General features: G+C 66.6%; 52 protein-coding genes, 4 tRNA genes and 3 pseudogenes (1 of these 59 cut by a window edge). 39 read left to right on the plus strand and 20 right to left on the minus strand.

Annotated features, from left to right (window positions below; translation table 11 throughout):
* The 4 genes and pseudogenes from AB4Y92_RS07525 to AB4Y92_RS07540 all read right to left on the minus strand — a co-directional run.
* Positions 1-99, minus strand: a pseudogene (locus tag AB4Y92_RS07525) (IS1595 family transposase); the annotation flags it as partial.
* Between the two features lie 319 nt (positions 100-418).
* Positions 419-1,390: a patatin-like phospholipase family protein gene (locus AB4Y92_RS07530; protein ID WP_441819070.1), complete on the minus strand. Its 972-nt coding sequence runs from the start codon at positions 1,388-1,390 to the stop codon at positions 419-421.
* Positions 1,391-1,541: 151 nt separating this feature from the next.
* Positions 1,542-2,699, minus strand: coding sequence for a phospholipase A (locus AB4Y92_RS07535; protein ID WP_441819071.1), 1,158 nt, complete (start codon positions 2,697-2,699; stop codon positions 1,542-1,544).
* A gap of 99 nt (positions 2,700-2,798) precedes the next feature.
* Complete coding sequence (locus AB4Y92_RS07540) at positions 2,799-3,284, minus strand: DUF456 domain-containing protein (RefSeq protein ID WP_441819313.1); 486 nt, start codon at positions 3,282-3,284, stop codon at positions 2,799-2,801.
* Between the two features lie 215 nt (positions 3,285-3,499).
* Between AB4Y92_RS07540 and AB4Y92_RS07545 the strand changes: the two genes are divergently transcribed.
* On the plus strand, positions 3,500-3,709 hold the full coding sequence (locus tag AB4Y92_RS07545; RefSeq protein ID WP_057943363.1) for a cold-shock protein: 210 nt from the start codon (positions 3,500-3,502) through the stop codon (positions 3,707-3,709).
* A 662-nt stretch (positions 3,710-4,371) separates the two neighbouring features.
* On the opposite strand, the gene AB4Y92_RS07550 is transcribed toward AB4Y92_RS07545, so the two are convergent.
* The 3 genes from AB4Y92_RS07550 to AB4Y92_RS07560 form a co-directional block, all read right to left on the minus strand.
* Complete coding sequence (locus AB4Y92_RS07550) at positions 4,372-5,475, minus strand: M35 family metallo-endopeptidase (protein ID WP_441819072.1); 1,104 nt, start codon at positions 5,473-5,475, stop codon at positions 4,372-4,374.
* Between the two features lie 239 nt (positions 5,476-5,714).
* On the minus strand, positions 5,715-6,224 hold the full coding sequence (locus AB4Y92_RS07555; protein ID WP_386788226.1) for a glycine zipper 2TM domain-containing protein: 510 nt from the start codon (positions 6,222-6,224) through the stop codon (positions 5,715-5,717).
* Between the two features lie 227 nt (positions 6,225-6,451).
* The gene (locus AB4Y92_RS07560) at positions 6,452-6,904 is read right to left on the minus strand and encodes a hypothetical protein (RefSeq protein WP_441819073.1); all 453 of its coding nucleotides are present in this window, start codon (positions 6,902-6,904) and stop codon (positions 6,452-6,454) included.
* Between the two features lie 384 nt (positions 6,905-7,288).
* Between AB4Y92_RS07560 and AB4Y92_RS07565 the strand changes: the two genes are divergently transcribed.
* Positions 7,289-8,104 carry a tRNA threonylcarbamoyladenosine dehydratase gene (locus AB4Y92_RS07565; RefSeq protein ID WP_441819074.1) on the plus strand — a complete coding sequence of 272 codons (816 nt, stop codon included), beginning with the start codon at positions 7,289-7,291 and terminating at the stop codon, positions 8,102-8,104.
* A 74-nt stretch (positions 8,105-8,178) separates the two neighbouring features.
* Here AB4Y92_RS07565 and AB4Y92_RS07570 read toward each other — a convergent pair.
* From AB4Y92_RS07570 to AB4Y92_RS07580, 3 genes and pseudogenes are all read right to left on the minus strand, one after another.
* Positions 8,179-8,265: pseudogene (locus tag AB4Y92_RS07570) on the minus strand (DUF6053 domain-containing protein); the annotation flags it as partial.
* Complete coding sequence (locus tag AB4Y92_RS07575; protein ID WP_441819075.1) at positions 8,237-9,001, minus strand: TatD family hydrolase; 765 nt, start codon at positions 8,999-9,001, stop codon at positions 8,237-8,239. The pseudogene AB4Y92_RS07570 and the gene AB4Y92_RS07575, both read right to left, overlap by 29 nt.
* A gap of 4 nt (positions 9,002-9,005) precedes the next feature.
* Positions 9,006-9,227, minus strand: a complete 222-nt coding sequence (locus AB4Y92_RS07580; protein ID WP_057943358.1) for a DUF6116 family protein — start codon at positions 9,225-9,227, stop codon at positions 9,006-9,008.
* 259 nt (positions 9,228-9,486) lie between these two features.
* On the opposite strand from AB4Y92_RS07580, the gene AB4Y92_RS07585 reads away from it, so the two are divergent.
* The 6 genes from AB4Y92_RS07585 to asnB all read left to right on the plus strand — a co-directional run bounded on the left by AB4Y92_RS07585 (position 9,487) and on the right by asnB (position 17,527).
* A complete protein-coding gene (locus AB4Y92_RS07585; RefSeq protein WP_441819076.1) occupies positions 9,487-10,323 on the plus strand; it encodes a glycine zipper 2TM domain-containing protein in 837 nt (278 codons plus the stop codon).
* 288 nt (positions 10,324-10,611) lie between these two features.
* Positions 10,612-11,775 carry an acyl-CoA dehydrogenase family protein gene (locus AB4Y92_RS07590; RefSeq protein WP_441819077.1) on the plus strand — a complete coding sequence of 388 codons (1,164 nt, stop codon included), beginning with the start codon at positions 10,612-10,614 and terminating at the stop codon, positions 11,773-11,775.
* 209 nt (positions 11,776-11,984) lie between these two features.
* The gene (locus AB4Y92_RS07595) at positions 11,985-12,536 is read left to right on the plus strand and encodes a GNAT family N-acetyltransferase (RefSeq protein WP_441819314.1); all 552 of its coding nucleotides are present in this window, start codon (positions 11,985-11,987) and stop codon (positions 12,534-12,536) included.
* A gap of 2 nt (positions 12,537-12,538) precedes the next feature.
* Positions 12,539-13,180 (plus strand): glutathione S-transferase family protein, encoded by a 642-nt coding sequence (locus AB4Y92_RS07600; RefSeq protein WP_441819078.1) that lies wholly within the window; start codon positions 12,539-12,541, stop codon positions 13,178-13,180.
* Between the two features lie 126 nt (positions 13,181-13,306).
* Entirely contained in the window at positions 13,307-15,544 is a 2,238-nt protein-coding gene (locus tag AB4Y92_RS07605) for a thiamine pyrophosphate-dependent enzyme (protein WP_441819315.1), read from the plus strand.
* Between the two features lie 6 nt (positions 15,545-15,550).
* Entirely contained in the window at positions 15,551-17,527 is a 1,977-nt protein-coding gene (gene asnB / locus AB4Y92_RS07610; protein WP_441819079.1) for an asparagine synthase (glutamine-hydrolyzing), read from the plus strand.
* A 110-nt stretch (positions 17,528-17,637) separates the two neighbouring features.
* Here asnB and ygfZ read toward each other — a convergent pair whose 3' ends face one another.
* Positions 17,638-18,513 (minus strand): CAF17-like 4Fe-4S cluster assembly/insertion protein YgfZ, encoded by an 876-nt coding sequence (gene ygfZ / locus AB4Y92_RS07615; protein WP_441819080.1) that lies wholly within the window; start codon positions 18,511-18,513, stop codon positions 17,638-17,640.
* 30 nt (positions 18,514-18,543) lie between these two features.
* Between ygfZ and AB4Y92_RS07620 the strand changes: the two genes are divergently transcribed.
* The 23 genes and pseudogenes from AB4Y92_RS07620 (at position 18,544) to AB4Y92_RS07730 (ending at position 38,654) form a co-directional block, all read left to right on the plus strand.
* Positions 18,544-18,747, plus strand: a complete 204-nt coding sequence (locus AB4Y92_RS07620; RefSeq protein WP_057943351.1) for a DUF1674 domain-containing protein — start codon at positions 18,544-18,546, stop codon at positions 18,745-18,747.
* Positions 18,748-18,919: 172 nt separating this feature from the next.
* Positions 18,920-19,315, plus strand: a complete 396-nt coding sequence (gene sdhC / locus AB4Y92_RS07625; RefSeq protein ID WP_057943350.1) for a succinate dehydrogenase, cytochrome b556 subunit — start codon at positions 18,920-18,922, stop codon at positions 19,313-19,315.
* Positions 19,312-19,722 carry a succinate dehydrogenase, hydrophobic membrane anchor protein gene (gene sdhD, locus AB4Y92_RS07630; protein ID WP_441819081.1) on the plus strand — a complete coding sequence of 137 codons (411 nt, stop codon included), beginning with the start codon at positions 19,312-19,314 and terminating at the stop codon, positions 19,720-19,722. Before sdhC ends, sdhD begins: the two co-directional genes overlap by 4 nt.
* 42 nt (positions 19,723-19,764) lie before the next feature.
* Entirely contained in the window at positions 19,765-21,519 is a 1,755-nt protein-coding gene (gene sdhA / locus AB4Y92_RS07635; protein WP_251044489.1) for a succinate dehydrogenase flavoprotein subunit, read from the plus strand.
* Between the two features lie 80 nt (positions 21,520-21,599).
* Positions 21,600-22,388 (plus strand): succinate dehydrogenase iron-sulfur subunit, encoded by a 789-nt coding sequence (locus AB4Y92_RS07640; protein ID WP_441819082.1) that lies wholly within the window; start codon positions 21,600-21,602, stop codon positions 22,386-22,388.
* A gap of 502 nt (positions 22,389-22,890) precedes the next feature.
* On the plus strand, positions 22,891-23,313 hold the full coding sequence (locus AB4Y92_RS07645) for an MAPEG family protein (RefSeq protein ID WP_441819083.1): 423 nt from the start codon (positions 22,891-22,893) through the stop codon (positions 23,311-23,313).
* Between the two features lie 115 nt (positions 23,314-23,428).
* On the plus strand, positions 23,429-23,695 hold the full coding sequence (locus AB4Y92_RS07650; protein ID WP_057943346.1) for an FAD assembly factor SdhE: 267 nt from the start codon (positions 23,429-23,431) through the stop codon (positions 23,693-23,695).
* On the plus strand, positions 23,646-24,239 hold the full coding sequence (locus AB4Y92_RS07655) for a hypothetical protein (protein ID WP_441819084.1): 594 nt from the start codon (positions 23,646-23,648) through the stop codon (positions 24,237-24,239). The genes AB4Y92_RS07650 and AB4Y92_RS07655 overlap by 50 nt, the downstream gene beginning before the upstream one ends.
* A 141-nt stretch (positions 24,240-24,380) precedes the next feature.
* Positions 24,381-25,625, plus strand: coding sequence for a lipoprotein-releasing ABC transporter permease subunit (locus AB4Y92_RS07660; protein ID WP_441819085.1), 1,245 nt, complete (start codon positions 24,381-24,383; stop codon positions 25,623-25,625).
* 73 nt (positions 25,626-25,698) lie between these two features.
* Positions 25,699-26,478, plus strand: coding sequence for an ATP-binding cassette domain-containing protein (locus AB4Y92_RS07665; protein ID WP_441819316.1), 780 nt, complete (start codon positions 25,699-25,701; stop codon positions 26,476-26,478).
* 344 nt (positions 26,479-26,822) lie between these two features.
* Positions 26,823-29,204 (plus strand): DNA internalization-related competence protein ComEC/Rec2, encoded by a 2,382-nt coding sequence (locus AB4Y92_RS07670; protein ID WP_441819086.1) that lies wholly within the window; start codon positions 26,823-26,825, stop codon positions 29,202-29,204.
* A gap of 27 nt (positions 29,205-29,231) precedes the next feature.
* Complete coding sequence (locus tag AB4Y92_RS07675) at positions 29,232-29,900, plus strand: MotA/TolQ/ExbB proton channel family protein (protein WP_057943341.1); 669 nt, start codon at positions 29,232-29,234, stop codon at positions 29,898-29,900.
* Positions 29,901-29,909: 9 nt separating this feature from the next.
* Positions 29,910-30,362 carry an ExbD/TolR family protein gene (locus AB4Y92_RS07680; protein WP_057943340.1) on the plus strand — a complete coding sequence of 151 codons (453 nt, stop codon included), beginning with the start codon at positions 29,910-29,912 and terminating at the stop codon, positions 30,360-30,362.
* Positions 30,359-32,113, plus strand: a complete 1,755-nt coding sequence (gene msbA, locus AB4Y92_RS07685) for a lipid A export permease/ATP-binding protein MsbA (protein WP_441819087.1) — start codon at positions 30,359-30,361, stop codon at positions 32,111-32,113. The genes AB4Y92_RS07680 and msbA overlap by 4 nt, the downstream gene beginning before the upstream one ends.
* Before the next feature lie 85 nt (positions 32,114-32,198).
* On the plus strand, positions 32,199-33,236 hold the full coding sequence (gene lpxK / locus AB4Y92_RS07690; protein ID WP_441819088.1) for a tetraacyldisaccharide 4'-kinase: 1,038 nt from the start codon (positions 32,199-32,201) through the stop codon (positions 33,234-33,236).
* An 89-nt stretch (positions 33,237-33,325) separates the two neighbouring features.
* Positions 33,326-34,129: a 3-deoxy-manno-octulosonate cytidylyltransferase gene (kdsB, locus tag AB4Y92_RS07695; protein WP_441819089.1), complete on the plus strand. Its 804-nt coding sequence runs from the start codon at positions 33,326-33,328 to the stop codon at positions 34,127-34,129.
* A 3-nt stretch (positions 34,130-34,132) separates the two neighbouring features.
* Entirely contained in the window at positions 34,133-34,615 is a 483-nt protein-coding gene (locus AB4Y92_RS07700) for a low molecular weight protein-tyrosine-phosphatase (RefSeq protein ID WP_441819090.1), read from the plus strand.
* A gap of 371 nt (positions 34,616-34,986) precedes the next feature.
* Positions 34,987-36,897, plus strand: a pseudogene (uvrC, locus tag AB4Y92_RS07705) (excinuclease ABC subunit UvrC); the annotation flags it as partial.
* A gap of 146 nt (positions 36,898-37,043) precedes the next feature.
* Complete coding sequence (gene pgsA, locus AB4Y92_RS07710; RefSeq protein WP_215060349.1) at positions 37,044-37,619, plus strand: CDP-diacylglycerol--glycerol-3-phosphate 3-phosphatidyltransferase; 576 nt, start codon at positions 37,044-37,046, stop codon at positions 37,617-37,619.
* Positions 37,620-37,790: 171 nt separating this feature from the next.
* A tRNA-Gly gene (locus tag AB4Y92_RS07715) sits at positions 37,791-37,866 on the plus strand.
* Between the two features lie 136 nt (positions 37,867-38,002).
* Positions 38,003-38,076: transfer RNA gene (locus tag AB4Y92_RS07720), tRNA-Cys, on the plus strand.
* Between the two features lie 52 nt (positions 38,077-38,128).
* Positions 38,129-38,204 (plus strand) — tRNA-Gly (locus AB4Y92_RS07725).
* 363 nt (positions 38,205-38,567) lie between these two features.
* A tRNA-Leu gene (locus AB4Y92_RS07730) sits at positions 38,568-38,654 on the plus strand.
* Between the two features lie 140 nt (positions 38,655-38,794).
* Here AB4Y92_RS07730 and AB4Y92_RS07735 read toward each other — a convergent pair.
* Both AB4Y92_RS07735 and AB4Y92_RS07740 read right to left on the minus strand, forming a co-directional pair.
* Positions 38,795-40,672, minus strand: a complete 1,878-nt coding sequence (locus AB4Y92_RS07735) for a peptidoglycan-binding domain-containing protein (RefSeq protein ID WP_441819091.1) — start codon at positions 40,670-40,672, stop codon at positions 38,795-38,797.
* Between the two features lie 17 nt (positions 40,673-40,689).
* Positions 40,690-41,775, minus strand: a complete 1,086-nt coding sequence (locus tag AB4Y92_RS07740; RefSeq protein ID WP_441819092.1) for a hypothetical protein — start codon at positions 41,773-41,775, stop codon at positions 40,690-40,692.
* A 246-nt stretch (positions 41,776-42,021) separates the two neighbouring features.
* Between AB4Y92_RS07740 and AB4Y92_RS07745 the strand changes: the two genes are divergently transcribed.
* A complete protein-coding gene (locus AB4Y92_RS07745) occupies positions 42,022-42,930 on the plus strand; it encodes a hypothetical protein (protein ID WP_441819093.1) in 909 nt (302 codons plus the stop codon).
* Positions 42,931-43,052: 122 nt separating this feature from the next.
* Here AB4Y92_RS07745 and AB4Y92_RS07750 read toward each other — a convergent pair whose 3' ends face one another.
* A complete protein-coding gene (locus tag AB4Y92_RS07750) occupies positions 43,053-43,718 on the minus strand; it encodes a Crp/Fnr family transcriptional regulator (RefSeq protein WP_441819094.1) in 666 nt (221 codons plus the stop codon).
* A 377-nt stretch (positions 43,719-44,095) separates the two neighbouring features.
* On the opposite strand from AB4Y92_RS07750, the gene AB4Y92_RS07755 reads away from it, so the two are divergent.
* Both AB4Y92_RS07755 and AB4Y92_RS07760 read left to right on the plus strand, forming a co-directional pair.
* On the plus strand, positions 44,096-45,010 hold the full coding sequence (locus tag AB4Y92_RS07755) for an esterase/lipase family protein (RefSeq protein WP_441819095.1): 915 nt from the start codon (positions 44,096-44,098) through the stop codon (positions 45,008-45,010).
* 21 nt (positions 45,011-45,031) lie between these two features.
* A complete protein-coding gene (locus tag AB4Y92_RS07760) occupies positions 45,032-46,009 on the plus strand; it encodes a lipase secretion chaperone (protein ID WP_441819096.1) in 978 nt (325 codons plus the stop codon).
* Positions 46,010-46,031: 22 nt separating this feature from the next.
* On the opposite strand, the gene AB4Y92_RS07765 is transcribed toward AB4Y92_RS07760, so the two are convergent.
* The 6 genes from AB4Y92_RS07765 to AB4Y92_RS07790 form a co-directional block, all read right to left on the minus strand.
* Positions 46,032-46,532 carry a DNA-binding protein gene (locus AB4Y92_RS07765; RefSeq protein ID WP_441819097.1) on the minus strand — a complete coding sequence of 167 codons (501 nt, stop codon included), beginning with the start codon at positions 46,530-46,532 and terminating at the stop codon, positions 46,032-46,034.
* 10 nt (positions 46,533-46,542) lie between these two features.
* Positions 46,543-47,196 (minus strand): hypothetical protein, encoded by a 654-nt coding sequence (locus tag AB4Y92_RS07770; RefSeq protein ID WP_441819098.1) that lies wholly within the window; start codon positions 47,194-47,196, stop codon positions 46,543-46,545.
* Complete coding sequence (locus AB4Y92_RS07775; protein WP_441819099.1) at positions 47,196-48,803, minus strand: substrate-binding and vWA domain-containing protein; 1,608 nt, start codon at positions 48,801-48,803, stop codon at positions 47,196-47,198. Before AB4Y92_RS07775 ends, AB4Y92_RS07770 begins: the two co-directional genes overlap by 1 nt.
* Positions 48,804-48,884: 81 nt before the next feature.
* Positions 48,885-50,114: a toxic anion resistance protein gene (locus AB4Y92_RS07780; protein WP_441819100.1), complete on the minus strand. Its 1,230-nt coding sequence runs from the start codon at positions 50,112-50,114 to the stop codon at positions 48,885-48,887.
* A 12-nt stretch (positions 50,115-50,126) separates the two neighbouring features.
* Positions 50,127-51,254: a hypothetical protein gene (locus tag AB4Y92_RS07785; RefSeq protein WP_441819101.1), complete on the minus strand. Its 1,128-nt coding sequence runs from the start codon at positions 51,252-51,254 to the stop codon at positions 50,127-50,129.
* 150 nt (positions 51,255-51,404) lie between these two features.
* Positions 51,405-51,968 carry an ester cyclase gene (locus AB4Y92_RS07790; protein WP_441819102.1) on the minus strand — a complete coding sequence of 188 codons (564 nt, stop codon included), beginning with the start codon at positions 51,966-51,968 and terminating at the stop codon, positions 51,405-51,407.
* A gap of 114 nt (positions 51,969-52,082) precedes the next feature.
* Here AB4Y92_RS07790 and AB4Y92_RS07795 point away from each other — a divergent pair, with 114 nt between their 5' ends.
* The 5 genes from AB4Y92_RS07795 to AB4Y92_RS07815 form a co-directional block, all read left to right on the plus strand.
* Positions 52,083-52,994, plus strand: coding sequence for a LysR family transcriptional regulator (locus AB4Y92_RS07795; protein ID WP_441819103.1), 912 nt, complete (start codon positions 52,083-52,085; stop codon positions 52,992-52,994).
* A gap of 155 nt (positions 52,995-53,149) precedes the next feature.
* Positions 53,150-54,133 carry an NAD-dependent epimerase/dehydratase family protein gene (locus tag AB4Y92_RS07800; RefSeq protein WP_441819104.1) on the plus strand — a complete coding sequence of 328 codons (984 nt, stop codon included), beginning with the start codon at positions 53,150-53,152 and terminating at the stop codon, positions 54,131-54,133.
* Positions 54,134-54,346: 213 nt separating this feature from the next.
* Complete coding sequence (locus AB4Y92_RS07805; protein WP_441819105.1) at positions 54,347-54,907, plus strand: 2-amino-4-hydroxy-6-hydroxymethyldihydropteridine diphosphokinase; 561 nt, start codon at positions 54,347-54,349, stop codon at positions 54,905-54,907.
* Complete coding sequence (locus AB4Y92_RS07810; RefSeq protein WP_441819106.1) at positions 54,907-55,623, plus strand: SDR family NAD(P)-dependent oxidoreductase; 717 nt, start codon at positions 54,907-54,909, stop codon at positions 55,621-55,623. The genes AB4Y92_RS07805 and AB4Y92_RS07810 overlap by 1 nt, the downstream gene beginning before the upstream one ends.
* A gap of 53 nt (positions 55,624-55,676) precedes the next feature.
* Positions 55,677-55,954, plus strand: partial view of a macro domain-containing protein gene (locus AB4Y92_RS07815; protein WP_441819107.1) — the 5' portion only. Its footprint extends 178 nt past the window's final position; 278 of the gene's 456 nt are visible here — the first part of the coding sequence; it begins with the start codon at positions 55,677-55,679; the stop codon falls past the right edge of the window.

Here is a 55,954-nt window from a genome sequence, read left to right on the forward strand (position 1 = left end):
GTTGGTGGCGGTGAGATCCAGTGACCAACAGCGCACGAGCGCCCGAAATCGGGCCTCGCTGATTTTCGAACGGCGGTAATACCTGTTTTTCTTTTGCATTTCAGGAAGATAGCTGCGTTATGGGGCAGCTTTGCTTCCTAAGACCCTTTGTTTTTGCGGCTCGCGATTGTGCCGACGGATGCTTTTGCCGGTAGGGAGTCGTCTCTCCAAACCGTCATTCCCGCGAACGCGGGAATCCAGTGACTTCAAGGGTTCTCGCACGAAAGGCCCTGGATTCCCGCGTTCGCGGGAATGACGGTAGGAGAGAGCGTCGATACTTGGAAGGGACGCGTAGGCACAGTCTGTCGCTGCAAAGCGCGACGTGAGCATGCCGCACGCGGCACCCAGTACCCGGCCCGCACAGACCTCGCCCAACCCCTCAAAGCATCTTGACCAACCGCTCCAACATCTTCTTGGTCGCCGGCCGAGCCAGATACTCCCGAGCCATAGTCTCCAACCCCAACACATTCGTCTCGCTCGTATCGTCCAGATCATCCAGCCCGACAGTCAGCTCGGCCTGCATCCGGAAATACCCATCGCCGACCAACTGCCGCGCGATGTAATCCACCGAATCGGTATTGCCGTCGAACAACACGTCGATGATCGGCACCGCCCATTCCAGCGCGCCCCACGAGCGCGCCGATTCCAGGTCGATGCTGCGCGTGCGCTCGCCGCTGCCCACCGACACCACCACCAGATCGCGGCTGTTGTCGACCTGGGCGTCCTTGCGCAACGCCTCGGCGATGGCGCAGGCGGTCGGGTTGTTGGCGACCACGCCGCCGTCGATCAGCGCGCAGTCCTTGCCCTCGACCTTCATCGCATGGGCGGGAAAGTAGGTCGGCGCCGCGCTGGAGGCGCGACACACCTCCCACACCAACAGATCGCGATGCTCGGGCTGGAAACTCTTGAAGATCACCGGCGTGCGCGAAATCGTGTCGTAACTGGTGATCAGCACCGGCGCCTTGAGCTGCCCCAGCGTGGTCTTGCCGAACACCTTGCGCAGGACTTTCTCGATGCCCACGCCGTCGTAGCGCGGCGCCGACAGGCCGTCGCTGATCAAACGATTGGCGCGCGACCACAGGCGGCCGGCAAGATTGGGAAAAATCAGATGGCGCTGGGCGCGATACAACTGCGCCAGCGCGTCCGGACCGATGCCGCTGGCCAGTCCGCAGGCGATCAGCGCGCCGGTCGAACTGCCGGCGATCAAATCGAAATTCTTCAGTAAACCGGTTTTTCCGGCCTGGGCCTTTCCTGCCTGAATCAGGGCCTGTTCCAGGCCTGCCAGCCAATGGCAACTCACCAGGCCGCGTATGCCTCCGCCGTCCAGCGAGAGGATGCGCTGCATTTTCATCGTGCTCTCCGTCGATCCGATCCAGCCTAGCGCGGCGGATCGGCGAGGCGGATCACATTGCGTCGCAGTTTCGAACACGCCGCCTTGCCGGGTCGGGCGGATACCGCGCGGCCCGGCGAGGCCATGCATCGCCGGGCCGCGCTGCGCTTGCTCAGTACCACTCCAGCAGCGAGATGCCCAGGCCGATGTAAGTGGCGCGATGGTTGTAGTCGATCAGGCTCTCGCCGTAGCCGTCGAAGATCTGCAGATGGCCGCGCAACTGGTTGTGAATCGGGAAACCCCAGTCGAACTGCAGCGCGCCGTGCGAGCGGTCGCCGCCGCGCAGCGAATGCCGCGCCATCAGCGAGAACTCATGACCGCCGCGCTTGTGCACGATGGTCAGGTCGCCGCGGCCGATGTAATCCTCGATATCGGGATTGTCGTCGTCGTTACCGTCGGAGATACGCCACCACGGCCGCGCCACGATCGCCCAGTTCTCGCGATCCAGCCCGATCTGGCCGATCACCCGGTTCCAACTGCGCGAGAACGGATCGGCGCGGCCGTTGGACTGGTGATTGACGCCGATCGCGGCCATGCGGCCGCTCCAGCCGCCGATGTGATAGTTGTTGCGGAACACCAGCATCACTTCGGGTTCGTAGTTGGTCTCGCGGAACGGGCGCGAGTCCTCGGCGTTGTAGACCTGCCAGCGCGAGGACTGGGTGTAGCCCATCCAGATGTCGCCGTTGTCGCCGAACAGGTTCTCCACCGCCTTGGTCTTGAAGCTGATCTGGAACTTGGTCTCGATGTCCTTGAGCGACTGCGGCTCGGTCACGGTGTTGCGCGGGTTGGGCGAGTGCGGCAACACGTTGGGATCGTTGTTCCAGAACACCGGCAGCAGGTACACCGGCTTGTAGGCGCGGAAGTTGAACACGCCCAGCTTGGAGTCCTTGGCCAGTTCCCAGCGGCTGTCGAGCAGGCCGCCCTTGCCGGCGTTGGCGATCGCGTCATTCAGCGGTTCGTCGTGACTGAACACGCTGCCCGACACCGCGCGGCGCGCGCGCTCGGCGACGCCGGGCTTGGGCTCGCCGGCGATCTCGTCGCCGATTTCCAGATTCTTGCGGATCGCCTTGGCTTCCTTCGCGGCGATATCGGCCTGGCGCGCATCGCCGGCCTGACGACCCAGCGCTTTGTCGTAGCAGGCCAGGCGATCGGCGTCGACGGTGACCGCCATGCACGCTTCCGGCGTCGCCGGTTGCGCGCTGGTCTGGGCCGAGCCGAGCAACGGCAAGGCCGCCAAGGCGAGGAACAGGATCGTGCGGGAGTAGGGCATGGCGTGATTCACGGCGTAAGCGTCAAAACCGCTGCAGTCTTGCATTGATGCGCGAACGAAGCGTGAACCGAGCGCAAGCGTTGAACACTCGCGCGCCACTTAGAAGAACCACGCGAGCGCGAACAGGCCGACCATCGCGAACGCCAGTCCGAACTTGAGTACGGTGCCGACGACGATGCCGATCCAGGTGCCGATGCCGACCTTGGTCGCCTGGGACAACTGACGCGTATGGATCAGCTCGCCGACCAGCGCGCCGACGAAGGGGCCGACGAATACCCCGACCAGCCCGAACGCCAGCCCGGCGAAGGTGCCGATGATCGAGCCGATAATCGCCAGCTTGCTCGCCCCGACGCGTTTGGCGCCCATCGCCGTGGCGGCGAAATCGATGCCCATCGACAGCACCGTGAGCAGGCCGAGCACGACCAGGGTGACCCCGCCCACTTTCTCGAATCCCGACACCCACGAGGCCAGCAGCATGCCGGCGAACACCAGCGGCAGACCGGGCAGCGCCGGCAGCACCGTGCCGACGATTCCGATGACCACCAGCACGCCCGCCAATATGTAATAAAACGTATCCGAATCCATGCCGAACCCCTGTCCGGACGGGTTGTCCGGGCTGTTTGCATTTTGGCCCATGTCGGGGTACGTTGCGGGCGCTGCGTTTGCCAAGGGTCACCGTGAATCGTGGCCCGATGCGGTTGATCCATCGATCCGCTACATCGTTGCACCTCGCTTCCTCCTTGCAACCAGCACGCGGAAAAGCCGCGTTAACAACACCACGTTCCAAGGAGAGAGTAACGATGTCCGGCAAAGAAATCGGAACCGTCAAGTGGTTCAACGATGCCAAGGGTTTTGGCTTCATCAGCCGTGAAAACGGCGAAGACGTATTCGTGCATTTCCGCGCGATCCAATCCCAGGGCTTCAAGAGCCTGAAGGAAGGCCAGAAGGTTTCCTTCACGGTCGTGCAGGGCCAGAAAGGCCTGCAGGCCGACGCGGTCGAACCGTTGTAAGACGTTCGCTGCGGCGCAACATCGCGCCGCACTTCGTCAGAGAAACCCGGCCTCGGCCGGGTTTTTCTTTTGTGTAATTTTGATGTATGTCACAAATGTACATATTCGCCGCTCCACTGCCGCCGAATATGTATTTTTTCGCCCACCGGGCCGGCGCCAAAACGCGTTCGGATTCGCCCCGCGGCGCCGGCGAAAATCCGCTGCGGGATTAAATCGCGGGTTTATATCGATTTAAATCTTTCGCCGGGCGCGGCCCGGCGAAATGCCTGCGCCGATCGCACGCGCTTTCGATGCGCCTTCGAATAAAAAACCGGGGGCCCGAAGGCCCCCGGCGACCGCGACGGCCTCGACGACCGTCCTCACTTCCCTGTGGCGGCGATTCCCGCGACCGGCGTGCCCGTATTCGCCCCGCGCCGGTTCGGTGACCGCGGCCCGGACCTGGGCGCGGTAAGCCTGCGTCGGTGACGCGGCGGGCCTCGTCTCCCGCCGCGCCTGCGCGCGTCCTGCATCGCTGCGCGCGTCCTGCGCTGGGCTCGTAGCTATCCAACGCGCGCGCCGCGGCGACGGGGTTGGCGGCGCGCAAAAAAAAACGGCCCGCCGAAGCGGGCCGCGATTCGCAGCGAGAGAACGCGGAGCCGTTGTCGCGGCGCCGCGCGCGATCCTCAGTTCTGGAACGGCGTGTTCTCGGCGAAGTACTCGTGGTTGTCGGCGTTGTCGAGCGCGTTGGTCGGGTTGGTGTTGGCGAGGTTTTTCGCGCCGGCCTGACCGTAGACGTGATCGTCGGTGCCGGCGACGACGGTGAAGTGGCTCATCTCGTGGATCAGCGTGCCGGCCTTGGAGTCGGTGCCGGTCAGCGGCGCGTTCCAGAACGCGTTGCAGACATAGATCTGGTACGGCTGGTTCGGATAGACGTAGGCGTAGGCGCTGCTGGTGCAGCCGCAGTTGATGGTGATCTGGCCGCCGCTCTGGTCGATCGCCGAATCGATCGAGGCGAAGTGCGAGCGCGCGGTGCTGTAGCGGCTGGAGGTGTAGGCGCCGAACCAGGTCGTATAGCGCGGGCCGACGGTGCCGTTGTTGAGATAGCCCTTGGCGTTCTCGGCGTAGGCGCGCGCCTGGACCACGGCCTGACCGGCCGAGCTGGTGCGCGAGGTGGTGCAGCCGACGTAGTTGACTCCGTTGACCACGGCCTTGGTGCCGACCGGCTTGGCCGCGGCCGAGACCTTGGCGCCGCCGAGTTGATCCAGACCGTCCACCCACAGGCTCAGCGGCGCGCTCTGCACGCTCATCGGCAAGCCGTTGCTCTGTTGCAGCATCACCCGGTCGGAGGTGGATGCGTGCTGCAGCGGCGCGTTGAACGCGACCACGTACTGGCCGGTCTTGGACAGGTCGTAGCCCGCCGACAGATCGATCACGCGGCGCACGGTTTCGCCCGGCTGCAGGATCGCGAAATCCTCCGCCTGCGGCAGGCCGCGCTTGACCATCGCGCCCTCGTAGGCGACCGGCTGGCCGTTGTAGCTGATCGAGAACAGCTTCGACTCGAATTGATCCGACGGCAGCTGCCACTTGGGCAGGCGCACGGCCTTCTTGCTGGTGTTGGTGATGCTGACCTCGACCGAGCCGAGGAAATCGTCGGCGCCGCCGGTCACCGCGACCATGCCCACGCGCAGCGGATTGTTCTGCGCCGAGGGCGGCGTGGCGACGGCGGCGGCGATGGCGCCGGACAGGACGGCGCCTACGGAGACTGCATGCACGAAGCGAAATTTCATTCCGATCTCCTGATCTTGCGATGGCTAGGTCCGCGAGGCGGACGCGAATGACCCTAGCGCAAGGCCCGTTCGATGAAGACCCCATTAAGTGCGCCAGTTCCGCGCCTAATCGTGATGCGGGTTATGAACTCATCGCCTCGTGCGCGCATAACGAAAACGGCCCGCGATGCGGGCCGTTTTCTTTCGTTACATTGTTTCATCACCGCGGCGCGAATACCCGCGCTTGCGGCCGGGCGCGATCAGCGGATATAGACGCGACCGTTGGCGACGCGCACGTAGGTGTTCTCGCGAATGCCGCCGAGATCCTTCTGCGTGACCACCGTGGTGCGGCCGTCGTCCATGCGCACGTAGACGTTGTAGCTCGGCGCGCCGACGCGGTTCTGGATCGCGTTGCCGGCGAGGGCGCCGGCGACCGCGCCGCCGACCGTGGCGGCGTTCTTGCGGCCCTTGCTGTCGGTGTGGTCGTCGGCGATCTTGCGGCCGGCGACCGCGCCGACCAGACCGCCCAACACGGCGCCGGTGGCGCTCGGGGCGGTGCTCTGGGTGCTGATCTGCTCGATGCGGGTGACGACGCCGCAGTCGTAGCAATTGTTCTGTTGGTTGGGGTAGGCGGGCTGCTGCGGATAGTTGTTGTTGTAGCCGCCGTTGTTGTAGCCGCCGCCGCCGTAACCGGGCGAAGTAGCGCAACCGGCCAGTACCAGCGTGGCTGCGGCCGCTACGCCCAGCAATCGGATGTTGTTGGTATTCATTCCAGGCTCCTGCGCTTGTGCATTGCGAAGTGGCGGACAGTCGCCACGCGCCTGCCAAGCTATAAGCCGGTGCGTGAACGCGTGTTCAATTTATGTGCCACCAATCCGCTGTGTTCAGCTGGCGGCAGGCAGGGCGATGCAGCGGCGCAACAAAAGCCGGCCCGGGTGTCCGGGGCCGGCGTATTGGGAACCTGTCGATGGCCTCACGCGCAAGCGCGCGCGGCCGCTCAGCCGCGGAAGTCCTGATGGCAAGCCTTGCAGGCTTCGCCGATCTGCTGCGACACCGTGGTGACGCCGGCGCAACTGACCGGCGGACTGGTCAAAGCGCCGTCGAGTGCGGCGCGCATCTTGCTGGAATGTTGCGAGAAGCGCTGATCGTCCTTCAGATCGGGGAAGGCCGGATCCAGGTCGTCGGCCATCGTGCGCAGCGCCTTGATGTGCGGCAGCGTGTCGGTGGGGCCGCAACGATTTTCCTTGACCTTGGCTTGCAGCTGATCCAGATGCCACGCCTGCACATGCATGACGCTGTCGGGGAAATGGTCCTTGCGCTGTTCCAGCGCGCGTACCGCCATGACCGTGGCGACCACGCCACCGACCAGGCCGATCAAAAACAGGAACAGGTACTTCGAACCATTGCCTTTGCGTTTCGCAGGGGCGTTGGTGGGCTGGGTATCGCTCATTGCCTGGCCTCCATCCAAGATCGCCGAACGATAGCATGCGGCGATGTGAGGTCCAGATCACGTGTGCGAGTGCGTACGCGTGCCTGCGAGTGGTCGGGTGCGCGGCGCTTGCGATCGATGGCGGGTTGCTTGAAGGCGGGGCGAGGCGATGGAAAGCGAACGGCTTTTCGCGAGGCGAGGGCGGCTTCCATTGACCTGCGGACTCGCGCCTTCGAGGGTGATCGCCGAGGTGCAGCCTGACGCGTTCGCAGCATCCGGGCCGAGGCCATTCCAGGCCGGCCGGGCAGGGCGCAGGCTCGCCCGGCCCCGGTCGCCTCATCCGCGGCTCAGTGCTTTCCGCGGCGGCCGGGCCGAATCGGCGGCCCGGGCCACTACAATATGCCTATGACTTCCGCATCTCCCGACACCGTCTGGCAAGAGCGTTTTGCCGGCATTGACCGCTTGTACGGACTAGGTTCCGTCGCCCGTTTCCGCCAATGCCGCATCGCCGTGGTCGGCATGGGCGGGGTCGGCTCGTGGGCGGTGGAGGCGCTGGCGCGCACCGGCATCGGCCACCTGACCCTGATCGACGCCGACGATCTGTGTGTGTCCAACACCAACCGGCAACTGCCGGCGCTGGACGGCCATTACGGCCGGGCCAAGGTCGAGGCGATGGCCGAACGCTGCCGCGCGATCAATCCGGCGATGGAAGTCGATGCGGTGCAGAGCTTTCTGACCCCGTCGAACCTGGACGAGTTGCTCGACCGCCGCTTCGACCTGGTGCTCGACGCCTGCGACAGTTTCCGCAGCAAGGTCGAGCTGATCGCCTGGTGCCGTCGGCGCAAGTTGCCGGTGATCGCGGTCGGCTCCGCCGGCGGGCGCACCGATCCGACCCTGGTGCGGGTGCGCGATCTGTCGCGCACCGAGCACGACGCCATGCTCGCGCTGATCCGCAAGAAGCTGCGCGGCGAATTCAATTTTCCGAAGAATCCGGATCGCTACTTCGGTGTGTCGGCGATTTATTCGCTGGAGAACGTGAAATATCCGCAGCCCGACGGCACGGTCTGCGGCTTGCGGCCGAAGGTCGCCGGCGATGCGGCATTGAAGCTCGATTGCGGTGCGGGGCTGGGCGCGGCGACGCATATCACCGGCGTGTTCGCGTTCGCGGCGGTGGGGCGGGCGCTGGAGATTCTGCTCAAGCCGAAGGTGCAGGCGGCTTGAGTTCGTCGCGGCTGAGCGAAAAGCGTCGGGGCTGAAGCCCCTCCCACAAAAGCGGTTGCTGCCTCGGAATCTCTTGTGGGAGGGGCTTCAGCCCCGACGCTTTTCGATCCGCTAGCCGGAATCCGCCGCAGTTCAAGGCAGCTGGAACAACCGCCGGGCATTGTCCGAAGTAGCGGCCGCGATCTCCTCCACCGCCACACCGCGCAACCCCGCAACGACTTCGCACACCCAAGACAGCCGCGCCGGCTCGTTGCGCTGCCCGCGAATCTGCGCGTCCGGTTGATCCGGCGCATCGGTTTCCAACAGCAGGAATTCGATCGGCATCGCCGCGACGATGCGGCGCAGACGCTGGGCGCGATCGTAAGTCACCGGCCCGCCGAGCCCGATCGAAAATCCCAGCTTCCACAACTGCTGGGCCTGCTCCTCGCTGCCCGAATAGCTGTGCACCACGCCGCGCAGACCGCCGATGCGGCGGATCGCGGCGAGGGTCGCATCGACCGCGTGGCGCGCGTGCACGATCACCGGCAGGTTGAATTCGCGCGCCAGTTCCAGCTGGCCTTCGAAGTAGAACAACTGCAGTTCGCGATCCAGCCCTTCGACGAAATAATCCAGCCCGCATTCGCCGACCGCGCAGGGGCGCTCGCGCTCGATCCATTCGCGCAGTTCGCGCAGATGTTCGGGGCGATGCGAATCCAGGTACATCGGATGCAGGCCGTAGGCCGGATGCAGGCCCTCACCCATGCAGACCTCGCGCAGCTTCGGCCAGCCGGCGGCGTCGATCGCCGGAACCACCTGCGCGGCGACGCCGGCCGCGCGCGCGCGGTCGACCACCTGGGCGCGGTCGGGGTCGAATTCGGCCGCGTCGAGATGGCAGTGGCTGTCGATCAACCCGCGCATGGGTTCAGGACGAAGGCGGCTGGATGCCCGGCGGTTGCGGCGCTTTGCGGTTCTTCCAGTTGGCCAGCAGCAAGGTGCCCAGGCCGAGCAGGATCTCGTCGGCGAACGGCACGAAGTCCGGAATCACCAGGTCGAAGGCGAACAAGGTCGCGGTGACCACGAACAGACGCGGATAGCTCAGGCGTCCGAGAAAACCCATCAGGGGAGCCAGCAACGGATTGGCCATGTTCGGTCCAGGTGTGACGCAGGTTGCAAACACGCTAGCACGCGCTCGCGTGACGGTTCAGACAGGGGACAGATTAGCGAAAATCAATAGGTGCTGGTTCAGCTTTCAAGTGGTGGAATGGCGCCGTCCACACACGGTTTGGACATGCCTCGGGGAGAGGCTTCCGAAAAGCCGGGCTGAAGCCAGTCTTCGACGAAGCGCTCGATCCGCATTCCAGACTCTCATACCACCGCGGTTCCCCCGCTGCAGGAGGCTCCACATGAACAAGAACATCATTGCGGTCGCGATCGCGTCGCTGTTGGTCGGCGGCGTAGCGGTTGCGGCCTTCCAGAGCTTCCGCGGCACTCCCGCCACCCAGGCCGCGGCGCTGACCCCGGCGCCGGGCGAGCAACTGCCGGCAGCGGCGGTCAACGGCGCGACCCCGGCCGGCGATCTGGCCGCCAGCGGCGCGATCAACACCGCCCCGCAGGTCGAATACGCCGACGTGGTCAACGTCAAGCCGATCAACCAGAAAGAAAAGCTCTACGCCACCGTGATCGGCACCGATCCGGTGCGCGAGACCAGCACCGTGTCCACCCCGCGCGAAGTCTGCGAAGACGTGGTCGTGCAGGAACGCCTGCCCGAGCGCGACGGCAACGTCGGCGGCACCGTGGTCGGTGCGGTGGTCGGCGGCCTGCTCGGCAACCAGATCGGCAAGGGCAACGGCCGCAAGGCCGCGACCGCGGCCGGCGCCGTCGCCGGCGGCTTCGTCGGCAACCGGGTCGATCGCAACCATGTCGGCGGCCGCGTCGTGAACCGCACCGAGCGCCAGTGCCACACCACCTCGGACACCTCGCAGTCCTCGCGCGTGGTCGCCTACAACGTGACCTTCCGTAACCCGGACGGCACCACCGGCACCATGCGCACCGAAAGCAAGCCCGGCAGCCGCATCGCCCTGGGCAACGAGAACAAGGTGGTCGGATACGACGTGACCTACCGCTACCAGGGCCAGGAACAGACCATCCGCATGGATGAGCGTCCGACCCAGCGCCTGCCGGTCATCAACGGCCAGGTCGTGACCCAGACCGCTTCGGTGGCGGCGCCCGGTCGCGGCTGATCCAGCCAGGCGCCTTCGGCGCTCAAGTCAGTACCCCGAACGGGGCCGGTCGATCCGGCCCCGTTTGTTTTTGCGCGCCCGGCCCGGTTTCGCGCCAGCCGGGCGCCGCGGCCATCGGCTGACTGGTCCTGGGCGGGGCGGGGCGCGAACCTGTCCCGGCACGGCCACCGCTTTCGCAAGAATCCACCGCATACCGGCCCGTGCGCGCGCAGCGGGCCTGTTCGGCCTTACTCCGGCCCGATGGGGCCATTACAATGGCGGTCTTTCTGCCAAGGATTATTGAGCCCGATGGCCCTGCATCCCTACGATCTGTACGACGTGCGTTCCCTGCTCAGCGAAGAGGAGCGCGCCGTCCAGGACACCGTCGCCCGCTTCACCGACGAGCGCGTGATCCCGATCATCGGCGATGCCTTCGACCAGGGCCGGTTCCCGAAGGAACTGGTGCCGGAAATCGCCGAACTGGGCCTGCTGGGCTCCTCGCTCCCGGAAAAATACGGTTGCGCCGGCCTCAACGCGGTCAGCTACGGCCTGATCTGCCAGGAGCTGGAGCGCGGCGACAGCGGCATCCGCAGCTTCGTCAGCGTGCAGTCCTCGCTGTGCATGTACCCGATCTACGCCTACGGCACCGAAGAACAGCGCGAGCGCTGGCTGCCGGGCATGGCGAAGGGCCAGATCATCGGCTGCTTCGGCCTGACCGAGCCGCACGGCGGCTCCGATCCGGCCAACATGAAGACCAACGCCAAGAAGGACGGCGCGGACTGGGTCCTCAACGGCTCCAAGATGTGGATCACCAACGGCAACCTGGCCGACATCGCCATCGTCTGGGCGCAGACCGAGGACGGCATCCAGGGCTTCGTGGTCGAGAAGGGCATGCCCGGTTTCGCCGCGCAGGAAATCAAGCACAAGATGAGCCTGCGCGCGTCGGTGACTTCCTCGCTGTTCTTCGACAACGTGCGCGTGCCCGAAGCCAATCGCCTGCCGAACGTGAAAGGCCTCAAGGGCCCGCTGGGCTGCCTGACCCAGGCCCGCTATGGCATCACCTGGGGCCCGATCGGCGCGGCCATCGCCTGCCTGGACGAAGTGCTGGGCTACACCAAGGAACGCATCCTGTTCGACCGTCCGGTCGCGGCGACTCAGTCGGCGCAGATCAAGATGGCCGAGATGGCGCGCCGCATCACCTTGGCGCAGCTGCTGGTCGTGCAGCTCGGCCGCCTGAAGGACGCCGGCAACATGCAGCCGACCCAGGTGAGCCTGGCGAAGTGGAACAACTGCCGCATGGCCATCGACATCGCGCGCGAATGCCGCGATCTGCTCGGCGGCGCCGGCATCACCACCGAGCATTCGGCGATCCGTCACGCGCTGAATCTGGAATCGGTGATCACGTACGAAGGCACCGAGACGATTCACCAGCTGGTGGTCGGCCGCGAATTGACGGGCATCAACGCCTTCTAAGCTTTGCTGCCGCAGGCAGCACGATATTCCTTCTCCCGCTTGCGGGAGAAGGTGGCCCACAGGGCCGGATGAGGGCACGCGGTGAATTACTGCCTGCGCAACATGCGCAGACTCGCATGCCCTCACCCCAACCCCTCTCCCGCAAGCGGAAGAGGGGCTCAATCGGTGGACAGGGGCTTGACGATGCGCACCAGGAGTACGCGACCGTGATGACGATTCCCGACATCCAGCTGGAAACCCCGCGCCTGATCCTGCGTCCGCCGCGCCTGGAAGACTTCGACGCCTGGGCCGCGTTCATGGCCGACGGCGATCACGTGCGCTACGTCGGCGGCGCGCAGCCGCGGCCGCTGGCCTGGCGCGCGATGATGTCGGTGGTCGGCTCCTGGGCCGTGCAGGGCTTCGCCTTCTTCTCGGTGATCGAAAAAAGCAGCGGCCGCTGGCTGGGTCGGCTCGGTCCCTGGTACCCGGAAGGCTGGCCGGGCACCGAAGTGGGCTGGGGCATCGTCGCCGACGCCAACGGCAAGGGTTACGCCAGCGAAGGCTCGGCCGCGGCCATCGACTGGGCGGTCGAACAACTGGGCTGGACCGAAATCATCCACACCATCGACCCGGAAAACGTCGCCTCCAAGGGCGTCGCCGGCAAGCTGGGTTCGCGCTTCCTGCGCTACGGGCGGCTGCCCGAGCCCTTCCACGAAAAGCAGGTCGAAGTCTGGGGCCAGTCCGCGGACGAATGGCGCGCGCGGCGCAAGAACGGAGCCTGAGCATGATTACCGTCCACGGCTTTTCGCCCTCGGGCAATTGCCACAAGCTGCGACTGCTGCTGGAGCAACTGGGCGAGCGCTACGACTGGGTCGAAGTCGACAGCAGCCAGGGCCAGACCCGCACGCCGGAATTTCTCGCCCTCAATCCCAACGGCAAGGTGCCGGTGGTGGAATTCAGCGACGGCCGCACGCTCAGCGAATCCAACGCCATCCTGTACTACCTCGCCGACGGCAGCGACTTCCTGCCGGTCGATCTGTGGCAGCGCGCGCAAGCGCTGAGCTGGATGAATTTCGAGCAGTACAGCCACGAGCCCTGCATCGCCGTGGCCCGCTTCATCGCCGGCTGGACGCCGCTGGATTCGCCGCGCCGGGCCGAGCTGCCGAAGCTGCGCGAGCGCGGCCATCAGGCGCTGGCGGTGATGGAGCGGCATCTGCAAACCAGCGAGTGGTTCACCGGCGATCGCTACGGCATCGCCGATATCGCCTTGCACGCTTACACCGATGTGGCCGAACACGGCGGCATCGCCTTGTCGCCGTATCCGGCGATCCGGGCCTGGCTGGCGCGCGTGCGCGCCACGCCGGGTTTCATCGCGCTGCCCGAGCCCGGCCCGCAGGCCGCGCGGCTGATCGCACAAACCCTCTGATCTTTCCTCACCGATATGCCGGCCCGGCGACGGGCGGCGGAGCTTCCGATGTCAGCGCAACCGCAGTCCTCGATCTTCAGCAGCGTGCCGAACTTCAATCCGGTGGCCAACCCCATCCCGGCGCGAATGAAGGGCCTCAACCGGGCTGAAATCTGCGATCTCAATTTCGTCGAATTCGTCAACGGCTGGAACGGCCGCAGCGACGCGCGTCCGGCGGCGGACGAAGCCATCCTCGACGGTAGCGCGCTCGATGCGCGCGGCTTTCGCGAACTGTTCGAATCGCAGCTGATCAGCCGCCATCTGGACCTGATGGCGCGCGTGCTGCGCGTGCAGAACAAAGTCTTCTACACCATCGGCTCCAGCGGCCACGAAGGCAATGCGATGGTCGCGCGCCTGACCCGCCACACCGATCCGGCGTTCCTGCATTACCGCAGCGGCGGCTTCATGGCCGAACGCTTCCGCAAGTTGCCGGGCATGGACCCGGTGATGGACTCGGCGCTGTCCTTCGCCGCGAGCAAGGACGACCCGGCCTCCGGCGGCCGCCACAAAGTGTGGGGCAGCAAGCCGTTGTGGGTGTTGCCGCAGACCTCGACCATCGCCTCGCACTTGCCCAAGGCGCTGGGCACCGCGGTGGCGATCGAAACCGGCCGCCGCCTGGGCCATGCACTGCCGATTCCCGACGACAGCATCGCCATCTGCTCCTTCGGCGACGCCTCGGCCAATCACGCCACCGCCCAGACCGCGTTCAACGCCGCGGCCTGGACCGCGTACCAGAAGCTGCCGGCACCGGTGTTGTTCGTGTGCGAGGACAACGGTATCGGCATCTCGGTGAAGACGCCTGGCGGCTGGATCGGCAACCGTTTCCGCAGCATGGACGGCCTGGATTATTTCGCCGCCGACGGCCTGGACCTGGCCAGCGGCTACGGCGACGTGCAGCGCGCGGTCGAACACTGCCGCCGCACGCGCCGTCCGACCTTCCTGCATCTGCGCACCACCCGCATCATGGGCCACGCCGGCACCGACTTCGAGATCGAATGGCGTTCGGTCGAGGAACTGTGCGCGGTGGAGGCCAGCGATCCGCTGCTGCGCTCGGCGGCGATCGCGCTGGAATCGGGATTGATGTCGAAGGCCGACGTGCTGGATCTGTACGAAGCCACGCGCAAGCGTTGCTTCGCCGCCGCCGAAGAGGCCGACCGCCGGCCCAAGCTCGACGATCTGCGCGAAGTGATCGCGCCGCTGGCGCCGTATTCGCCCGAGGCGGTGGCGAAGGAAGCCGCGCGCGCGGACTTCGCCGAGCGCCGCCTGGAAGTGTTCGGCGGGCAAGCCAAACTGCCGGAAAACCAGCCGCCGAGGCATCTGGCGATCCAGATCAACAACGCCCTGCACGACATCTTCGCGAAATATCCCGAAACCTTGCTGTTCGGCGAAGACGTGGCGCAGAAGGGCGGCGTCTACACCGTCACCAAGGGCCTGCAGAAAGCTTTCGGCGCGCGCCGCGTGTTCAATACGCTGCTGGATGAGACGATGATCCTCGGCATGGCCCAGGGCTTCGCCAACGTCGGCCTGCTGCCGATTCCGGAAATCCAGTACCTGGCGTATTTCCACAACGCCTGCGACCAGATTCGCGGCGAAGCGGCCTCGCTGCAGTTCTTCAGCAACAACCAGTACCGCAACCCGATGGTGGTGCGCATCGCCGGCCTGGGCTATCAGCGCGGCTTCGGCGGCCACTTCCACAACGACAATTCGATCACCGCCCTGCGCGACATTCCCGGCCTGGTGGTCGGCTGTCCTTCGCGCGGCGACGATGCGGCGACCATGCTGCGCACGCTGACCGCGCTGGCCAAGACCGACGGCCGCGTGGCCGTATTCCTGGAGCCCATTGCGTTGTACATGACCAAGGACTTGTACGAAGCCGGCGACGGTCAGTGGCTGACTTCGTACCCCGATCCCAGCGAGGCGATGACGCTCGGCGAAGGCCGCACCTACGGAGAAGGCGACGATCTGGTGATCTTCAGCTACGGCAATGGTGTTCCGATGAGCCTGCGCGCCGCTAAGCAGATCGAGCAGGCCCACGGCTGGAAAATCCGCGTCGTCGATCTGCGCTGGCTGGTCCCGCTCAACGATGCCTACATCGCCGCGCAAGCCAGGAACGCCAAGCGCGTCATCGTCGTCGATGAAGGCCGGCGCAGCGCCGGCGTGGGCGAGGGCGTGATCACCGCGCTGGCCGAAGCCGGCCTGGGCGCGGTGCCGATGCAGCGCGTGGTCGGCGTGGACACTTACACGCCCCTGGCCGGCGCGGCGTTCCTGGTCATTCCCGGCGAGGACGACATCGTCCGCGCCGCCGACACCCTGGCCAAGGGCTGATCGCCGATGTGCGGACTGGCCGGCCTGCTGCGTCCGCGCAACGATCTCGATCATGAGCATCTGCTCGCGCTCGCCGGATCGATGGGCGACGCCTTGCGTCATCGCGGCCCGGACGACGATGGCGTCTGGGCCGATCCGCAGACCGGCATCGCGCTGGCGCACCGGCGCCTGAGCATCCTCGATCTGTCGCCGCTGGGCCATCAGCCGATGGCCTCCGCCGACGGCCGCTACGTGATCGCCTACAACGGCGAGATCTACAACTTCGCCGAACTGCGCGAGCAACTGCTCAACCTCGGCCGCGGCTTCCGCGGCCATTCCGACACCGAAGTGCTGCTGGCGGCGGTGGTGGAGTGGGGCGTGGAGGCGGCGATCGCGCGCTGCAACGGCATGTTCGCGATTGCCCTGTGGGATCGCGACCGCGGCGAGCTGTGGCTGGCGCGCGACCGCGTCGGCAAGAAGCCGCTGTACTACGGCTGGGCCAGCGACACCCTGGTGTTCGGTTCCGAACTCAAGGCGCTGTGGCGGCATCCGCAGTTCGATAACGGCGTGGATCGCAATGCGCTGGCGCTGTTGCTGCGTTACGACTACGTACCCTCGCCGCACTGCATCCATAGCGATACTTTCAAGATCATGCCCGGCGCGCTGTTGCGCCTGGACGCGGCCACGGTCGCCGCCGGCGCGGCCGCGCACGATCCCGCCCGCGACCAGCAACGTTATTGGCAGGCCGGCGAGCGCATGGCCGCGGCGATCGCGCAGCCGTTCGAGGGCGACATCGACGCGGCCGAAGACCGGCTCGACGATCTGCTGCGCGACGCGGTCGGCCTGCGCATGGTCGCCGACGTGCCGGTCGGCGTGTTCCTGTCCGGCGGCACCGATTCGTCGGTGGTGACTTCGCTGATGCAGGCGCTGAGCGCCAAGCCGGTGCAGAGTTTCACCATCGGTTTCGAAGGCTCGCACCACGACGAGGCGCCGCTGGCGCTGGAAGTCGCGCGCCATCTGGGCACCGCGCACACCGAGTTGTACGTCAGCGGCGCCGACGCGCTGGCGGTGGTGCCGCGCTTGCCGGCGATGTTCGACGAACCCTTCGCCGACGCTTCGCAGGTGCCGACCGCGCTGGTGTGCAAACTCGCGCGCAGCCTGGTCACCGTGGCCTTGTCCGGCGACGGCGGCGACGAGTTGTTCTTTGGCTACAAGCGTTACGAACGCGCGCTGCGCAATCTGCGCCTGCTGCAGCGCGTGCCGCTGCCGTTGCGCGGCTGGCTGGCCAAGGCCGCGCAGGGCCATGGCGAAGCCTCGCGCGCCGGCGGTTTCGCCGCGTTCGCGGCCGAGATGGGCGCGCGCGGCATCGGCGATGTCTATCGCAACCGCATCGTGCGCTGGCGTTTTCCCGAAGCCGCGGTGCCCGGCGCGAAGTTGCCGCCGACCCTGTACGACCTGGCCGATCCGCTGGCCGGGCAGGGCACGCCGGCCGACGCGATGATGCTGGCCGACTACAGCGTCTATCTGCCCGACGATCTGCTGTGCAAGGTCGATCGCGCCAGCATGGCGGTCGGATTGGAAGCGCGCGCGCCGTTGCTGGATACGAATATCGCCGAGTTCGCCTGGTCGCTGCCGTTGTCGTACAAGCGCGGCGAAAGCGGCAGCAAGCATCTGCTCAAGCGCGTGCTGAAGCGCTATCTGCCCGATGCGATGGTCGATCGCGGCAAGCGCGGTTTCGGCGCGCCGGTGTCGCAGTGGCTGCGCGGCGACCTGCACGACTGGGCCGAGGCCTTGCTCGATCCGCGGCGTCTGCGCGCGGAAGGGTATTTTGACGCCGAGCTGGTCGGCGGCCTGTGGCGCAGTTTCGTCGATGGCGAAAAGCGCTGGCACACGCATCTGTGGAACGTGCTGATGTTCCAGGCCTGGCACGAGCATTGGCGCGAACAGCGCAATCTGGCCGGCGATGCGATGGCGCGCAACTCGCACGGCGAGGGCGGGTTGTAGCGCGGCGCCGATCTCGGCCGGCGTAGTGCCGCGGCCGCGGCTCGCGTCGATCGCCGCGGTAGATTCGTGATGTTCTTATTCGGACCCGCGCGAGCTTCCCGCGACCCGGCTCAGCGCTCTAGCCCCGCGAGCAGCGTCTGTTCGATCACGGCATGCCCGTCGATGCTCACCGAGCCTTCCGGACGATCCAGCGGCAACACCGCCAGCGCCAGATGCACCGCGTCGGCATCGGCGGTGGAAGCGACCGAGCCCAGCACCGCCGCTTCGCCGCGCACTTCCGCGCCGGCGGCGACCTCGGCCGGACTTTCGAACAACACCAGCCCGCGCTTGGCTTTGCCGAGGAAGTGCGTGCGCGCGACGATCTCCTGGCCCGGATAGCAGCCCTTCTTGACGCTGAAAGCGCTTAACCGCTCCAGCGACAGCTGCTGCGGCGTCCATTGCTCGGCCTGCGAGGCCGGCAACCGCGGCAGGCCGTGGCGCAGATCGGCCAGCGTCCATCGCGCCAGCGCCGCCGCATCTTCCTCCGCTTTTGCGCCGGCCGGCACGATGCGCAAGCTCCGCGCGCCGCCGTCGCCGCTGAAATCCAATTCCAGGCCCGAGGCCTGCTCGCCGCCGATTTTCGCGCGGTCGGCGCGCTCGGGGGCCGAATGACGGCCTTCAATCACCCAGTCTTCACGCAAATCGATCGCGACCTTGCTGCGGAACACGAATCGCTTCAACGACTGCGCCATCGCCGCCGCGTCGGCGTCCGGCAGCAGCAGCCAGAGCTTCTGCTCGGACAGGCGCAGCAGCGCGAACAGCGCAATTACCCGGCCTTTTGGCGTCAGCCAGCCGTTCCACTGCCAGTGGCCGTCGGCCAGCGACTTCACATCGTTCATGAACTGCGCCTGGGCAAAAGCGGCCGCGTCGCGGCCTTCCAGGGCGATGAGATGTTGACCGGACAGGGCGAACGCCCGTCCGGGCAAGGCTTGCGGGTTGTCAGGCATGGGGGCCGGGAATTAATATTTAACGCTGTGATGATAGGCGAAACCACCCCGGAAGCACGTTCGGACCAACAGTCCGAGACCCCGGCAACTCCCGTTTCCGAAACGGGAGGCCAATCGCCTTCCGCCAAGGACGCTCCTGTGGAGCATGCTCCGAAAGAGCACGGTGGTCGCGAGGGCCTCGAACCGACCCGCTACGGCGACTGGGAAAAGAACGGCCGTTGCATCGATTTCTAGCCGGCGGTCATCGCTTCACCGAAATCGGCGCACGCCGACTTCATTGGAGACGACGGCCGCAGTACCGATCTTTGATCCGACGACCCGCTTTTCAAGCACTCACCCCCACACCCGAGCGCTCCCACGCTTCCCGCCACGCGGCCGCCGCCGCCCAGCCGAGATTGCCACGCTAATGGCGAACCGCGAACGACCCCTATCACCTCATCTGCAGGTTTACCGCTGGCAGATTCAGATGGTGACCTCGATCGTGCACCGGACCACCGGTGTAATCCTTTTCGTCGGCGCCTTGCTGATCGCCTGGGGCCTGGTCGCCCTGGCCGCCGGGCCGGAGTCGTGGGCGCGCTTCGTCGCCTGCGCGCGCTCGCCGCTGGGCTTTTTGGTCCTGTTCGGCTGGACCTGGGCCTTCGCCTACCACCTGATCAACGGCATCCGCCATCTGGTCCAGGACGCGGGCTACGCCTACAAGGTCGAGACCTTCATCCGTAACGGCTGGATCAGCGTCATCGGCAGCCTGGTGCTGACCGCCTTGATCTGGGTCGTGGCCATGATGTCGCGAGGTGGCGCATGAGCACCAAGATCGGAAGCAACAGCGGCAAGCAGCTGCGCAACCCGCTCAAGACCGCGCGCGGCCTGGGTTCGGCCAAAGACGGCACCCATCACTTCATCGTCCAGCGCGTCACCGCGATCGCGTTGGTCGGGCTGACCTTGTACGTGCTGGGCCTGATCGTGTCGTGGATCGGCGGCGATTACTCCGCCGTGCGCGCTTCGGTCGCCAATCCCTGCAACGCGGTGCTGCTGAGCGCGTTCGTCATCGCGATGTTCTGGCACGCCAAGCTCGGCCTGCAGGTCATCATCGAGGACTACGTCCACACCCCGGGTCTGGCGGCCGCCTCGCAGATCGCCGTCGTTTTCGTTTGCGTACTCGCGGCCCTCGCCAGCGTGCTCGCCATCATCCGCATCACGTTGGGAGCCTGAGTCGTGGCCTCTGCCTACAAGATTCAAGAACACAAGTTCGACATGGTCGTGGTCGGCGCCGGCGGCGCCGGTTTGCGCGCGACCTTCGGCCTGGCCCAGAAGGGCCTGAAGACCGCCTGCATCACCAAGGTGTTTCCGACCCGTTCGCACACCGTGGCCGCGCAGGGCGGCATCTCCGCCGCGCTGGGCAACATGGGCGAGGACGACTGGCGTTACCACTTCTTCGATACCGTCAAGGGTTCGGACTGGCTGGGCGACCAGGACGCGATCGAGTACATGTGCAAAGAGGCCATTCCGGCCATCATCGAGCTCGAACACCAGGGCGTGCCGTTCTCGCGCACCGACGAGGGCAAGATCTATCAGCGCCCGTTCGGCGGCATGACCACCAAGTACGGCGAAGGCCCGCCGGCGCAGCGCACCTGCGCCGCCGCCGACCGCACCGGCCACGCCATCCTGCACACGCTGTACCAGCAGTCGCTGGCGCACGACGCGCAGTTCTTCATCGAATACTTCGCCCTCGACCTGATCATGGACGAGACCGGCGCCTGCCGCGGCGTGCTCGCCCTGGACATGGCCGAAGGCACGCTGCACCTGTTCCGCGCCCAGGGCACGGTGCTGGCCACCGGCGGCTACGGCCGCGCGTATTTCTCCGCGACCTCGGCCCACACCTGCACCGGCGACGGCGGCGGCATGGCGCTGCGCGCGGGCCTGGGCCTGCAGGACATGGAGTTCGTGCAGTTCCACCCGACCGGCATCTACGGCGCCGGCTGCCTCATCACCGAAGGCGTGCGAGGCGAGGGCGGCATCCTGCGCAACAGCAACGGCGAGCGCTTCATGGAGCGCTATGCGCCGAGCGTGAAGGACCTGGCGCCGCGCGACATGGTCAGCCGTTCGATGACCATCGAAATCCGCGAAGGCCGCGGCGTGGGCGAGCACAAGGACCACATCCTGCTCGACCTGACCCACCTGGGCCCGGAAGTCATCCACGAAAAGCTCCCCGGCATCGCCGAATCGGCGCGCATCTTCGCCAATGTGGACGTCGAGAAAGAGCCGATCCCGGTGATCCCGACCGTGCACTACAACATGGGCGGCATCCCGACCAACTACCACGGCGAAGTGGTGCAGTTGAAGAACGGCAACCCGGACGCGGTGGTCGAAGGCCTGTACGCGATCGGCGAAGCGGCCTGCGTGTCGGTGCACGGCGCCAATCGCCTGGGCTCGAACTCGCTGCTCGATCTGGTCGTGTTCGGCCGCGCGGTGGCCAACCGTTGTGCCGAGACCATCACCCCCGGCGGCCCGCACGCCAAGTTGCCGGCCGATGCCTGCGACGAAGCGCTGGCGCGCCTGGACAAGCTGCGCAACGCCAGCGGCAGCACCCCGACCTCGGTCATCCGCGACAAGATGCAGCGCACCATGCAGGCCGACGCGGCGGTGTTCCGCACCGGCGAAACGCTGAGCGACGGCGTGCGCAAGATGCGCGAGATCCACGCGCTGTTCGCCGACGTCAAGGTCAGCGACCGCTCGCTGATCTGGAACTCGGACCTGATCGAGACCTACGAGCTGTCCAACCTGCTCAGCCAGGCGCTGGCGACGATCGTCTCGGCCGAAAACCGCACCGAGTCGCGCGGCGCGCATGCGCGCGAGGATTTCCCCACGCGCAACGACGTCGAATGGCAGAAGCACACCCTGTGCTATGTCGATGAGAAGGGCACGACCAGCATCGACTACCGGCCGGTGCACAACTACACCCTGACCGACGACGTGGCCTACGTGCCGCCCAAGGAACGCAAGTACTGATCGGCGAACGCGGCGCGCGTCCGTTCGCGCGCCGGTAACTCCCACCCCTCAGTACCGCCGCCAGCCCAGAGATCGCCAGCATGGCTCAGTTCGCACTACCGAAAAATTCGCAGATCCAGAAGGGCCGCCATTGGCCGACGCCCGGCGCCAAGCAGCCGCGCACCTTCAAGGTCTACCGCTGGAACCCCGACGACGGCATGAACCCGCGCGTGGACACCTACGAGGTGGACCTGGCGACCTGCGGTCCGATGGTTCTGGACGCGTTGATCAAGATCAAGAACGAGATCGACCCGACCCTGACCTTCCGCCGCTCCTGTCGCGAAGGCATCTGCGGCTCGTGCGCGATGAACATCGACGGCACCAATACCCTGGCGTGCACGCGCGCCATCGCCGATTGCGGCGACGCCAAGAACGACGTGCCGGTGTATCCGTTGCCGAGCATGGGCGTGATCAAGGACCTGGTCCCGGATCTGACCCATTTCTACGCCCAGTACGCCTCGATCCGTCCGTGGCTGCGCACCCAGAGCGCGACCCCGTCCGACCGCGAGCGCCTGCAGTCGCCGCAGGACCGCAAGAAGCTCGACGGCCTGTACGAATGCATCCTCTGCGCGTGCTGCTCGACCAGCTGCCCGAGTTACTGGTGGAACGGCGACCGTTACCTCGGCCCGGCGATCCTGCTGCAGGCTTACCGCTGGATCATCGACTCGCGCGATGAAGACACCGGCGCGCGCCTGGACGATCTGGAAGACCCGTTCAAGCTCTACCGCTGCCACACCATCATGAACTGCGCCCGCACCTGCCCGAAGGGATTGAACCCGGCGCAGGCGATCGGCGAGATCAAGAAACTGATGCTGGCGCGCCGGGTCTGATCGCGGCAACGGATTCGACCTGGGCATATTCGACGCCGCCGTCCGGACGATCCGGGCGGCGGCGTTTTCGCGAGCGGGGCTTGGCCGTTGGTGCGATGGTGGGATGTGGTGGGTGGGGCGATGCTTTGGGTTGCGGGGTTGCGGGGTTGCGGGGTTGCGGGGTTGCGAGGCTGGGAACTGGGAAGTTGGGAGGCGAGAGGAAGGTCATGCGGCGAATACGTCGCGGCCGCCGAATACGTCGCGGCCAGGTGAGCGACGCCATCCCCCAATCCGTCATTCCCGCGAAGGCGGGAATCCAGCGACTTTCGTGCGAGAACGCCTGAAGTCTCTGGATTCCCGCTTTCGCGGGAATGACGAGCAAAAAAACGAAATAATCGAGCGGTCGAGCAATCGAGCCACAAACAAGCCACCGCGACGCAGCCACTCACCGGCAAATGCAGCCCGCGTCGCACCGACACCGACCCGCCGCGCAACCCGCGGCCACCAAGGAACGAGGCGACCGATGGACACGAAAGCGATCTTCCTGCCCGCATTGGCGATGGCCGCGCTGACCTGCATCGTCTGGCTGCGCATGTTCCGCGTGCGCATCCGTCAGATGTACCGCGACCGCATCCATCCGCAATCGGTGGCGACCTCGGCGCAGGCCCTCGCGCGCTTTACCGAATCGGCCGCGGCGGATAATTTCCGCAACCTGTTCGAACTGCCGGTGCTGTTCTATCTGGCCCTGAGCGTGGCCGCGTTCAATGGCCTGGCCGACACGCCCACCCTGACGCTGGCCTGGCTGTTCGTGGCGATGCGGATCGCGCACAGTTTCATCCAGTGCACCTACAACCGCGTCATGCATCGCTTCGCGGCGTATGCGGTCGGAGGCATGGTGTTGTGGGCGCTTTGGATTTATCTCGCGACAGGATTGATCGGCCGATGATGTTCCGCGAAGCGCAATCAGCGACAAAACTCGGCGAGTCGTTCGGCTATCGCAAACGCCGCCCTGACGGCGCGTGCGCGATGATCGTCCCGCTGCCTTCTACCGGAAACCGCTCATGAGCGAAGAACTGTCCGCCGCGGACGAAATCGAACTGCGTCGCCTGCGCTGGCGCTGCCGTCGCGGCATGCGCGAGCTGGACCAGTTGCTCGGACGCTATCTCGATCGCGAATGGAGGCAGGCTTCCGAAGCGCAGCGCGGGGTTTTCCTACGGCTGCTGGAAACCGAGGACGATAAGCTCTGGCACTGGTTCATGGGCCATGAGGAGGCCGGCGATGCCGAGCTTCGATCCCTCGTCGAATTCATCCGCCGGCTGCCGCCCTGAGCGGCAGCCACAGGCAAGCAGCCGCCTTGAGCAGCAGCCACAGGCAAGCAGCCGCTTCGATCGCCAGCGGCAAGCAGGCGCCCGCTTCGAACACGAAACGCTGAGCAACCGCCCCAAGCCGCCACCGACCGCGGACTGCCGCCTGCAATGGCGCCCGTCGCGGTTGCTGTCGGCGGCCTTGATCGCGTTGGGGCTGGCGGCCGCGTTCTCGGCAGTGGCCTCAGAGCTGCCGTTGCCCGCGTCGCTGCCGCTCGCCGCAATGGCCCTGGCCTGGGCCGGGTGGTCGACCCGGCGCGAAGCCCGGCTTCCGCCGCAGCCGCTGGTGATCGCCGGCGGCCGCGCCACGCTCGCCGCCGCGCCGATCTCGGACCTGCGCCTGCACTGGCGCGGCTGGCTGGCCCGGCTGGATTTCACCGGCTCCGACGGCCGCCGCCGGCGCCTGCTGTGGTGGCCCGACACCCTGGACGCCGCCGGCCGCCGTGAACTGAGGCTGGCCGTCGCGGTCACAAGTCCTGCGCGCGGTCCGCGTTCGATGGCACCATGAGCGGAGATTCGGACTCCAGGTTTCGGCCGTCGTGAAAAACGCAGCGCCGAACGCCCGCCCGAAGCCGGCCGACCGCGGAACCGAACGAAGAGCCAGATGAAGACCATGCCCAATTCCCAATCCCGAGTCCCGGCTCCATAGATGTTCAAACCTCTTTCAGTAGCCATCGGCCTGCGCTATCTGCGCGCCAAGCGCCGTAACGGCTTTATCTCCTTCATCTCGCTGGCCTCGATCGCGGGCATCGCCCTGGGCGTGACCGCGCTGATCACCACGCTCGCGGTGATGAGCGGCTTCCAGCGCGAAATCCGCGACCGCATGCTGCAGATGGCCGCGCACGCCACCGTCAGCGCCTATGGCGAGCCGCTGGTCGAATGGCAGCTCGCGGTCAACAAGGCGATGGCCGATGTCCGCGTGGTCGGCGCCGCGCCCTACATCGAGAAGGAAGCCCTGCTGTCGGCCTCGCGGCAGCAGCCGGCGATCATCCGCGGCGTCGTGCCGTCCGAAGAGGGCAAGGTGTCGGTGCTGGCCGAGAAGATGGTCGAGGGCAAACTCGATTCGCTCACTCCCGGCAGCTTCAACATCGTGCTCGGCAAGGAACTCGCGCTGTGGATGGGCGCGCAGGTCGGCGACAGCGTGGTGGTGATGACCGCCGACGGCCGCAGCACGCCGATGGGCGCGATGCCGCAACTCAAGCGCTTCAACGTCAGCGGCATCTTCGAAGCCGGCTATAACGAATACGACAAAGGCCTGGCGGTCGTGAACATGCACGACATGCAGCGGGTGCTGCGCATGGGCGACGGCGTCACCGGCGTGCGCCTGAAGCTGCACGACATGGACCAGGCCGCGGAAGTGGCGCGCGATCTGGCGGTCAGCCTGGGCGGCCCGTACCGGGTCACCGACTGGAGCAGCGACAACGCCAATATGTTCCGCGCGCTGAAGATGGAAAAGACGGTGATGGCGATCCTGCTGTCGCTGATCATCGCGATGGGCGCGTTCAACCTGGTCTCCTCGCAGGTGATGCTGGTCACCGACAAGCAGGCCGACATCGCGATCCAGCGAACCCTGGGCCTCACTCCCTTGAGCGTGATGCGCATCTTCGTCGTGCAGGGCACCTTGATCGGCATCATCGGCACCGTGCTCGGCGTGGTCGGCGGCATCGTGCTGACCTTGAACCTGGAGCACATCCTCAAACTGATCGAGAAAGTGCTGGGGGTGCAGTTGCTGCCGGAAGACGTCTACTACATCACCGGCCTGCCGACCGATCTGCAGAGCAGCGACGTGATCATCATCGCCTGCGTTGCGCTGGCGATGGCGTTCGTCGCCACCATCTATCCCGCCTGGCGCGCCGCGCGCACGGCACCGGCGGAGGCGCTGCGTTATGAGTGATATCCGCGATCCGGCCGCCGCCGCAGCTTCGCAAGCTTCGGACGACATCGTGCTGTCCTGCGAAGGGCTGGCGATGACCTATTCGGAAGGCAATCTGCACACGCCGGTGTTCGACGGCCTGGACCTGTCGGTCCGCCGCGGCGAGACCGTGGCGATCCTGGGCGCGTCCGGCGCCGGCAAGAGCACCTTGCTGCATCTGCTCGGCGGCCTGGACACCCCGACCGCGGGCGAGGTGTATGTCGGCGGCCATCGCATGAACGATCTGCCGGATCGATCGCGCGGCATCCTGCGCAATCAGTCGCTGGGCTTCATCTATCAGTTTCACCATCTGCTGCCGGAATTCACCGCGCTGGAGAACGTGATGCTGCCGATCCTGCTGAGCGGGCGCTCGGTGCGGGCCAAGCGCGCGCGCTCGTGGGGCGGGGTGGTGACGGCGGTGCCGCGTTACCTGTTCTTCGATCTGCCGTTGGCGATGGTGCGTTCGGTGTCCGAGAGCATGGACGCGCCGTCGGTGGCGCAGGCGCGCCAGCGCGCCACCGCGCTGCTGGAATCGGTCGGGCTGGGGCACCGGCTGCAGCACAAACCCGGCGAACTGTCCGGCGGCGAGCGTCAGCGCGCCGCGGTCGCGCGCGCGCTGATCAACCGTCCGGCCTGCGTGCTCGGCGATGAGCCCACCGGCAATCTCGACGAGAAAACCGCGGCCACGGTGTTCGAGATCATGCTGTCGCTCAACCGCGAGCAGGGCACCAGCCTGGTGCTGGTGACCCATGATCGCCGCCTCGCGCGGCGTCTGGATCGCGTGCTGGAATTGCACGAAGGCAAGCTGCGGCAACTGGCGCCCAGCGAAGTCTGATCGGGACGAAGCAGCCGGCGACGCGCAAGGCGTTCGCCGGCCGATAGCTAGTCGCCGCCTGTCGATGCGGCGCTCGCGAACGCTTGCAGCGTGCGCGGGCCTGGCGAAGCAGAAAACCCCCCGCTTGAAACGAACGCAGCGCAGATGCCTGCATTCGCTGCCGTCGCATGGCCGTAGGGCAGGGCGGCCGCACTGCGAACGACCGCCGACCGCAACGATCCGATCAGGAAAATACCTACAACCCGATGGCACCCACACTGATTGGACGATCCGGGCACCGTCCGTAGAGTCTGCATAACGCATCGCACGGATCGCGAAGCACAGCCATCGACGGAGAACCCAACATGCTCGACGCGGCAAGGACGCCGCCTTTCGGAAAACTCGCAGCGATCGCCTTGTTGGCCGGCACCGCCGCCGCGCTGGCCTCGCCGTGGCTGTGTCCGTGGGGACTGTCGGCAGCGATGCTCATCGCCGCGGCGGTCGCATGGTGGCGTTCGCCGCGCTGGCGCGTCGTCGCGATCGCCGCATTCGGCTTCGCGCTCGCCAGCGCGCACATCGCCTACGCGCTGAATCTTCAGCTGCCGGCGCAATGGGAGAAACGCGAGGTCGCGGTCAGCGGCCGCATCGTCGATCTGCCCGTGCACGAAACCCGGCGCACGCGTTTCGAGTTCCGCGTCGATAACGACGCCTCGCAGCCCGCGCCCCTGCGCGGCGGCCTGCTGCGATTGGCGTGGTACGACGACGATCCGCGTCCGCGCAGCGTGCTCAAGGCCGGGCAACGCTGGCGCTTCCACGCGCGGGTGCGCGCGCCGCGAGGGCTGCGCAATCCCGGCGGCGCGGATGCGGAGAAGTACGCGCTGATGCAGCGCCTGACCGCGACCGGCTACCTGCGCAATCCCGAAAACAGCCGGCGATTGTCCGCGGCACAGGGCCTGACCGCGTGGCGCGAGTCGATCTGCGACCGCATCGCCGCGACCGTGCGCTCGGACGGCTCGCGTTTCGTGCGTGCGCTCGCGCTGGGCGACACGCGCGGCCTCGGCGATCGCGATTGGGAGGTGTTGCGCGCCGACGGCCTGACCCATCTGATCGCGATTTCGGGCTTCCACGTCGGCTTGGTCGCAGGCTTCTTCGCCTTGCTGGCTCGGGCGTTGTGGTGGTCGCTGCCGATGCTGGGGCGGCGGGTGCCGGCGGTGATCGCCGCTTCGGTCGCGGCGATGTTCGGCGGATTGCTGTACGCGGCGGCAGTGGGGTTCGCGCTGCCGACCGTGCGCACGTGGCTGATGATCGCGGTGATCGCCGCGCTGCGCATCGCGCGCCGGCCGATGCACGGGTTCGACGCGCTGGCGCTGGCGGCGATCGCGGTCTTGCTGGCCGACCCGTTGGCGCTGCTCGGCGCCGGGTTCTGGCTCAGTTTCCTCGGCGTGGCCTGGCTGCTGTGGTGTCTGCCCGGGCCGGACGCCGGCGGTTGGCGCGAACGCCTGCGCGGCTTCGTTTCGGCCCAGGGCGTGGCCAGCCTGGGGCTGCTGCCGGTGTGCGTGGCGCTGTTCGGCCAGGCTTCGTTGGCCGGGCCGTTGGCGAATCTGCTCGCGGTGCCGTGGTGGAGCCTGCTCGTGGTGCCGCTGGCCTTGATCGGAACCGGGCTGGAGAGCGTCCACGCCGGCGCCGGCGAATTCGCTTGGCGCTTGGCCGCGGCCTGTTTCGAGCCCGGCTGGCCGGTCTTCAGCGCCCTGGCCGAGAGCGGTCTGGCCCTGTGGTGGCTGCCGGAAGCGCGCTGGTTCGCGCTGCCGCTGGCCCTGCTCGGGGCGTTCTGGCTGCTGCTGCCGCGCGGCGTGCCTGGCAAGGCCCTGGCCGTGCTGCTGTGGCTGCCGTTGCTATGGCCGGACCGGCGCCTGCCGGGGCCGGGCGAGGCGGAACTGGTCGTGATCGATGTCGGCCAGGGCCTGTCGGTGCTGGTGCGCACCGCCGGTCACAGCCTGCTGTTCGACGCCGGCCCGGCGGTGCGCGACGGCTTCGACGCCGGCGAGCGCGCCGTGGTCCCGGCCTTGCACGCGCTGGGCGTGCGCCGGCTCGATCATGTCGTCGTCAGCCACGGCGACAACGACCATGCCGGCGGTATCAAAGCCGTGTTGCGGGCCTTTCCGGCGCCAGCGCCATTCGCGCCGGCCGATATCGACGGCGAGGCGGTGCAGGGCCTGCGAACCCGCGCCTGCAGCGCCGGAACCGCCTGGCAATGGGATGGCGTGCGCCTGCGTTTCCTGCATCCTCCGGCGCATTTTCCCTATCTGAAGAACGAATCCAGCTGCGTGCTGCGGATCGAAACCGAGCACGGCGCGGCGCTGCTGACCGGCGATATCGGCGAGGTCGTGGAGCGCGATCTGGTCCGCCGGGCGGCGCAGGAGACTGCGCAGACGCTGCACGCCGAGGTGGTCCTGGTCGCCCACCACGGCAGCGGCGGCTCCTCCGATCCCGACTTCGTCCAGGCCACCGGCGCCCGCCACGCGCTGGTCTCCAGCGGCCACGGCAACCGCTTCGGCCACCCGCGCGCGGACGTGCTAGAACGCTGGCGCCGTGCCGGCGCGGCGCCGCGAAACACCGCCGACGACGGCGCCTTGCGGGTCGGCCTGCGCGCGCAGGGCATCGGCGTGGAAACGCGACGCCAGGCACACCCGCGGGTCTGGGATGCGACCCGCCGCACGGACCCTGGGCTATCCTATCGGCCTGATTGAAGTCGGCCACGGGCCGGAGGTTCGCGAGTGCTGGAACTGGTGAAGGCCGGCGGTTGGCCGATGATTCCGTTGTTGATCCTGTCGGCGGTAGCGCTTGCGATCATCATCGAGCGGCTGTGGACTCTGCGCCGGCGTGCCGTCCTGCCGCCCCAGCTGGGCCAGGAAGTGCGCGCCTGGGCGGCCAGCGGCAAGCTCGACCCGGCGCATATCGAATCCCTGCGCGCGACCGCGCCGCTGGGCGCGCTGCTGGCGGCGGCGCTGGACGTGCGCCTGCGCCCGCGCGAGGAAATCCGCGAACGCATCGAGGACGTGGGCCGGCATCTGGTCCACCGCATGGAGCGCTACCTGAACACGCTCGGCACCATTTCCGCCGCGGGCCCGCTGCTGGGCCTGTTCGGCACCGTGGTCGGCATGATCCAGATGTTCATGGTCATCAACGATCACGGCATCGGCGACGTCAACCAGCTGGCCGGCGGCATCGGCAAGGCGCTGGTGTGCACCGCCACCGGCATGATCGTGGCGATCCCGGCGCTGATCGCCCACCGCTGGTTCCGCGGCCGCGTCGCGGAATACATCGTGGCGATGGAGCACGAAGCCATCGCCCTGATCGACGTGCTGACCCCGGGCACCGCCGAATCGCGCCAGACCGAAGCGGCGCGCGCGCCGGTGCGCCTGGCCGGCGGCCAGGCCGGCTGAGGTCGCCGCATGCGTATTCGCGACCATCGCGCCGACGACGAACCCGAGATCAATCTGGTCCCGCTGATCGACGTGATCCTGGTGCTGATCATCTTCTTCGTCGTCACCGCGACCTTCGACGCGCGCTCGGTGCTCAAGCTGGAGCTGCCGCGCGCCACCGGCGAGCCTTCGGGCGATGCCAGCAAGGCGCTGATCGTGCTGGTCAACGCCGAAGGCCGTTACTTCGTCGGCGACCGCGAAGTGCTGCGCGACGATCTTGAATCGCTCAAGACCACCATCGCCGAAGTCGCCGGTTCCGACCGCGACCGCGCGGTGATGCTGCGCGCCGATGCGCGCACGCCGTATCAGGCCGTGGTCACCGTGTACGACGCGCTCGGCCAGTTGGGTTTCCGCCGGATCATGAGCGCGACCGCGCCGCCGCAGAACGCCGGCGCGGCCAAACCCGCGGAGGCCGCGCGGTGACGGCGAGCGCTACCGCTTCGCCCTGGCAGACCTACCGCCGGTTGCTCAGATTCGCCCTGCCGTATCGCGGCCTGCTGTGGCTGGCGGTGGTCGGCATGCTGTTCGAAGCGGCGGCCGGCGCCGGCTTCACCAAGTTGATGGAACCGGTCATCAACCAGACCTTCATCGTCAAGAACACCAAGGTGGCGGTGTGGCTGCCGCTGGCGATCGTGGGCCTGTTCGTGCTGCGCGGCATCGCCGGTTATCTGACCGACTACTACATGGCCAAGTCCGGCCGCGGCGTCGCCCGCGATCTGCGCGTGCAGGTGCTCGGCAAGTATCTGCGCCTGCCCGGCGCGCGCTTCGACACCGAGCCTGTGACCTCGATGCTGGTACGCCTGGGCTCGGACAGCGATCAGGTCGCGCAGGCCTCGGTCGATGCGCTCAAGGTCATGGTGCAGCAATCCACGCAGGCGATCGCCTTGCTCGCGGTGATGATCTGGACCAGCTGGCAGGTCACCTTCGCGGTGCTGATCATGGCGCCGCCGCTGGCCTGGGTGATGGACAAGGTCGGCCGGCGTTATCGCCGCATCAGCCATCGCATCCAGGAAAGCGGCGCGCAATTGCTGCTGGCGGCCGATCAGGCGCTGTCCAACCAGCAGGAAGTGAAGGTCTACGGCGCGCAGAAGTCCGAGCTGGAACGCTACGGCGCCATCGCCGACAACTACCTCAAGCTCAGCCTCAAGGTCGAATCCACCCGCAGCATCGCCTCGGCGATGGTGCAGTTGATGGGCTCGGTCGGTCTGGCGCTGCTGCTGTTCGTCGCCGGTTACGAAGCCTTCGCCGGGCGCCTGGACGCGGGCGGATTCGTGGTGCTGATGGTGTCGATGATGGCGATCATCCCGAACCTGCGCCAGCTCACCAACGTGCAGAACATGCTTCAGCGCGGCGTGGCCTCGGCCGAGCGCCTGTTCGAAGTGCTCGATGCGCCGGAAGAGCCCGACAGCGGCACGCGCGAACTCGCGCGCAGCCAGGGGTTGATCGAATTCCGCGCGGTCACCGCGCGCTATCCGGGCCAGACTTCGCCGGCGTTGTCGGACATCAGTTTCATCGCCCGGCCGGGCACGGTGACGGCCATCGTCGGCCGCTCCGGCAGCGGCAAATCCACGCTGATCAAGCTGATTCCGCGCTTCTACGATCCCGAATCCGGGCAGATCCTGCTCGACGGTCATCCGCTCAGCGACTACAAACTCTCGGACCTGCGCCGCCAGATCGCCCTGGTCGGCCAGCAGGTGATGCTGTTCGACGGCACCGTCGCGGCCAACGTCGCCTACGGCGAGATGCAGGACCACGACGAAGCCGCGCTGGATCGCGCGATGCGCGGCGCCAACGCGGCCGAGTTCATCGAGCGCATGCCCGAAGGCGCGCAGACCTCCATCGGCGCCAAGGGCGGCAAGCTCTCCGGCGGCCAGCGCCAGCGTCTGGCGATCGCGCGCGCGATGCTCAAGGACGCGCCGATCCTGATCCTCGACGAAGCCACCGCCGCGCTCGACACCGAGTCCGAGCGGCTGGTGCAGGACGCGCTGGAGCGGCTGATGCCCGATCGCACCACGCTTGTGATCGCGCACCGGCTGTCGACCATCGAACACGCCGATCAGGTGCTGGTGCTGGATCAGGGCCGCATCGTCGAACGCGGCTCGCATGCCGAACTGCTCGCCCACGGCGGGCTGTACGCGCATCTGCACCGCATGCAGTTCCGCGACGCCGAATGAATGACGCGATGAAGGGCGCGAACAAGGCCGCGATGCCCGCGCGAATCGAGCCGCCGCGGATTTCGCCCAACATGGGCGGTGACCGATGAGCGCCGACCGTCGCGGCGGCGTCCCCGCCTATTGGTACGACGACACCGCCGTGCCCGCGCACGCGCGCCTGCTGTCGGGCCTGTACGGCGCGGTCACCGGTTTTCGCCGCGCGCTGTACCGCAAGGGCTACAAGCGCCGCCTGCATCCGGGCGTGCCGGTGCTGGTGGTCGGCAACATCACCGCCGGCGGCGCCGGCAAGACCCCGCTGACCATCGCCCTGGTGCAGAGGCTCAAACAGGAAGGCTGGAACCCCGGCGTCGCCAGCCGCGGTTACGGCCGCGACGACATCGCCACGCCGCTGTGGGTCGAACGCGACACCGATCCGCGCCTGGGCGGCGACGAACCGGTGCTGATCGCGCGCCGCACCGGCGCCCGGCTGCGCGCCGATCGCGACCGCGCCGCCGCGGCCAAGGCCCTGGCCGAAGCCGGTTGCGACATCGTGATCTGCGACGACGGCCTGCAGCATTACCGTCTGGCGCGCGACATCGAGATCGAAGTCGTCGACGGCCGCCGCCGCTACGGCAACGGCCAACTGCTGCCGGCCGGGCCTTTACGCGAGCCGCCCGAGCGCGGCGCGCAATGCGATTTCCGCGTGGTCAATCTGGCCCAGGCCGCGACCAGCGACCCGACCGCCAACGCCGGTTTCGGCGAATGGCCGATGCGCCTGATCGCCGATCAGGCGCAGCCGCTGCTGGGCACGCGTCCGCTCAAGCTGGAGGCCTTCGCCGGCCAGCGTGTGCATGCGGTCGCCGGCATCGGCGATCCCGAACGCTATTTCTCCATGCTGCGCGGCTTCGGCATCGCGGTGGTGCCGCATGCGTTTCCCGATCATCACCGCTATGTCGAATCCGACTTCGCCTTCGGCAGCAAACTGCCGGTGCTGATGACGGAGAAAGACGCGGTCAAGATTCCGCTGACGGGCGAGGGCGCGTTCGCCTCGGAGGCGTACTACAGCGTGCCGGTGCGCGCCGAATTGCCGGAAGCGTTCTGGGTGTCGCTGTTGGATAAATTACAGGCGCTGCCGCGGCGCTGAGCCGCTTGCGCCGTGGTGGTAGCCAGTCCGCGACGGCCGCGCCATCGTCGTAACCACCGCCGCACCCGCCGTACTGTTCGGAGCCCATCATGAGTCAGGATTTCGTTGTCGCCATTCCCGCCCGATACGCCGCTTCGCGGCTGCCCGGCAAACCGCTGCGCACGCTCGCCGGCGAGCCGCTGGTGCTGCACGTCGCGCGCCGCGCACTGGCGGCGGGCGCGAGCGAAGTGTGGGTCGCCGCCGACGACGAACGCATCGCGCAGGCGCTCAAGGACAGCGGCGTGCAAGTGGCGATGACCTCGCCCGACCACGCCTCCGGCACTGACCGTCTGGCCGAATGCGCCGACATCGCCGGCTGGCGCGACGATACCGTCGTGGTCAACCTGCAGGGCGACGAACCCTTCGCGCCGGCCGCGGGCATCCTCGCCACCGCGCAGGCCTTGCGCGACAGCGGCGCTGACATGTCCACGCTGGCCACGCCGGTCACCGAAGTTGAAGTGTTGTTCGATCCCAACGCGGTCAAGCTGGTGCGCGCCGGCAACGGCGACGCGCTGTACTTCAGCCGCGCGCCGATTCCGTGGCCGCGCGACGCCTTCGCCAAGGATCGCGAACGCATGCCCGGCGGCGGCGAATGGCTGCGGCACATCGGCATCTACGGCTACCGCGCCGGATTCCTGCGCAAGTTCGCCAAGATGCGGCCCGGACGCCTGGAGCAGATCGAATCGCTGGAGCAATTGCGCGCGCTGGAAGCCGGTTACCGCATCGCGGTCGGCATCACCCCCGAGCCGTTCCCGCCCGGCGTGGACACGCCGGAGGACCTGGCCCGGGCCGAGGCGCATCTGGCCGGCGAAGCGGATTCGACCGGCGCCGGCGTGGACGGCGAGGGCGGCTGAGGCATGCGCCTGCTCGTGGTCTGCCTGGGCAACATCTGCCGCTCGCCGGTCGCCGAGGGCGTGCTGCGCGCGCGCATCGAGGCCTCGTCGATCGCCGGCCGGGTCGAGCTGGATTCGGCCGGCACCGGCGACTGGCACGTCGGCGATCCGCCGGACCGGCGCGCGATCGCCAACGCCGCCGAGCACGGCATCGACATCTCCGGCCTGCGCGCGCGTCAACTCGCCGCCGCGGACTATCGCGATTTCGACTGGCTGCTGTGCGCCGACCGCGCCAACCTGCGCGACGTCCGCGCCCGCGCGCCGAAGGGCGCCCGCGCGCGCAGCGCCTTGCTGCTGGACTGGTGCGGCACGGTCACCGACGGCGAAGTGCCCGATCCCTACACCGGCGGGCCGGCGCAGTTCGAGCATGTGTTCCAGTTGCTGGATCACGCCGCCGACGGCGCGATCGCGCGTTTGCGCGAAGAGTTGGGGTTGCGCGACGGCTAGAGCTGGCCGCAGTTTCGATCCACTGCCGGAAGGCTGCTCAAAGTCTCCGCTGAGGGTTTCGAGCCCCGCTTTTTTTGCTCGTCATTCCCGCGAACGCGGGAATCCAGTGACTTCAAGCGTCCTCGCACGAAAGTCCCCAAAACCAGTCCGCCCAACTCAGCTGCGACCCCGCGCAGCCCGCACCCTGCCTCAGATCCAGCCCCGCAGCCCTTGCGCTAACGCATAATCAGCCCAATTCAAGCCTTATCCATTCATTACGCCGGCCTTCGGGCCCCAGCCGCTAGCCGACCGATGTCCGTGACCGCGACGCCCGCTCTCTCGCCAGCCCGCCCGCCCGATTCCGTCGCCGCGTGCGCAGGAGCCGTGCGCGCATGACGGCCGCCCAGCCCGCGCCCTTCGACGGCAAAGCCTTCGTCAAGCAGCTCAGCACCGCGCCCGGCGTCTACCGCATGATCGGCGCCGACGACGGCGTGCTCTACGTCGGCAAGGCCAGCGCCCTGCGCAATCGCGTCTCCAGCTACTTCAACGCCACACCCAAGTCCGCGCGCATCATGTCGATGCTGTCGCAGACCGCGCGCATGGAGGTCACGGTCACCCGTACCGAGGCCGAAGCGCTGATCCTGGAAAACCAGCTGATCAAGTCTCTGAAGCCGCGCTACAACGTGCTGCTGCGCGACGACAAAAGCTACCCCTACGTGCTGATGACCAGCGAGGCCTGGCCGCGCATCGCCATGCATCGCGGCCCGCGCGCGGTCGCCGGCCGTTACTTCGGCCCCTATGCCAGCGTCGGCGCGGTGCGCGACACGCTCAACCTGATGCACAAGCTGTTCCGCCTGCGCAGTTGCGAGGACAGCGTGTTCCGCAATCGCTCGCGGCCGTGCCTGCAGCACCAGATCGGCCGCTGCAGCGCGCCGTGCGTGGGCCTGGTGGCGGCGCGCGACTACGCCGAGAGCGTGCACCGCTCGGGCCTGTTCCTGGAAGGCCGCAGCGACGAACTCACCGACGAACTGGGCCGCGACATGGAAGCGGCCAGCGTGCGCCTGGATTTCGAGGACGCCGCGCGCATCCGCGACCTGATCGCCGGCATCCGCAGCCTGCAGGCGCGCCAGTACGTGGACGGCCGCGCCGCCGATCTGGACGTACTCGCCATCGCGATGCAGGGCGCGGCCGCCTGCGTGCTGCTGCTGGCGTTCCGCGACGGCCGCAACCTGGGCACGCGTGCGTTCTTCCCGCAGACCCGCGGCAGCGACAATCCCGAGGAAGTGCTGACCGCCTTCATCTCGCAGTACTACGGCGAACAGACCCCGCCGCGCGAGATCGTGCTCGACCGCGATCTGCCCGATCGCGAGCTGTTCGAACAGGCCTTCTCCGCCACCGGCGAACGCCGCGTGCAAATCAAGGCCAACGTGCGCGGCGAACGCGCCGGCTACGTCGATATGGCGCGCCGCAACGCCGAACTCGCGCTAGGCACGGAACTCACCAGCCACGCCGCTCAGCTGGCCCGCGCCGAGGCATTGCGCGATCTGCTGCGCATGCCGTCGCTGCCGCAACGCATCGAGTGCTTCGACATCAGCCACACCATGGGCGAAGCCACGGTCGCCTCGTGCGTGGTGTTCGACGCGCAGGGGCCGGTGCGCGGCCAGTACCGCCGCTACAACATCACCGGCATCACCGAGGGCGACGACTACGCGGCGATGAACCAGGCCATCTCCCGGCGTTTCCGCCGCGCGGTGGAGGGTGAGGCGGCGCGTTTGCGAACCACTGGTTCGCGCGTCGACGAACGCCCGAGCGCGGAGCGCGAGGGCCGGTCAGACGGGGTGATGCCCGACATCCTGCTGATCGACGGCGGCGCCGGGCAGGTCGCGCAGGCGCGCGCGGCGCTGGAGGAGCTCGGGGTCGAGAACCTGATCCTGGTCGGCGTGGCCAAGGGCCCGGCGCGGCGCCCCGGCGACGAGGAACTGCTGCTGCCCGACGGCCGCACCGTCCGCCCCGGCGCCGAGTCGCCGGCGCTGCAACTGGTCCAGCAGGTTCGCGACGAGGCGCACCGTTTCGCCATCACCGGCCATCGCGGCCGTCGTCAGAAGACACGCAACAGCAGTAGGCTGGAAGATATTCCGGGCATCGGCCCGCGCCGACGCGCTAGTCTGTTGAAGCATTTCGGCGGTCTGGGCGGTCTCAAGGCCGCCGGGATCGAGGAAATCTCCCGGGTCGAGGGCGTCAACGAAGCCTTGGCCGAGCGCATCTACGCCGCCCTGCACGGGCTGGACGCGCCGGCCGAAGCCCCGACGCCCGCCGGTTCGGGCACCACCCCCAAGGCCGCGGCCGCGGGGCGCAGGAAAACGCGCAGTGCAAAGGCCGGCGGCCCGGATGCCGGCAGTGAACAAGCCGAGGCCGCCGACCCGGCGCCGGACAGCAAGCGGAGCGAAGGATGAAGTTGACCATACCCACCATGCTGACCCTGGCGCGGATCGTGCTGATCCCGGTGCTGGTGGTGGTGTTTTTCCTGGATTTCCCGTGGACCAACTTCGCGGCCGCGTTCATCTTCGCCTTCGCCTCGATCACCGACTGGCTGGACGGCTGGATCGCCCGCCGTTTCGACCAGTACTCGGCCTTCGGCGCCTTCCTCGACCCGGTCGCCGACAAGCTGATGGTCGCCGTCGCGCTGCTGCTGATCGTGCAAAAGCACCCGACCGTGTGGATGACCTTGTGGGCCGCGGTCATCGTCGGCCGCGAGATCGCGGTGTCGGCGCTGCGCGAATGGATGGCCGAACTGGGCCAGCGCGCGGCGGTGAAGGTCGCCGCGATCGGCAAGATCAAGACCATCGTGCAGATGGTCGCGCTGGTGTGCCTGCTGTATCAGGAAAACCTGCTGGGCCTGCCGGTGTTCCGGATCGGCGAATGGATGCTGGCCGCCGCCGCGTTGCTGACATTGTGGTCCGGACTGGCCTATTTGCGCGCCGCATGGCCTATAATGAACGCGGACACGAACAAGCCTTCGACCTGACCGGAAACGGAACAGTCGGGCGCGAACCGAACCTTGGCCGGGGAGGGACGCATCGCAGCCGGCCTTATGCGGCGGGCTGCGCAGGCGGTTCGGTCACCGGGTCGCGAGGCACCGGGGCGTGAAGAAAACGGTTGACAGTTTTCTTTCGATGCCTAAAATATCGCTTCCTCCGCGGGAATAGCTCAGTTGGTAGAGCACTACCTTGCCAAGGTAGATGTCGCGAGTTCGAGTCTCGTTTCCCGCTCCAGATTCAAGATAATTTCGGCAACGAGATCGTCTTAGAAACTAAACCCCCTCGCGGGGTTTTGTTTTTTTTATAAGCGAATGTGCGCAGTCGATGATTGCAAGCATTCGTGGCTGCAGGCAGTATGTGTCGCGTCACCGGCCGGGTGGCAGAGTGGTTATGCAGCGGACTGCAAATCCGCGTACGCCGGTTCAATTCCGACCTCGGCCTCCAATTCGAATAGACGATCCGCCGCAAGGCCGGCCGTCTCTTCAACCAGATTTCAGCGGGAATAGCTCAGTTGGTAGAGCACTACCTTGCCAAGGTAGATGTCGCGAGTTCGAGTCTCGTTTCCCGCTCCATCTTGGCGTCGTAAGTTCGAACGCTTCACCGAAATCCGACGCTGTGAAGAAGGGGCCTTCGGCCCCTTTTTTGTTGTCCGCGATTTGGCGGCTTCGTGTTCGCGCGGGCATCCGGGCGTGGGCGGCGACGGCGAGGGTTCGTCGCGAGTCGCGGTTCGAACCGGGCGCTTGCCGGCGAGCGCGATCGACGCAAAGCCTTCCTCCCGCACGGCGGCGCACGTTGCAGCGAAACGGTCGAGTGTTGCTCCGCGAGCACGACAGCGAGATCGGCATGGCGCCGCTACCCACGGCCACGGCCGGCAGCGAGGCGGGGCGCGTCCGGGTTTTGCCGGATAGGCTAAACTAGCCCAGTCACCGCACCGTGCCCGGATGGCGAAATCGGTAGACGCAGCGGACTTAAAATCCGCCGGCCTCGCGGCCGTGCCGGTTCAAGTCCGGCTCCGGGCACCACTAGGCAGTTGCGCCTCCTTAACCTCCCGCATCACGTCCGCGAGTAGGGCGCCAACGCCGGCCACATACGGGCCGATGCGTTGATCGGTGAGCAAATAGACCATTGACTGCGTAGTGGTCGTGATCATCCCGTGGTCCGCCTACATTCGCGGTCCGCGATTGGGATCGTCCGGGTTGCGCTGTGCCGCTTCCTGCGTTAGTTGCTGATCGCGCTGCTGATTGAACGCCTGCGTTTCGCGCAAGGTGTCTTGCATGGCCGGCAGTGGCTCGGAGAGCGATACACCGGTATGGAAGCCAGGGGTGTGCGCACCCACCCAAAGTTTGCCGTTGGCGACGCCGACCGGACCGATGCTCTCCGCGTCCGTTATGCCGTTGCGTTTGGCCGCGAGCATCGCCACCGCTACTGTTTCGTCTGGCACGTGGGCCGCTACATTCTCACGAATTTTCGTGAACATCGCTTGATCGCCCGGAGACAACCGAACGGCGTCAACCACGAGCTCCGCCTTGGCGGGCGCTGCCGACGATCCAGCCGTAGGCGCGACGGGCGCTGGCTCTGGCGCACGCGGCGTCGTCTGCCCCGGAGCCGGCGCGGCCACATTGGGCGGCGGCGTTTGGCTCGCGTCGCGCGGATCGGCTGCTGCACTTGGATCGACGCGCGCCGCGATATTTACATTGGCGACAAAGTCACGCGCTGGCGCAGCTTGCACCTGATCTGCAGTTCGCTGGACGATCGCCAAACCGGCCTGCGTGTTGATTGCGGCCAGCGTCTGTCGGTCAGCTACGCCATTGACGTGATCCGCTCCGTGCCAGAGTTGGAACGCTTGCACTGCGCGCTCTGTTTCGGGACCGAATACGCCGTCGGCCTTGATCGGCTGCTTGAGGTGATCGTTGATGCCCAGGTGAATCAGGCTCTCCTGCAGCTTGGCTACTTCCGGGCCGCGTTCGCCGATCTTCAGCGCGTCGTCCGACAATGGGCCTCGAACTTGCGGTGCATGGTATGCGTGAGGCTTGCCGGAATGGGCGTTGGCATGCAGGTAATTCGGCAGACCGTTTTGATCGGTTTGCATCCAGTCGTTTCGATATCCGGGAGACTGGAATTGCTGGCCGATCTTGTTGATGTCCTGCGCCGCTATTACGGCCTCAGCGTGTCGGCGCAACGCCGTCAGCGTAGCTATATCCGCGCTGCCAGTTACAGGCAAGTCGTTCAGATTTTGATACGTGGATACGGCTTCACGGGTGCGTTTTCCATAGTCGCCATCGGCGTCTAGTGTTCTGCCTTGAGCGTCAAGCACGCCCGCCAACTTCAGGTTCTCCTGAAGCGCCCGAACCGCCAGATTGGCGTCGCCTGGACGCAATTCGCGCTCGATGGGAAGCTTATACGGAATGCCTTTGAACCGATCTTCGACTACAAGAATTTGATTCAGTCCATCGCGATTGATTGCGATATCGTTGTAGTAATCGAAGTTGGTGGTTCCGTTCGCGTCCGCTCGTGAATCTGCTTTTTCTATAACGGCGACGGCGCCGCCATAGCCCGCGATATGCCGGGCCTTGAGGAAGCCTGCAATGTGCTCTTCAGAGTCGCCCTCTTTGAGATGGTTGTCTCTGATCGCCTGACGATACGCTGCGTCGCTATTGGTCTTGAAAGCTTGATCTTGTAGTTCTGGCGACTGCTTAAACGTATCGAGGTTCAGTCCCCCTTTCCAGTTCGCCGGATCTTCAAGGAACTTCGTCATGCCCCCTGTTTTCGCCCATTTCCATTCGCTTGAATAGCCAGCCATGGCCTCGCGAAGCTTGGTTCGATCAACGAGCCCGGCATCGGCAAGCCAACTTGCGCCTGCCTGATAACGACCGAAATACCCTTCTTTATTCTTGATGGCCAGGTCGCCGCCATTGCTCTCGGTCAAGACCGTGGAAGCCACCAGCCTGCGGGTCATGTAGTCGCTTAAGCCGGCGATATTTCCCTGGCTATACTGATTTGCGGTTAAGACCGCCCGTTCTTGGCATGCCGTCGCTGCCATGTTCATCCTTCCTTGGTTCAGTCGCTGACCTTAATTTTGCATGCACTTTCGGTCATTTCTTTCATGGGCTTGTTGCGGCTCAACTTGAACACTGTAGCGCCAGGAGAGTACTTGCCTCCGTCCTCCTGTGCAGCCTGAACGTAGACATGGCTACCTTGGGCTAGGGCCAACTCAAAAAACGCACCTTCGCCGGCCCCTCCCTGCGCATCGGGTCCGGCTGAGCAATGCTCCGCTATCTGTTGGATTTGAACGCTCTGTCCAACCTGTTTTCTCAAAATATCCGAGTAGTCGCTGGAGAAGTAAAATTTCCGAATGGCTATGGAGTCCACATACTTCTTGTCGCCGAATAAGGTGATCGAGGATTCCCCTTCATTCCCGCGAACTTCGTCGTAGTCAGCGCCTGTCTTTCCATTGGGAAGATCGTTTTCCCCAAACCCGAGAAGAAGTACTTGCCCCGTTCGAGAGTAACGATCCGGCAGAAATTGTTTGGGTGCAGGGTCAATCCATTTGACCCTCGAAAGCAGATCGTACTCAGCCCAATCGTTGCCTTTAGCCGTTGCGTAGAACTCCACGACCTCTTGCAGGTCGCTCGTAGCCTCCGATCTGGCTGGTGGCGCGTTGGGCTTGGTGTTCGCTTTAACATCAGTCTCGACCTGAACGTCGGAGCTCGTGACGGTGCCTTCGCAGGCTGTCAGGCTTAGAGCCGCCAATGCGGTCATTGCTACAGTGTGTTTGATCTTCACGGCTTCTGACTCTGGAGTTGAAATTTCGGGCAAGGTCGCCGCTGCGGGGCGCTGTTGAATAAAGGGCCTGCGCCGCGCCTGTTTCTGGCTCTGCACCTGCGGCAATGGTCCGAGTTGTCGCCGCGTTTGCTCGTTGATTTTAGCCAGGTCTCGATAAAGCACCTCGTTGCACGCCCTTTCGATCAAGTCGTAGGGTGGCTTTTGTGGAGGATGTGAGTTGCTCATTAACTGTCCTTGTTGATGATTTGGCGCGTCAATGTGCCATTTTGGTGGAGCAGAAGGCAGTCGGTTTTCGCACTGATGGGTGCGCTTAAAACAAGCATCCATCAGTTTCCAAGATTCAGTCAATAGCATGCCCATGATGCTTTTGGCCTTGCTTCACTCGCCCATCGAATCGTGATTTCGTTTCGCCATTCGAATGGGGGCGTTGGTCCAACGAAGCCAATGGGCACTCGACTTGATGATCGCAGCTAGATCGCGCCATTGTTATTGTTGCGCCGCTTGGCTGTGCGGCGATTTGTCCCCCGCACTCCATCGTTCACGCCAACCGCCTCCCGACGTTTCGTTCCCCATCAGCCCGGCGATTCACGCCTGGGGAGACATCCGGTGGGAAACAAGAATTCGAATCAGGCGGGTTCATCCAAGCAAGACCTTCTCGTCAGTTTGCTCAACCTTTCCGGCCCAGGCCGGACTGCTGCCGATGAGGTGACATTGGCTGGCGTGCTGGCCTACATGCAGGAATATGATCCCGAGCACTGGAGGTGGGGCAAGGGTGTGGCTCTATCGGAACGGTTCATCGCCAAATATCGCCGGGTGGAAGAGCTGACCGCAGAGATCGGTATGAGCGGGAACCGTCGAATCGAATTGCTTCGTGCGGCATTCGATCGCTTCGACGACGGGATCCGTCTGGCGAACGCAGGGATTCGCAAGCCGAACCTCGCGCAAGCGGCGAGCGGACCGGTGGTGCGGGAGCGCGAGGCTGCGAGTTCGCGCAATCATTCGCGCGATGTGCTCACGAATATGGAAAGGTTGATCGCCGATCCGCACAGCTTGTTGAATATCGGCGGCCGTTCCCGCGAGGAACTCACGGCGTTGTCGGAGGCCGAACTGGACAATCTGGTGCGGATGGATGCGAGATTCGTCGAAAAAACGCAAGGCCTGTGGGATCCGAGCCTGAGCGGGCTTGGCGCTGCGCAGCGCTGCATCGACAAGAACTATCGCCCGGGCCTGGTCGGAGTGGGCGAGAGCAATGCCGAGCCGCTCGCCGCGCTGGAGCGCGGGCGAAGGCTGGCCGATATCGCGATACACCGGGGTTTGAAAATCGACGAAGATCCCGGCAGCGATCGCACGATCCAATTGTTCGCGCAGACCGCGCTCAATATCGATCTGGCGATGAAAGGCCGCGGCACCATGACCGGGCGCGGCGCGTCCACGCTTACGGAAAATACGATGAACTCATCCGACGGCCACGCCGCCGGCGGTCTTCAAGCGCAGATGGGCCGCTTCAAAAGTTGATCCCTGGGTTGCTTCGGAACTCAAGCGGTGCATCGGTTTTTCAGCGCCCCGGTGGGCGCCGATCCCGGGCGAGTCGGACCGGTCGCGAAATCGGTGGCGGACTGCTCGCGGCCCAGCCGCGTTCACAACGTTTCCCGCCCGATCGCCTTGAGCTTCTCCATCGAGGCGATGACGATGCGCCGGTATTGCAGATCGATCGCGCCCAATGCCGCCAGGGCTTTGAGTTCCAGCGACAAGGTCTGGCGGGTGACGCCCAGCATCATCGCCAGCGTGTCGTGAGTGATCGCGATCGATCGTCTTTGCGAGCCCGCGCCCAGATCGGCGTCGCCGCGCGCCAGCCGCTGCAGCCGCCGCGCCAGGCGCGCGCGCGTCGTGCGCAGGTTGGCGTCGTCCATGAAGGCGAACGCGCCGCGGATGTGACGCGCCTGCAACAGGGCGATCGCGCGGGCGAAACTGGCGCGTTGCATCAGCCGGTCGAACAAGGCCGTGTCCGCCCGCAGCAGTCGGCTGGGTTCGGTGGCGCAGATGTCGTGAGTGCGCGGCAAGCCGTCCACCATGCCCACTTCGGCGAACCAACTGCCGGCTTCGATCAGCACCAGGATCGTCTCGTGGCCGTCGGTGTGCAGGGTCGAGGCCTTCATCGCGCCGGACACCACGCCGTAGAACCCTTCCGGCGATTCGCCTTTGCGGAAGACGAACTGGCCCGTGCGCAATTCCACCGGTTCGCTTTCGCACAGCAAGGTTTCGCGATCGCCCGGATCGAGCATGGCGAACCAGGACTTGGGCATGATCGGGAAGGGGGATGCGACGCGCGTCGCAGTCGCGCCCTCCGGCGGGCCGGGCGGGTGAGGATTGCAAGATAGATTGCGGTGCATCCGGAACGGTCCCGATAGGCTGCGAATCGGCCGCACTGACTGCCCGTTGCCACGCGATCCAGGCGAAGGCGGGCCAAGTGCGGCCGCACGGTATAGCTTGGCGGCGCCTTAGGCCGCGTTCCGGGCGATGGCGCACAGTCCCGGCCGCGAGGCGACATCGACAGGCCATGCCGCGGTGCCTTCCGTGCGTCCGCGTTGCGAGTCCGCTCGCAGCGCATCGTTCGCCGACCGCCCATTCATGGCGGCGCGACGACGGCGCACGGTCCATTCCCCCGCCCGTGGAGATGATCATGTCGAAAAATGTCTTACTGAATCTGACCGCCGCGCTGGTTCTCGGCCTGGCCATGGCGGCGCCCGCCGCGGCCGCCGACGACTACACCAAGACCAAGTACCCGATCGTGCTGGTGCACGGTTTCGCCTCCTCGGACCAGGTGCTGGGTTTCAGCACCTTCTACAACATTCCCGACGAGCTCAAGTCCGGCGGCGCCACGGTGTACGCGGCGAAGCTGTCGGGCTTCAATTCCGATGAAGTGCGCGGCGAGGAGTTGATCAAGTACCTCGATAACCTCAAGGCGGTGCACGGCTACGCCAAGTTCAATCTGGTCGGCAACAGCCAGGGCGGGCTGAGCACGCGCTATGTCGCCGCGGTGCGGCCGGATCTGGTGGCCTCGGTCACCACCGGGCATACGCCGCATGCCGGCGCCGCGCCCGCGGACCTGATCGGCGCTGCGTTGCCGGAAGGCTCGCCGCTGCGACCGATCGTGGCCGGCGTCATCAACGCCTTCGCCTCGCTGATGGGCGGCGAAGCCGACGCGCTCGCCGCGTTGCGCCAGCTCAGCTCGGCCGGCGCGGCCGATTTCACCGCGCACTATCCGCAAGGCAAGCCGGCGACGGCGTGCGGCAACGGCGCGGCGGTGGTCAACGACGTGCGTTACTACTCCTTCGGCGGCGTGGGCGTGTCCACCAATCTGCTCGATCCGACCGACCTGGCCGCCGGCGCCGGCAGCCTGACCTACCTGGGCCGGCCCAACGACGGCGTGGTCGGGCAATGCTCGTCGCATTGGGGCGAGGTGCTGCGCGACGACTACAACTGGAACCACTTCGACTCGGTCAACCAGACCTTCGGCCTGCGCTCGGTGTTCTCTTCCGATCCGGTCACGGTGTACCGCGCGCACGCCAATCGCCTGAAGAATCTGGGGCTGTAAGCGATGCGAGGCAGGATCGTCTTGCTCGCTGTCGCGATCGCGGCCGGCGGACTGCTGTGGTGGGGCGCCCAAGGCAGGGCGCCCCATCTCGCCACGACTCAGGCGCGCGGGGATGCGGTGGTCGATGAATCGGCGGCTGAGACCGCGCCGGTGCAAGGCGAAGCCGCGGCGGCGATAGCGGCCGCAACGGCGCGGGATTCGCTGCGCGGGACCGCCGCCGACGGCGCCGTGCACGTCGACGCCAAGGGCCGTCCCGTCGCCGATCGCGAGCTGCGGCGTTTGTTCGACTATTTCATCAGCCGCATCGGCGAGCGCAACGAGCAGCAGATCCGCGCGGACCTGCTCGCCTATCTGAGCGCGCGCCTGGATCAGGGCGCGGTGGCGCAGGTACTGGCGTGGTTCGATTCGTATGTGACCCTGCAACGCAGCGCCTCGACGCTGGCGGGCGAAGGCGGCGATCCGCGCGCCGCGGTCGCGCGCCTGCGCAGTCTGCGTGCGCAGCGCATGGGCGAGCAGATCGCGCAGGCGTGGTGGGGCGATGAGGACCGTTATCTCGATTACACCCTGGCGCGCGAGGACCTGCTCGCCGACACCAGCCTGAGCGCGGAGGAACGCGCGCGCCGGCTCGGCGAACTCGATCAGAGCCTGGACCCTTCGCGGCAGGCGTTGCGCCGCGAGGAAGACGCGGCGCAGCGGACCCTGACGCAGAGCGAGGACTACATCCGCCGCGACGTGCCGGCGGCGCAGCGTTACGCCGAGCGCGAACACGAGTACGGCACCCAGGCCGCGCAGCGTTTGGCGGCGCTGGATCAGCAGCGCGCCGCCTGGGATGGCCGTTTGCGCGACTACGCTTCGGCGCGCAAGAGCATTCTCAGCGATACGCGCCTGTCGCCGGCCCAGCGCGAATCGCGATTGAGCGAATTGCTGGCGCATCGCTTCGATGCCACCGAGCGCTTGCGCGTGGATGCGCTGGCCCGCAACGATCTGTTGCCGCGCTGATCGGGTTAGCGCCGGGTCCCGCTCAGTCCTGCGAACTGTCGCCGCGCGCACGCGCGGCGCTGTCGCGGCGGTAAGCATTGCCGAGCACCGGCGGCGCGGCGATCTCGCCGCCGCGTTGCGCCAGGGCCGCTTCGCGTCGGTCGAGTTCGGCCTCGCGCCGGCGCAGTTCTTCCGATTGCGCGGCGTGGCGTGCGGTCACCGCGTCCATCGCCAGGTCCAGCGCCTGCAGCCACAACTGGCGCAGCGGCGCGGGCACGTCCTCGGCCAGCGGCGCGAACTGCAGGCGCGTGGCGAGCCCGGCATAGAACTGGCGCAGCATCGGATGCAGGCGATTGGGCGAACCGCGGCCGTAGACGGTGCGCAGGCTTTCCACGGTCGGCTGCACGCCCGCGCGCAGCAGGCGCCAGGCGATGTCGTCGAGTTGCGCCTGCTCCAGCGGCGCGCGCATCGGCGCGCCCGGCAACAGGCCTTCGCCGATCAGTTCCTCGCGGATCTTCCACAGCGCATTGTCTTCGGCCGGCATCGGCGGTCTCCTAGGCGAGCTCGAACGCCGACTTGGCGTCGAACTTTTCCTTGAGGAAGCGCTCGCTGACGATCAGCGATTCGGCGTCGCCGGCGAAGGCATCGCGCGAGATGCGCTTGAGCGATTCGTCCAACAGCTGCAATTGCTGCGACAAGGTCTGCGCCGCGGTGCGGCCGTCCTTGAGCGCCTGGGTCTTGGCGAAGATCGGCGGCAGTTTCAGGTAACCGGAGAGCATGTCCGGCAGATAGCGGCGCAGGGTTTCCTGCACGGTGAAGGCGGCCTGCGCCGACATCGCTCCGGAGCGCTTGAGCTCGCTCAGCCGCGGCAGCAGTTCTTCCAGGGTCTGCTGGATATTGCGCAGGCTTTCCAGCGCGGCCGGCGGCATGTGCCGGGCCACTTGCTTGACCAGCCGTTGCAGATGTTCGACCAGGGCCTCGCCGGATATTTCGGTTTGCACGATCGACTCGGCCAGCGTGCTGCGCGGCCAACCCAGAGCGCCGACGCCGTACAGGCCCAGCACGATCAACGGCCAGCCGCGATCGATCACTCCCGCGAACAACAGCCCCAGGCCGAGCAGACCCAGCACGCAACCGGCGATGTTGCGATTGCTGTACAGATACAGCCGCAACTTCTGCATCGGCGTCGGCGCGATCAGATCGTTCATCACTGGTATCCGCGGATGTCCTTGAACACCAGGGTCAGCGACTTGGACTTGGCGTCGAATACCTTGCCGCCGGTGGCTTCGGCCAGCGCGCTCATTTCCTTGACGTCGGCGTCGCCGAACAGGATCGGGAACACCCGGATCGAGCGCAGGCTTTCGTCCTGCGCCGCGTGCCAGGCGAGGAATTCGCTCAGGCCGCTGCCTTCGGTGTTCTCGCCGTCGCTCATCAGCACCACGGTGTAGTAGCGCGGTTGCGGGTTCTTGCGTTTTTCCTCGGCCAGTTCTTCCAGCGCCTTGCGCACGCTGTCGAAGATCGCGGTGCCGCCGTCGGGCTGCATCGGCGCGACCGCCGCGCCGATCGCCTTGAGCGTGGCCTCGCTGCTTTGCGCGCTGTCGCCCATGTCGAACAACTGCGTCTGTTCTGGATGGCTGGAGAACGGCAACAGGCCGACGCGTTCGCGTTTCTGAAAGCGCGCGTAGCGGCCGCTGAGCGAGGCGGCTTCGGCGCCGGCCAGGGTCGCCATCGCCGCCTTCATCGCCTCGATGCGGCCGTCGTTGGCCATCGAGCCGGACAGGTCGAGCACGTAGCGCGAACTGGCCGGGATGCGCACGTCGGCGAGGAAGCCTTCCAGCAGTTGTTCGATCACCTGCGGCTGGCCGGGGAAGGGCAGCTCGATCAGCGTGCGCTTGGGAATGGCCGCGGCGGCGGTCGCGTCGGGGTTTACCGGGCGGCGCAAGGTCGCCTCCGATAAGCGCGTCTGGAACGCGGTCGAGCGCAGGAACGCGATCAGCTTGTCGTAGTCGGCGCGCTTGCCGGCCTGCAGCAGCATCAGCGGATAGTCGGCGGTGACGATGCCTTCCTTGGGGTACACCAGCACCAGCGGCTCGGACAGCTTGCCGTCGCGGTTGAGGCTGAGCAGCACCGATTCGTAGTTGATCAGGCCATCGACCTTGGCCTGATCGCGCACGTAGGCCTCGGCGAGCCAGCCCGACGAGCCCGAGGTCATGCGCTGGCCCTGGAAAAACGCCTTGAGCGTGGGATTGGCGACATCGGCCTGGGTCAGCGCATCGGGATTGGACGCCAGCGCCGAGGCGATGCCGATGAGCGCGGTGAAGCCGGTGTTGCTGGAGGTCGGGTTGGTCATGCCGAAGCTGAAGCGGCCGCTGCGCGAGGCTTCGGCGATGTCCTTCCAGGTCGGTTCGCTCGTGTCCCAGCCCAGTTCGCGCGCTTTCGATGCCTTCACTCCCAGCACCACCGGCGACAGCATCACTTTGTCCTGCGCCAGCAGCCGTTGCTTGAGCGCCGGGTTCATCGCCAGGTACTTGCCGTGGCTCACCCACACCGCGTCGAAATTCTCGCCGGCGTTGAGGCGGTCGATCGCATCCAGGGTGCCGGCGTAGGTGAAGTGCAGCTTGACCCCGGTGGCCTTGCGGATGTCTTCGGACAACTGCGTTTCCACGTCCTTCAATTCCGAGCCGGCCAGCACGGTGAAGGCGTCGGCCGCGGGTCGGCTGTCGTCGCCGGCATTGGAGCCGCCGCCGCCGCCGCCGCACGAGGCGAGTGCGAATACGGCGAAGGCGAGCAGGGCGTTACGCATCAGTCGGATCATGGTCGCGGCCATCCTGTGGCGGTTCCGGCCGGAGCCGGAGTGACGGTGCAATGTGGGTTCGGTGCCGCCATCGGCCGCGGCTTACAGCGCCACCGGCCCGCTCACCGCCGGCACGCTGTGCTTGACCGCCGCGATCGCCTCGCGTTCGCGGTTCATGCGCGCCTCGCCGGTGGCGATCAGACCGCGCAGTTGTTCGATGTTGGTGCCCATCGAAGCGATCGACTTGCTGCGGAACTCGTCCATGCGGTCGAGCGCGGCGAAGGTGGTGTCGAAGGCGGTCTGCAGGGTCTGCACGCCGATCAGCGGATTGGACTGGAACTCGGCGACGCGGTCCACGTGCTGGCCGAACTGGGTCGAAGTCGAGGTGATCAGGCCTTCGATCGCCTTCGAGCTGGACTTCAGAGCGTCCATCACCTGGATCTGATAGCCCTGCGCGCGCGCCAGCGTGGCGGCGATCGACAGGCTCGACATACCGATGGTGGCCATGCGGTCGCAGCCGTTGCGCAGCTCGCGCCCGGTCTTGCGCAGGCCTTCTAGCATCTTGTAGCCGTTGATGCACACCAGGATCTGGGTCTTGATATCAACGCTGGCCTGGCGCACGTAGAACAGCACTTCCTGTTCGACCGCCTTGGCCCGCGCCGGGTCGGTGGCCTTGAGCGAATCCAGCGCGGTGGAAAGGCGCGTGTCGAGCTGTTCGGCGAACACGTCCGCGGCCTTGAGCTTGGTCATGGCCTCGAGCAATTTCTGCATGGTGGCGTACAGCGCCTGATCGTCGCGCGCCAGTTCGTCCTGCACGCCGTACAGATTGTCGATGGTCTTGCGGATCGATTCGCCCGCCGAGTCGAAACGTTGCAGGTAGGCGCGCAGTTTGTTGCCGAACGGAATCAGGCCGAGGATCTTGTAGGCGCTGAACAGGTCGCCTTCGTTGGCCGGATTGAGGTCTTCGAACAAGATGCGCATCTGGCTCATCACCTTGAACGCCGGGCTGTCGGCGTCGGAGATGAAGTTCTTGTCGAGGAACTTGTTCGTCAGCAGCGTGCTGTCGCCGATTTCCTTGCGCCCCAGGCGGAACGCGCTGTCCACGCGGCTGCGGAAATCTTCCGAATGCGGGTCCAGCGCCAGCAGGTCGGCGATGAACTGGTCGGCCTGGGTCAGCACCTGTTGCTGGGTTTCGTCCTTGAACGGAATCATCGCCGCGGCCTGATCGGGCTCGCGCACGGCGATCGCCGGTTCCGGCATTTCCAGAGTGAGCGGCGCGACCGGGTCGGCCAGCGTCTGCGCTTGCGGTTCTTGCTTGACGTCGCTGTTCATCAGGGCGTTCCTTCAGTGGCCGAGCTTGGTTTCGATGCGGCTGATCATGCGTTCGAGGATGTCGTAGGTCGGCGGGTCGACCACATCCACCAGCGATTGCGGCACCTCGATGCCGCGCGCCTTCGCGTCGTTGAACAAGGCCGCGTTGTCGGGCCCGCGCAGGCCGTAGCGCGCGGCGATCGCCTGCACCTTGGGATTGCGTTCGAAGGCTTCCGCGAAGCGCGCGCCCTTGTCGTTGAGGGCGACGATGGTGTGCTTGGTCAGCACGGTCGGCTGCGGGTACAGCAGCACCATGTCCGGGTCCACGCTCTTGTGCTTGAACGCGTACTCCAGGAACTGCTGCTCGTAGATCATCACCAGCGGCGACTTGCCCATCTTCATCGTCACGTAGTCCTCGAACGGACCGGACGAACTCGATTCCTGATAGCCCTGCTTGGAGAACAGATGCACCAGCCGGTCGGCGACCTGATCGGCGCCGGCCTCGTTGGCGACCACGTCGTCGCCGTTGGCCAGATAACTGGCCAGGGCCAGGTACATCGCCGCCGAGTTGCTGGTGCGCACATCGGTGCTGGTGATCAGCACCGACTTGCTGACCGAATAATTGGGATTGGGCTGCAGATCCTTCCAGCGCGTGCCTTGCTCCATCAGCGCGACCAGCTTGCGCATGTCCACGATGAAATAGGCGTTGCCTTTCTTGCCGACGATGCCGTTGGCTTCCAGGGTCGGCAGCAGCGGTTTCCAACTGGCCACCGTCATCGGTGTGTAGTAGCTGTTGAACACGCGGCGCGAACCGGTGGCCGCGGCGATCTTGCGCGCCGCCGCGGCGCCGGCCGGGTAGGCGGCGTCGAAGGTCTTCAGATCGGGGCGGGTGGCGATTTCGCGCGAGCCGGCTTTCTGCACGTCGAGCACGATGTTGTCCGCGAGCAGGGCCTGGGCCAGTTCGGGATCGCGCAGGAATTCGAGCTTTTCCGAACCGGTGAGCACGCGCACGGTGATGCGGTTCGCGGCGGCGGCCTGGGCTTGATCGGCCGCGGCGGCGGCGCGATCGCTGTCGCGCTTGCCGCTGAAGGACAACACGATGCCGATGACGACACCGGCCAGCAACACCACCGCCAGAGCGGGGCCGAGGATCTTCCTCATCTGTGGATCTCCTTATGCTGGCGCAAGCGTATGGGCTATGTATGACCTATGTTTGACAGCGCGGCGCCGTTCGTCGGGCCGGGGTTGGGGGCGAGCGCCGGGCCGGGTGGGCACCGGCGCCGGCTTGGCGTCGCTATCGAGGCGAGCGGCTCAGCGACTGTCGCCGAGCACGCCCAGTTGTTTGAGCAGCGCGAGGTTGTCCTCGATATGCCAGTTCTCATCGATACGGTCGCGGCCGATGCGGTAGATGTCGGTGGCGACGAAATCGATGGTTTGGCCACGGCCCTGGGTATCGCCGAAGCGGCCGGTGAAATGGCCGCCGAAGCGCAGGTGCACGATCGCGCGATCGCCGGCCACGATCAGTTGCTCGATCTGGCAGCGCAGATCGGGGATGGCTTGCCGCATGGTTTTGGAGGCCTGCAGCGGCCCGTCCACGCCCTGGACGCGGCCGGCCGGCAAGGTGCGATCGATGAAGTCCGGCGCCAGCGCGGCCCGGGCCAGCGCCGGGTCGCCGTTGTTCCAGAAGCTGGCGTAGCGGCGCGCGGCCAGGGTGCGCGCGGCCACTGCCGGGGTAGCGATCGGCGTATCGGTGACGATCCTGGCCGGCTGCAGCAGGGGCTCGGCAACGGGTTCGGCCGTGGCCGCCCGCGCGGCGGGCAGGGCCAGGGCGAGGAGGACGGCGAGGGCGGCGGGACGGGAAAGCGGCGAGGGCATGGGCGGGCTCCGTAAGACGGTTGGGACGGGAAGCCCATGTTCAGTCAACGATCCGCGTTGAAATACCGCGCCAATGCCCAGGTACTATTTCCATAAAGCGAACAGTGGCCGCCGATGATCGACAACCTGCCCAACCTGCTGGCCTTCGACCGCATCGTCCGCGCCGGCAGTCTGTCGGCGGCGGCGCGCGAGCTGGATCTGTCGCTGGCGGTGGTCAGCAAGCGGCTGACGCAACTGGAGTCGGCGCTGGGCGTGCGCCTGCTCCAGCGCACCACCCGCCGCCAGACCCTGACCGAGGAAGGCCGGCTGCTGCATGCGCAAGTGGTGCGCATCCTGGCCGAGGTCGAAGCGGCCGAAGCGCTGATGTCGCAACAGCGCGCCAGCATCGGCGGCCTGCTGCGGATCACCGCGCCGCACGATCTGGGGCGGCGCTGGATCGCGCCGATCCTGGCCGACTTCCAGCGCCTGCATCCGCAACTGCGGGTGCAGTTGCAGCTCAGCGACGCCTTGGTCGATCTGGTCGGCGAAGGTCTGGACATGGCCGTGCGCTTCGGCAGCCTGGCCGATTCCAGCCTGATCGCCCGGCCGCTGGCGCCCAATCACCGCGTGGTCTGCGCCGCGCCGGCGTATTTGCGCGAACACGGCGAACCCGCGCATCCGGCCGATCTGATCCGCCATCGCTGCATCGTCATCGGCGATTCGCCCAGCGCGGAATGGCGCTTCATCGGCGACGAGCCGGTCAGCGTGCGCATCGACGCCGGACTGGTCAGCAACGATGGCGGCGTGGTCCTGGCCTGGGCGCTGGCCGGCGCCGGCATCGCGCTGAAATCGATCTGGGACGTCGGCGACGATCTCGCCGCCGGCCGCTTGCGCCGCGTGCTGCCGGACTACGCCGCCGCCGCCGCGCCCTTGCATGCGATCTATCCGCACAGCGCGCATCTGGCGCCGCGGGTGCGGGCGTTCGTCGAATACCTGCGCGAACGCTTGCAGGCGGCGTGGCGATGGGAATCGCCGCCCGGCGCGTGAGCGGCAACGCGGCATCGGCCGCGCCCGCGGTTGTGACACTTGTACATGGCCGCGTCCGGCCTCGCCTTGTAACCTAGCCGCATCCCACCGCCCTGGCGCCGGCGCTGACCCGCAGCGGCGGCGCGGCCGGTTTCGCAGATCATCGAGCACGCAGCATGACCCTCCTCGTCACCGGCAGCGCCGGCCACCTGGGCGAAGGCCTGATGCGCCGCCTGCGCGCGCAATCGCGCCAGGCGCGCGGGCTGGACATCAAGCCGTCCGCATTCACCGACCTGGTCGGCTCCATCGCCGATCGCGATTTCGTCGCCGAGGCCATGCGCGGCGTGCGTTGCGTGATCCACGCCGCAACGCTGCACAAGCCGCACGTGGCCACGCACAGTTACCAGGACTTCATCGACACCAACCTCACCGGCACGCTGACCCTGCTGCAGGCCGCGCTGGCCGCGGGCGTGGAGTCGTTCGTGTTCACCAGCACCACCAGCGCCTTCGGCGCGGCGTTGACGCCGGGTCCGGGCGAGCCGGCGACCTGGATCACCGAGCAGGTCGCGCCGATTCCGAAGAACATCTACGGCACCACCAAGATCGCCGCCGAAGGCCTGTGCGAGCTGTTCCATCGCAAGCACAAGCTGCCGGTGCTGGTGCTGCGCACCTCGCGTTTCTTTCCCGAGGACGATGACGACGCCTCGGTGCGCGAGGTGTTCGAATCGGCCAACGTCCAGGCCAACGAGTTGCTGTATCGCCGCGCCGACATCGACGACGTGGTGCAGGCGCACCTGTGCGCGATCGAGCGCGCGCCGGCGCTGGGCTTCGGCCGCTACATCGTTTCGGCGACCACGCCGTTCTCGCGCGAGGATCTGCCCGCGCTCAGCCGCGACGCCGCCGCCGTGGTCGAACGCCTGTTCCCGGACTGCAGAGAGTTGTACGCGGCCAAGGGCTGGAAGCTGTTCGCGCAACTCGACCGCGTCTACGTCAACGACGCCGCGCGGCGCGACCTGCACTGGCAGCCGCGTTTCGGTTTCGGCTACGTGCTCGATTGCCTGCGCGCCGGCCTGGATTTCCGCAGCGCGCTGGCGCATGAGGTCGGGGTGAAGGGTTACCACGCGCAGCGCTTCGACGACATGCCGTATCCGGTGGGCTGAGCCGGGGCAGGGCGGTCGCGGCGCCGGACAGGAGAAATCCAGGTCAGGCGGCTAGAATGCGGATCGGAGCGATCGTGCGGCCCGCCGCCGCGATCGCGCGATATTCGAGCGCTTTCGCCCTCTGGGGCGAAGCGCGCGCAACCAGGAGCGCTGGGCCATGGAATCCGATCCGCCGATGAAACACCGCCGCCGCGCGGCGCGGGCCCGAGGCGCATGAGCTGGATCGCGCTGATCTGCCTGGGCGCCAGCGACGGCGCGCGGGTCGAGAACCTGCTCGACGCCGCGGCGTTGCTCGCGGCCGATGCCGAGGTCGCCGGCGTGCGCGCGGTGTCCGAGGTGTACGGCGATCGCCATCGTCCGCATCGCGGCGGCGCCACGGTCAATCTGATGCTGGCGCTGGAATACACGGCGGCGCCGGCGATCGACGCCCTGGAGCGCCGCTTCAAGCGCCTGGAAGCCGATTTCGGCCGCGAACGCGATCCGCGCCGGCAGATGCCGGTGCCGCTGGACATCGATCTGCTCGGCGGCATCGACACCGCGCCGCAGTGGCAGACGCGTTACGACCCGGGCCGGCCGTATCTGTTTCATGGCTTGCAGCAGTTGGCGCTGCCCGCGTTGCAGAGCGAACTGGCCGCGCTGGCGCAGCAGCGCGGGTTTCGCGCGGAACAAAACGCTACCGGCTTTTACAGCTTCGCCAGCGCCGGTTTCGTGCAGCGTTATCTGCGCGAACACGCCGGCCGCACGGCGAGCGCATCGCAACGGGAGACCGGCTGATGTCGCAACGGATCACCTTGGTTACTGGCGCCTCGCGCCGCATCGGCCGCGCCATAGCCGAGGCCTGCCTGACCCGCGGCGAGCGCGTGGTCGCGCACCGGCGCAGCGCGGACAGCGTCCCGGAGCCGTTTTGCGCGCCGGTGCTGGAGTGGTGCTGGGACATGAACGAACCGCTGCCGGCGTTGCCGGAGGCGGACATCACCGACGTAGTGTTGAGCGCGTCGCTGTTCGAACGCGGCTACGCCTGGGGCGCGCTCGGCGCCGCCGACGGCGGCCCGGGCCGGATCGAGGAAGAACGCGAACGCCTGCAGCGGCATCTGCGCGTGAACCTGCTGGCGCCGTGGGAACTGGTGGTCAGCCTGCACGCGCGCCGGCCGCTGCGTTCGGTGGTGATGTTGCTCGACACCTATCTGGACCGTTCCTTCGCCGGCCATTCGGCCTATCAGGTCAGCCGCGCCGCCGGCGCCGGCATGGTCCGCGCACTGGCGGCGGAGTTGTCGCCGTGCCGCGTCAACGCCGTCGCGCCCGGGACCGTGCTGCCGTCGGTGCGCGACCCGGCCGAACGCGCCGAACAGGAAGACGCGATCGCCGCGCGCACGGTGCTCGGACGCATGGGCTCGGTCGAAGATGTGGTCGAAGCGGTGCTGTATCTGCGCGATGCGCCTTATGTCACCGGCGAGATTTTGCGGGTGGATGGGGGGCGGTTCAAAGTTTGATCGACGCGGTTTCGCGCCGTGCATGTATCGATACGTATAGATCAAGGAAGACCATGAAGATCGTCCAGGGCGATTTGTTGCGACTCGCGGCCGACGGCCGTTTCGATGTAATCGTGCACGGCTGCAATTGCCAGTGCCAGATGGGCAAGGGCATCGCCCTGACCATAAAACGAAGGTTCCCGGAGGCGTATCGCGCCGATCTGACCACCGAGAAGGGTGTGCGCGACAAGCTTGGCAGTTACAGCCAGGCGAGAGTGAGCGAAAACGGTCACGAGTTCGTGATCGTCAATGCGTACACCCAGTTTCATTGGCGCGGCGAAGGCGTGCGTGC

The sequence above is a fragment of the Lysobacter sp. TAB13 genome (genome assembly GCF_052113885.1).
GTDB lineage: Bacteria > Pseudomonadota > Gammaproteobacteria > Xanthomonadales > Xanthomonadaceae > Lysobacter > Lysobacter gummosus.

Coding starts and splice junctions, on each gene's coding strand:
- AB4Y92_RS07530 (WP_441819070.1), bottom strand. CDS start 1,390: ATGAAAATGCAGCGCATCCTCTCGCTGGACGGCGGAGGCATACGCGGC.
- AB4Y92_RS07535 (WP_441819071.1), bottom strand. CDS start 2,699: ATGCCCTACTCCCGCACGATCCTGTTCCTCGCCTTGGCGGCCTTGCCG.
- AB4Y92_RS07540 (WP_441819313.1), bottom strand. CDS start 3,284: ATGGATTCGGATACGTTTTATTACATATTGGCGGGCGTGCTGGTGGTC.
- AB4Y92_RS07545 (WP_057943363.1), top strand. CDS start 3,500: ATGTCCGGCAAAGAAATCGGAACCGTCAAGTGGTTCAACGATGCCAAG.
- AB4Y92_RS07550 (WP_441819072.1), bottom strand. CDS start 5,475: ATGAAATTTCGCTTCGTGCATGCAGTCTCCGTAGGCGCCGTCCTGTCC.
- AB4Y92_RS07555 (WP_386788226.1), bottom strand. CDS start 6,224: ATGAATACCAACAACATCCGATTGCTGGGCGTAGCGGCCGCAGCCACG.
- AB4Y92_RS07560 (WP_441819073.1), bottom strand. CDS start 6,904: ATGAGCGATACCCAGCCCACCAACGCCCCTGCGAAACGCAAAGGCAAT.
- AB4Y92_RS07565 (WP_441819074.1), top strand. CDS start 7,289: ATGACTTCCGCATCTCCCGACACCGTCTGGCAAGAGCGTTTTGCCGGC.
- AB4Y92_RS07575 (WP_441819075.1), bottom strand. CDS start 9,001: ATGCGCGGGTTGATCGACAGCCACTGCCATCTCGACGCGGCCGAATTC.
- AB4Y92_RS07580 (WP_057943358.1), bottom strand. CDS start 9,227: ATGGCCAATCCGTTGCTGGCTCCCCTGATGGGTTTTCTCGGACGCCTG.
- AB4Y92_RS07585 (WP_441819076.1), top strand. CDS start 9,487: ATGAACAAGAACATCATTGCGGTCGCGATCGCGTCGCTGTTGGTCGGC.
- AB4Y92_RS07590 (WP_441819077.1), top strand. CDS start 10,612: ATGGCCCTGCATCCCTACGATCTGTACGACGTGCGTTCCCTGCTCAGC.
- AB4Y92_RS07595 (WP_441819314.1), top strand. CDS start 11,985: ATGACGATTCCCGACATCCAGCTGGAAACCCCGCGCCTGATCCTGCGT.
- AB4Y92_RS07600 (WP_441819078.1), top strand. CDS start 12,539: ATGATTACCGTCCACGGCTTTTCGCCCTCGGGCAATTGCCACAAGCTG.
- AB4Y92_RS07605 (WP_441819315.1), top strand. CDS start 13,307: ATGAAGGGCCTCAACCGGGCTGAAATCTGCGATCTCAATTTCGTCGAA.
- asnB (WP_441819079.1), top strand. CDS start 15,551: ATGTGCGGACTGGCCGGCCTGCTGCGTCCGCGCAACGATCTCGATCAT.
- ygfZ (WP_441819080.1), bottom strand. CDS start 18,513: ATGCCTGACAACCCGCAAGCCTTGCCCGGACGGGCGTTCGCCCTGTCC.
- AB4Y92_RS07620 (WP_057943351.1), top strand. CDS start 18,544: ATGATAGGCGAAACCACCCCGGAAGCACGTTCGGACCAACAGTCCGAG.
- sdhC (WP_057943350.1), top strand. CDS start 18,920: ATGGCGAACCGCGAACGACCCCTATCACCTCATCTGCAGGTTTACCGC.
- sdhD (WP_441819081.1), top strand. CDS start 19,312: ATGAGCACCAAGATCGGAAGCAACAGCGGCAAGCAGCTGCGCAACCCG.
- sdhA (WP_251044489.1), top strand. CDS start 19,765: ATGGTCGTGGTCGGCGCCGGCGGCGCCGGTTTGCGCGCGACCTTCGGC.
- AB4Y92_RS07640 (WP_441819082.1), top strand. CDS start 21,600: ATGGCTCAGTTCGCACTACCGAAAAATTCGCAGATCCAGAAGGGCCGC.
- AB4Y92_RS07645 (WP_441819083.1), top strand. CDS start 22,891: ATGGACACGAAAGCGATCTTCCTGCCCGCATTGGCGATGGCCGCGCTG.
- AB4Y92_RS07650 (WP_057943346.1), top strand. CDS start 23,429: ATGAGCGAAGAACTGTCCGCCGCGGACGAAATCGAACTGCGTCGCCTG.
- AB4Y92_RS07655 (WP_441819084.1), top strand. CDS start 23,646: ATGCCGAGCTTCGATCCCTCGTCGAATTCATCCGCCGGCTGCCGCCCT.
- AB4Y92_RS07660 (WP_441819085.1), top strand. CDS start 24,381: ATGTTCAAACCTCTTTCAGTAGCCATCGGCCTGCGCTATCTGCGCGCC.
- AB4Y92_RS07665 (WP_441819316.1), top strand. CDS start 25,699: ATGACCTATTCGGAAGGCAATCTGCACACGCCGGTGTTCGACGGCCTG.
- AB4Y92_RS07670 (WP_441819086.1), top strand. CDS start 26,823: ATGCTCGACGCGGCAAGGACGCCGCCTTTCGGAAAACTCGCAGCGATC.
- AB4Y92_RS07680 (WP_057943340.1), top strand. CDS start 29,910: ATGCGTATTCGCGACCATCGCGCCGACGACGAACCCGAGATCAATCTG.
- lpxK (WP_441819088.1), top strand. CDS start 32,199: ATGAGCGCCGACCGTCGCGGCGGCGTCCCCGCCTATTGGTACGACGAC.
- kdsB (WP_441819089.1), top strand. CDS start 33,326: ATGAGTCAGGATTTCGTTGTCGCCATTCCCGCCCGATACGCCGCTTCG.
- AB4Y92_RS07700 (WP_441819090.1), top strand. CDS start 34,133: ATGCGCCTGCTCGTGGTCTGCCTGGGCAACATCTGCCGCTCGCCGGTC.
- pgsA (WP_215060349.1), top strand. CDS start 37,044: ATGAAGTTGACCATACCCACCATGCTGACCCTGGCGCGGATCGTGCTG.
- AB4Y92_RS07735 (WP_441819091.1), bottom strand. CDS start 40,672: ATGGCAGCGACGGCATGCCAAGAACGGGCGGTCTTAACCGCAAATCAG.
- AB4Y92_RS07740 (WP_441819092.1), bottom strand. CDS start 41,775: ATGGGCATGCTATTGACTGAATCTTGGAAACTGATGGATGCTTGTTTT.
- AB4Y92_RS07750 (WP_441819094.1), bottom strand. CDS start 43,718: ATGCCCAAGTCCTGGTTCGCCATGCTCGATCCGGGCGATCGCGAAACC.
- AB4Y92_RS07755 (WP_441819095.1), top strand. CDS start 44,096: ATGTCGAAAAATGTCTTACTGAATCTGACCGCCGCGCTGGTTCTCGGC.
- AB4Y92_RS07765 (WP_441819097.1), bottom strand. CDS start 46,532: ATGCCGGCCGAAGACAATGCGCTGTGGAAGATCCGCGAGGAACTGATC.
- AB4Y92_RS07770 (WP_441819098.1), bottom strand. CDS start 47,196: ATGAACGATCTGATCGCGCCGACGCCGATGCAGAAGTTGCGGCTGTAT.
- AB4Y92_RS07775 (WP_441819099.1), bottom strand. CDS start 48,803: ATGATCCGACTGATGCGTAACGCCCTGCTCGCCTTCGCCGTATTCGCA.
- AB4Y92_RS07780 (WP_441819100.1), bottom strand. CDS start 50,114: ATGAACAGCGACGTCAAGCAAGAACCGCAAGCGCAGACGCTGGCCGAC.
- AB4Y92_RS07785 (WP_441819101.1), bottom strand. CDS start 51,254: ATGAGGAAGATCCTCGGCCCCGCTCTGGCGGTGGTGTTGCTGGCCGGT.
- AB4Y92_RS07790 (WP_441819102.1), bottom strand. CDS start 51,968: ATGCCCTCGCCGCTTTCCCGTCCCGCCGCCCTCGCCGTCCTCCTCGCC.
- AB4Y92_RS07795 (WP_441819103.1), top strand. CDS start 52,083: ATGATCGACAACCTGCCCAACCTGCTGGCCTTCGACCGCATCGTCCGC.
- AB4Y92_RS07800 (WP_441819104.1), top strand. CDS start 53,150: ATGACCCTCCTCGTCACCGGCAGCGCCGGCCACCTGGGCGAAGGCCTG.
- AB4Y92_RS07805 (WP_441819105.1), top strand. CDS start 54,347: ATGAGCTGGATCGCGCTGATCTGCCTGGGCGCCAGCGACGGCGCGCGG.
- AB4Y92_RS07810 (WP_441819106.1), top strand. CDS start 54,907: ATGTCGCAACGGATCACCTTGGTTACTGGCGCCTCGCGCCGCATCGGC.